This is a genomic window from Blautia hydrogenotrophica DSM 10507 (genome assembly GCF_034356035.1).
GTDB classification, from domain to species: Bacteria; Bacillota; Clostridia; order Lachnospirales; family Lachnospiraceae; genus Blautia_A; species Blautia_A hydrogenotrophica.
The window spans coordinates 2,016,703-2,074,373 of sequence record NZ_CP136423.1 but is presented as its reverse complement, the minus strand read 5'-3'; the positions used below and the strand labels follow the sequence as shown (position 1 = coordinate 2,074,373).

41 protein-coding genes and 1 riboswitch (1 of these 42 running past the window's edge) are annotated in these 57,671 nt (G+C 47.8%); of the genes, 32 read left to right on the top strand and 9 right to left on the bottom strand.

Annotated features, from left to right (window positions below; translation table 11 throughout):
* The first annotated feature begins 60 nt into the window (after positions 1-60).
* On the top strand, positions 61-8,775 hold the full coding sequence (locus tag BLHYD_RS09635) for a carboxypeptidase regulatory-like domain-containing protein (RefSeq protein WP_260784497.1): 8,715 nt from the start codon (positions 61-63) through the stop codon (positions 8,773-8,775).
* Positions 8,776-9,069: 294 nt separating this feature from the next.
* Positions 9,070-9,256, top strand: a riboswitch (cobalamin riboswitch).
* 194 nt (positions 9,257-9,450) lie between these two features.
* The gene (locus BLHYD_RS09630) at positions 9,451-14,925 is read left to right on the top strand and encodes an Ig-like domain-containing protein (RefSeq protein ID WP_260784498.1); all 5,475 of its coding nucleotides are present in this window, start codon (positions 9,451-9,453) and stop codon (positions 14,923-14,925) included.
* Positions 14,926-14,995: 70 nt separating this feature from the next.
* On the opposite strand, the gene BLHYD_RS09625 is transcribed toward BLHYD_RS09630, so the two are convergent.
* Positions 14,996-16,627: an ABC-F family ATP-binding cassette domain-containing protein gene (locus tag BLHYD_RS09625; protein WP_005946286.1), complete on the bottom strand. Its 1,632-nt coding sequence runs from the start codon at positions 16,625-16,627 to the stop codon at positions 14,996-14,998.
* 378 nt (positions 16,628-17,005) lie between these two features.
* On the opposite strand from BLHYD_RS09625, the gene BLHYD_RS09620 reads away from it, so the two are divergent.
* The 13 genes from BLHYD_RS09620 (at position 17,006) to BLHYD_RS09560 (ending at position 33,469) form a co-directional block, all read left to right on the top strand.
* The gene (locus BLHYD_RS09620) at positions 17,006-17,740 is read left to right on the top strand and encodes a cytochrome c biogenesis CcdA family protein (RefSeq protein ID WP_005946268.1); all 735 of its coding nucleotides are present in this window, start codon (positions 17,006-17,008) and stop codon (positions 17,738-17,740) included.
* Positions 17,741-17,845: 105 nt separating this feature from the next.
* Entirely contained in the window at positions 17,846-18,280 is a 435-nt protein-coding gene (locus tag BLHYD_RS09615) for an RrF2 family transcriptional regulator (RefSeq protein ID WP_005946266.1), read from the top strand.
* Between the two features lie 192 nt (positions 18,281-18,472).
* Positions 18,473-21,922, top strand: a complete 3,450-nt coding sequence (locus BLHYD_RS09610) for a pyruvate carboxylase (protein WP_021845346.1) — start codon at positions 18,473-18,475, stop codon at positions 21,920-21,922.
* A 328-nt stretch (positions 21,923-22,250) separates the two neighbouring features.
* A complete protein-coding gene (nifJ, locus tag BLHYD_RS09605; protein WP_005946258.1) occupies positions 22,251-25,793 on the top strand; it encodes a pyruvate:ferredoxin (flavodoxin) oxidoreductase in 3,543 nt (1,180 codons plus the stop codon).
* A gap of 104 nt (positions 25,794-25,897) precedes the next feature.
* The gene (locus tag BLHYD_RS09600; protein ID WP_005946256.1) at positions 25,898-26,845 is read left to right on the top strand and encodes a glycosyltransferase; all 948 of its coding nucleotides are present in this window, start codon (positions 25,898-25,900) and stop codon (positions 26,843-26,845) included.
* Positions 26,842-27,264, top strand: coding sequence for a GtrA family protein (locus tag BLHYD_RS09595; RefSeq protein WP_005946254.1), 423 nt, complete (start codon positions 26,842-26,844; stop codon positions 27,262-27,264). The genes BLHYD_RS09600 and BLHYD_RS09595 overlap by 4 nt, the downstream gene beginning before the upstream one ends.
* Before the next feature lie 173 nt (positions 27,265-27,437).
* Entirely contained in the window at positions 27,438-28,487 is a 1,050-nt protein-coding gene (gene cobT, locus BLHYD_RS09590) for a nicotinate-nucleotide--dimethylbenzimidazole phosphoribosyltransferase (protein ID WP_005946253.1), read from the top strand.
* Between the two features lie 7 nt (positions 28,488-28,494).
* Positions 28,495-29,016 carry a bifunctional adenosylcobinamide kinase/adenosylcobinamide-phosphate guanylyltransferase gene (locus tag BLHYD_RS09585; protein WP_021845350.1) on the top strand — a complete coding sequence of 174 codons (522 nt, stop codon included), beginning with the start codon at positions 28,495-28,497 and terminating at the stop codon, positions 29,014-29,016.
* A 12-nt stretch (positions 29,017-29,028) separates the two neighbouring features.
* Entirely contained in the window at positions 29,029-29,811 is a 783-nt protein-coding gene (locus tag BLHYD_RS09580) for an adenosylcobinamide-GDP ribazoletransferase (protein WP_005946249.1), read from the top strand.
* A 28-nt stretch (positions 29,812-29,839) separates the two neighbouring features.
* Positions 29,840-30,220 (top strand): bifunctional adenosylcobinamide kinase/adenosylcobinamide-phosphate guanylyltransferase, encoded by a 381-nt coding sequence (locus BLHYD_RS09575; RefSeq protein ID WP_021845351.1) that lies wholly within the window; start codon positions 29,840-29,842, stop codon positions 30,218-30,220.
* Positions 30,213-30,812, top strand: a complete 600-nt coding sequence (locus BLHYD_RS09570; RefSeq protein ID WP_005946245.1) for a histidine phosphatase family protein — start codon at positions 30,213-30,215, stop codon at positions 30,810-30,812. The genes BLHYD_RS09575 and BLHYD_RS09570 overlap by 8 nt, the downstream gene beginning before the upstream one ends.
* A gap of 31 nt (positions 30,813-30,843) precedes the next feature.
* Positions 30,844-32,217 carry an MATE family efflux transporter gene (locus BLHYD_RS09565; protein ID WP_005946243.1) on the top strand — a complete coding sequence of 458 codons (1,374 nt, stop codon included), beginning with the start codon at positions 30,844-30,846 and terminating at the stop codon, positions 32,215-32,217.
* 4 nt (positions 32,218-32,221) lie between these two features.
* Positions 32,222-33,469, top strand: coding sequence for a DUF1015 domain-containing protein (locus BLHYD_RS09560; RefSeq protein ID WP_005946241.1), 1,248 nt, complete (start codon positions 32,222-32,224; stop codon positions 33,467-33,469).
* Positions 33,470-33,585: 116 nt separating this feature from the next.
* Here the strand turns inward: BLHYD_RS09560 and BLHYD_RS09555 are convergent, their stop codons facing one another.
* On the bottom strand, positions 33,586-34,113 hold the full coding sequence (locus BLHYD_RS09555; protein ID WP_005946239.1) for a hypothetical protein: 528 nt from the start codon (positions 34,111-34,113) through the stop codon (positions 33,586-33,588).
* Between the two features lie 299 nt (positions 34,114-34,412).
* Here BLHYD_RS09555 and BLHYD_RS09550 point away from each other — a divergent pair, with 299 nt between their 5' ends.
* The 7 genes from BLHYD_RS09550 (at position 34,413) to BLHYD_RS09520 (ending at position 42,008) form a co-directional block, all read left to right on the top strand.
* Positions 34,413-35,120 carry a GTP pyrophosphokinase gene (locus BLHYD_RS09550; RefSeq protein WP_005946237.1) on the top strand — a complete coding sequence of 236 codons (708 nt, stop codon included), beginning with the start codon at positions 34,413-34,415 and terminating at the stop codon, positions 35,118-35,120.
* 1 nt (position 35,121) lies between these two features.
* The gene (locus BLHYD_RS09545; RefSeq protein ID WP_021844678.1) at positions 35,122-35,322 is read left to right on the top strand and encodes a hypothetical protein; all 201 of its coding nucleotides are present in this window, start codon (positions 35,122-35,124) and stop codon (positions 35,320-35,322) included.
* Positions 35,315-36,013: a response regulator transcription factor gene (locus BLHYD_RS09540; RefSeq protein ID WP_040350299.1), complete on the top strand. Its 699-nt coding sequence runs from the start codon at positions 35,315-35,317 to the stop codon at positions 36,011-36,013. The genes BLHYD_RS09545 and BLHYD_RS09540 overlap by 8 nt, the downstream gene beginning before the upstream one ends.
* A complete protein-coding gene (locus BLHYD_RS09535; protein ID WP_005946235.1) occupies positions 36,006-36,923 on the top strand; it encodes a sensor histidine kinase in 918 nt (305 codons plus the stop codon). The genes BLHYD_RS09540 and BLHYD_RS09535 overlap by 8 nt, the downstream gene beginning before the upstream one ends.
* 110 nt (positions 36,924-37,033) lie before the next feature.
* Positions 37,034-37,720: an ABC transporter ATP-binding protein gene (locus tag BLHYD_RS09530; RefSeq protein ID WP_005946234.1), complete on the top strand. Its 687-nt coding sequence runs from the start codon at positions 37,034-37,036 to the stop codon at positions 37,718-37,720.
* On the top strand, positions 37,717-40,344 hold the full coding sequence (locus BLHYD_RS09525; RefSeq protein WP_040350298.1) for an ABC transporter permease: 2,628 nt from the start codon (positions 37,717-37,719) through the stop codon (positions 40,342-40,344). The genes BLHYD_RS09530 and BLHYD_RS09525 overlap by 4 nt, the downstream gene beginning before the upstream one ends.
* Positions 40,345-40,541: 197 nt before the next feature.
* Complete coding sequence (locus BLHYD_RS09520) at positions 40,542-42,008, top strand: citrate/2-methylcitrate synthase (RefSeq protein WP_005946232.1); 1,467 nt, start codon at positions 40,542-40,544, stop codon at positions 42,006-42,008.
* A 109-nt stretch (positions 42,009-42,117) separates the two neighbouring features.
* Here BLHYD_RS09520 and BLHYD_RS09515 read toward each other — a convergent pair whose 3' ends face one another.
* Entirely contained in the window at positions 42,118-42,597 is a 480-nt protein-coding gene (locus tag BLHYD_RS09515; protein ID WP_005946231.1) for an S-ribosylhomocysteine lyase, read from the bottom strand.
* Between the two features lie 226 nt (positions 42,598-42,823).
* Between BLHYD_RS09515 and BLHYD_RS09510 the strand changes: the two genes are divergently transcribed.
* The 10 genes from BLHYD_RS09510 (at position 42,824) to BLHYD_RS09465 (ending at position 53,325) form a co-directional block, all read left to right on the top strand.
* Positions 42,824-44,233, top strand: coding sequence for a uracil-xanthine permease family protein (locus BLHYD_RS09510; protein WP_005946230.1), 1,410 nt, complete (start codon positions 42,824-42,826; stop codon positions 44,231-44,233).
* Positions 44,234-44,257: 24 nt separating this feature from the next.
* A complete protein-coding gene (locus BLHYD_RS09505; protein WP_260784499.1) occupies positions 44,258-45,331 on the top strand; it encodes an ABC transporter substrate-binding protein in 1,074 nt (357 codons plus the stop codon).
* A gap of 28 nt (positions 45,332-45,359) precedes the next feature.
* Entirely contained in the window at positions 45,360-46,352 is a 993-nt protein-coding gene (locus BLHYD_RS09500) for a FecCD family ABC transporter permease (protein WP_005946228.1), read from the top strand.
* Entirely contained in the window at positions 46,349-47,149 is an 801-nt protein-coding gene (locus BLHYD_RS09495; RefSeq protein WP_005946227.1) for an ABC transporter ATP-binding protein, read from the top strand. The genes BLHYD_RS09500 and BLHYD_RS09495 overlap by 4 nt, the downstream gene beginning before the upstream one ends.
* Entirely contained in the window at positions 47,136-47,957 is an 822-nt protein-coding gene (locus BLHYD_RS09490; protein WP_260784500.1) for an FAD binding domain-containing protein, read from the top strand. The genes BLHYD_RS09495 and BLHYD_RS09490 overlap by 14 nt, the downstream gene beginning before the upstream one ends.
* A complete protein-coding gene (locus BLHYD_RS09485; protein ID WP_005946224.1) occupies positions 47,954-48,418 on the top strand; it encodes a (2Fe-2S)-binding protein in 465 nt (154 codons plus the stop codon). Before BLHYD_RS09490 ends, BLHYD_RS09485 begins: the two co-directional genes overlap by 4 nt.
* Complete coding sequence (locus BLHYD_RS09480; RefSeq protein ID WP_005946222.1) at positions 48,415-50,691, top strand: xanthine dehydrogenase family protein molybdopterin-binding subunit; 2,277 nt, start codon at positions 48,415-48,417, stop codon at positions 50,689-50,691. Before BLHYD_RS09485 ends, BLHYD_RS09480 begins: the two co-directional genes overlap by 4 nt.
* Positions 50,688-51,284: a nucleotidyltransferase family protein gene (locus BLHYD_RS09475; protein ID WP_005946220.1), complete on the top strand. Its 597-nt coding sequence runs from the start codon at positions 50,688-50,690 to the stop codon at positions 51,282-51,284. Before BLHYD_RS09480 ends, BLHYD_RS09475 begins: the two co-directional genes overlap by 4 nt.
* A 48-nt stretch (positions 51,285-51,332) precedes the next feature.
* The gene (locus BLHYD_RS09470) at positions 51,333-51,911 is read left to right on the top strand and encodes a xanthine phosphoribosyltransferase (protein WP_005946218.1); all 579 of its coding nucleotides are present in this window, start codon (positions 51,333-51,335) and stop codon (positions 51,909-51,911) included.
* A gap of 145 nt (positions 51,912-52,056) precedes the next feature.
* Entirely contained in the window at positions 52,057-53,325 is a 1,269-nt protein-coding gene (locus BLHYD_RS09465; protein ID WP_196795157.1) for a type III PLP-dependent enzyme domain-containing protein, read from the top strand.
* Here the strand turns inward: BLHYD_RS09465 and BLHYD_RS09460 are convergent.
* From BLHYD_RS09460 to BLHYD_RS09435, 6 genes are all read right to left on the bottom strand, one after another.
* Positions 53,282-54,166 (bottom strand): RluA family pseudouridine synthase, encoded by an 885-nt coding sequence (locus BLHYD_RS09460; RefSeq protein ID WP_005946214.1) that lies wholly within the window; start codon positions 54,164-54,166, stop codon positions 53,282-53,284. The genes BLHYD_RS09465 and BLHYD_RS09460 overlap by 44 nt on opposite strands.
* A 56-nt stretch (positions 54,167-54,222) precedes the next feature.
* The gene (locus BLHYD_RS09455) at positions 54,223-54,588 is read right to left on the bottom strand and encodes a DUF2304 domain-containing protein (protein WP_021844691.1); all 366 of its coding nucleotides are present in this window, start codon (positions 54,586-54,588) and stop codon (positions 54,223-54,225) included.
* 13 nt (positions 54,589-54,601) lie between these two features.
* A complete protein-coding gene (locus tag BLHYD_RS09450; RefSeq protein WP_005946210.1) occupies positions 54,602-55,291 on the bottom strand; it encodes a glycosyltransferase family 2 protein in 690 nt (229 codons plus the stop codon).
* A 41-nt stretch (positions 55,292-55,332) separates the two neighbouring features.
* Entirely contained in the window at positions 55,333-56,469 is a 1,137-nt protein-coding gene (locus BLHYD_RS09445) for a glycosyltransferase family 4 protein (protein ID WP_005946208.1), read from the bottom strand.
* A 141-nt stretch (positions 56,470-56,610) separates the two neighbouring features.
* Entirely contained in the window at positions 56,611-57,195 is a 585-nt protein-coding gene (locus BLHYD_RS09440; RefSeq protein ID WP_021844693.1) for an ANTAR domain-containing response regulator, read from the bottom strand.
* A 19-nt stretch (positions 57,196-57,214) separates the two neighbouring features.
* Positions 57,215-57,671: the final stretch of a glutamine synthetase family protein gene (locus BLHYD_RS09435; RefSeq protein WP_005946204.1), read on the bottom strand. It continues 755 nt past the right edge of the window; only the last 457 of its 1,212 coding nucleotides appear in the window; its start codon lies off the right edge, out of view — the gene reads right to left on this strand; its stop codon occupies positions 57,215-57,217.

Genomic DNA, 57,671 nt, shown 5'->3' with positions numbered 1-57,671 from the left:
GGGAAATTTTCCCAGAAATCAACAGTCGTCAGAAAGACGGCGGTTTAGAGGAGGACTAAGATGAAGAAGAAAACTTACGGCAAACGAATTGCCGCCTGGGTGTTGGCCGCGATTATGGCCACTTCTGCGTGTCCTGAGACTGTGCTTTTGGCGGCCCCTGTGGGAGAACCGCAGGAGGATGTGGAAGCTCTCTCGGAGGAGGGAGAAGAGAATATCCAGGAAAATGAGGAACCGGGGGAGGCGCTGGAGGCCGAAGAACCCGGGAAAACGGATGTGGAAGAGGAAGATTCTTTCGCATTGGAAGCAGCTGAGGGAGAAGAGACCGAGCCGGAAGCTGCACCGGAAGAAGAGACTGTACCAGAAGAAGAAAACAACCTGGAGCCGAAATCCCTGGAAGCAGTGGTTTTGGCAGACACTGGCCTGGTTGCCGATTTTAGCTGGTATCAGGCAGATGAGACGGTTTTCACTCTGAGCAGTGAAGAAGAGATGCGCGCGTTGGCAGAGATCGTGGCGAACGGTCTGTCAGATGACGGATACGGAGCAGAGATCGATGCGGACGATTTTGCAGGGAAGACCATCTTGCTGGATGCCGACATGGATTTCACCGGGGAGACCTGGACCCCGATCGGAACGCAGGAGCGTCCGTTCGCGGGAACCTTTGACGGACAGGGCCATACCGTCACCTATACGGTGGATGGAATGGAGAAGAGCTATCAAGGCCTGTTCGCCTATAACAGTGGTACTCTGCGTGATTTCACCGTTGCAGGTTCCATGGAACTGTCCAAGAGCCAGTACCTGGGCGGTGCGGCGGCTGTGAACAACGGTGTCATTGACGGCGTGGACTCCCAGATGGATTTCACGATGGACGATGTCCATGTGGATTCCACGACGGATATCGCGAACCGCTATGGCTGTTATGTGGGCGGTGTGGCCGGTCTGAACTATGGGACCATTCAGAATGCTACATACAACGGAACCCTGGATGCGGGAACCTTTATCGGCGGTATCGCGGGCTGGAGCTTCGGCGTGATTTCGGATTCCAGCAACAGCGGAAAGATTATTGTACGTGATCTGGACGCAATCTATAATACAGAAAAAGGTGCCGGCGGTATCGCAGGTGTCGTAACTTCCAGAGCCGGTACAGAAGACCCGGCGTTAATCGAAGGCTGCGTCAACAACGGCGAGGTTTGGGGATATTACCATGCCGGCGGTATCACTGCATTCCTGAATTCCGGTACAGTTCGAAACTGTATCAACAACGGATATATTCAAGCATGCTGGAACAATGGCGGTATCGTAGGAGCGATGACGGATATTGAACGGTCAGACCGTCGGCCTTTGTTGGAGAACTGCTACAATACCGGTGAGCTGGACCAGGATTCTTCGACAGCATCAGATCAGGGAATCACTTCTTCCATGCGTTCCTACAATTATTGTGCGGGTATTGTGGGATTCGGTAAGAATGAAGATATCCAGAACTGTTTTAACAGCGGCTATATCCATGGGAAACTGCAGGTGGGAGGTATCATCGGCGGCGACTACAATGGGATGAGAGGTACCATGGACAGCTGTTACAACATGGGTGAAGTGACTGGCGGCAGCTACGTGGGCGGAGTCTCCGGATGGCTGGGCGGCACTGCAGTGACCAACTGTGAAGATTTTGTGGACAAGGTCAGCGAAGAGAATGCCAAGACCATCACAGACCGTCTGAATGCCAATGTGACGGAAGAAAACGGATTCTACGGATGGAACGCTTCTGGCACGGACGTATTCTTTGGAATCGTCTACGGTGTGGATTTCCAGGTGACTCCGGAAGACGCGACAGTGAAGGTCTTCAATTCTGCTGAAGCAGAGGTGCCGGCTGCAGAGGATGGGGCTTATTCTCTCCAAAGCGGCGAGTACACCTATGAAGTGTCTAAAGAAGGCTACCAGACAGAGACTGGAAGCTTCACCATCGGAGATACCGGCCTGTCATTGAGCGTAGAGCTGCTCTCTGTATGGGGCGAGGATGCGGATACCAGCTGGTATGAGGAATCCCAGGAAAGTTTCGTGCTGACGGAGGCAAATCAGCTGGCTGGTCTGGGAAGTCTGGTAACGGCAGGTACTGATTTCGCAGGAAAGACCATTTCACTGGGAGCAGATATCCGTCTGGTGGACAAAGAATGGGCTGGAATCGGGGACGCGAATCATGGATTCGCCGGAACCTTTGATGGAGCCAGCCATAAAATCACCGGACTGGCAGCGAAAGACGGCGCGCTGTTTACCAATATAGTAGCAGGCGGCGTGGTGAAGAACTTAGGTGTCAGCGGTGTGGGCGCGATCGCGGCGACCAATGCAGGAAGCATTGAGAACTGTTATGCTGTGACGACAGACACGAAGGCGGCGGTTGCCCTGGACAATCAGGGAAGCATCCGCAACTGTGTATCTGGAAGCGAGATTCCGGTGGCAGCAGACAATGCTGGTGTGGAGAATTCCTTCTATATTAATGGCACTTATACAGAAGAAAGCTTCACAGACGGTACCATCGCCAAACTTCTGAACCAGAACGCGACGGCTACCAATGGTTGGTATCCGTGGACTGCCGGGGAAGCGGGAACCACTCTGCAGGCAGCGTATACGGCAGCCTTTACCATAGAGACAAAAGATGGTGGAGACGCAGAAGACACGGTGCTGAAGATTTTCGACAGCGAAGGAACAGAGATCACGGAAGAGACCACAGTCAATTATAAGACTGGGGAAAACACCTACCGTCTGATTCCTGGAAAATATACCTACACAGCGACTCTGAGCGGCTATGCGGACCGTGAGGGCAGTTTTACCATTAAGAAAGCGGACCTGACTCGGACCATCACCATGGCGAAACGTTACACTCTCAGATTGACGGTGAGAGACCAGGTGGCATCCACAGCTCTCGCAAACGCGAAGGTGACCGTGAAGAATTCCTCTGGAAAGAGCGAGACCGTGACCTCCAGTAGCAATGGAATCTTTGTCTATAACCTGTTGGATGGAGACTATACGTATGAGATTACCTGTGAGGGTTACCAAGCGACATCTGGAAATACAACGGTTAGTGGCGGAAGCAAATTTCTTAATGTACGAATGAAGAAATACCCGACGCTGTACTTCACAATCGCACCGGAGGATGCGAAGGAAAAAGCAGACATTCAGGTAAAGAATGCCGGCGGAGAGAAGATTTATCCCAACAGTGACGGAAGCTATTCTTTCATCGAGGATGGAACCTATAACTGGACGGTGACCAGTGAAGGCTACTGGACAGAGTCTAAGACCTTCGAGGTAAAAGAAGAGGCAGACAAGAACGTAGAGTTCCGGGAAGCTTTGGAGATGAGTCCGACCTATCCGGTGAAATTCGAGTTCGTCTCTGACAAACCTCAGAATCAGACCATCGAAGTTCTGACAGAGGACGGGGAGACGGTGGAACCGTCGGAAGACCTTACCTATCTCCTGAAGGATGGCACTTATACCTATATGGCCAAAGCCTATGGCTACGAGATCATTAAGAAGGAGCTTGTGATCGACGGAAAAGGCCAGAATATCCCTATAGAGTTCGAGAAACGGGGCTACGATGTAAATTGGTATGACCCGGATGCAAAAGTTCTGGAGATCAACGACACAGCCGACTTCATGGCGTTCATGGCGATGACGGTAGGTCAGGGTGTGGATGAGAATGATGAGTTGATCGCTAGAGATACCTTCCAGAACAAAGATATCCAGCTCAATGCTGATCTGGTATTGAGTGAGCTGGAGAACGAGGCCTTTGTCCCGATCGGAAGCCAAGAGGCAGGCGGATGGGGATTCGAGGGAGATTTTTATGGAAACGGATACTCCATCACGGTGAACCTGGAGACGGATAAATTTGCAAATCTGGCTCTGTTCGACTATGTGCAGGGATATAACAGCGCGACGATCGAAGGACTGACAGTAAAAGGTAAAATCACGAATACCTATAAGGGCGCGAAAACCTATACTGCCGGCTTCACGGCGAATAACTGGAGTATGTCTATGGTGGACTGCCACAATGAGGCAGACATCACTTCCATGAACCCGAATTCGGCCAGCTATACAGGCGGCTTGGTGGCCAGCACGACGAATTACAATGAGCTGGAAAACTGTACCAACAGCGGTACGATCACCGGTAAAGTAAACGTCGGCGGTGTCATTGCAAACGCCTCTCAGGTGAGTCTGACAGGCTGTACCAACACTGGTACCGTCATCGGAACAGAGAATGTCGGCGGTGTCATCGGAACGGGCCAGACTGTCACAGACAGTAAAAATGAAGGTGAAGTCCGCGGTGAGACCAAGGTCGGTGGAATTATCGGTTATGGAAGCAATTCGACAGTTCGCAACTGTGAAAACCATGGAAAGATTGAAGGAACAGATATAGTCGGCGGAATTGCCGGATATCTCGGAGACGGCTATGGCACCTGGGCTAGCCGCAGCAACGTCAACTATGGCGATGTTACCGCGTTGGGCCGTGCTGTGGGCGGAGTTGCCGGAGAGTACAATCCAAGCGGTTATAATCTCCCGGCAGTGACTGGTATGGTGAACTTTGGAACCATCACCGGCAGCGGAAATGCCATGGGCGGTATCTTTGGCCTGATGGATGACTCCAATAATGCTACCGATATCAAAGTAGAGAACTGCTATAGCGTAGGCCAGCTCTTACTGGTGGGTACAGGGACTACGGTGGGCAACATCTGTGGAGAAGTGCCGACAGGCAAAGAGCTTCTGAATAACAACTTCTATTCCAGTGAGAGCCTCTTCCCAGGCTGTGGAAACAGCGAGGGTGGCACAGAGGCAGTGGAGCCTTCCGCTTTCACGGACGGAACCATTCAGACCCAGATGAACCTGAATGTCCGCGTGGCAAACCAGGCTCAGGTATGGGAAACTGGCGAGGACAACTATCCTTATCCTACCGGAGATGAGGCAGCCCTGACCTTTGACGTGAGTCCAGACTATGCGAACATCACGCTGAAGAATCCAGACGGAGAGGTGCTAGAGCCAATTATCGAAGGTTCCAAGAGCTATGCTGGACTGACGAAGAATACTTACTATGAGTATACGGCGACTTCCACTTCTACCGATTATCAGAATGCAACGGGAACGATTATTTACAAGGGCACAGCCTTGACAGAAGAAGTGACGCTGCCAGGGAAGTCCTATACGATCACTTTCGCCGTGATACCTGCCTATGCGAAATTGGTAGTCAAAGACAGCGAAGGCAATGAGATGAATCCATCTTCTGCTAAACAGTATAAACTGACACCCGGAGAGTACAGCTATCTGGCGATGGCGGACAATTATCAGACGACGACAGGTACCTTCACCGTAGGAGGAGACTCTGAGAGCCGTTCACGGACCATCACCGTACAGATGGAGAAAGGAACGAAAGTAACGTTCTCCACCAATGCAAATCTTCCGGAATATCAGAAATTTACGGTGTACGACAGCGCAGATCAGGTGATCGAGACCAGAAAATCTGGAATCTATTACCTGGCACCGGGCGAGTATCGCTACAAAGTCGAGGCAGAAGGCTACCTCACCAAAGAAGGAGAAGACTGCGTCTTCACAGTGGGAGAGGAAGCGCTGGAGATTTCGGTGGAACTGACCATGGAGTACGATGTCTCCTGGTATAACCAGGCAGAAAACCTGTATGAGATTTCCAATGAAATGCAGCTGAAAGGTCTCAGTGAGATCGTCAGCGGTACCTCCGCGAACATCTCTCAGGATTCTATGCAGGATAAGACCATCCGCCTGATACAGGATATCGAGCTGACCTCTGAGCAGTGGCAGCCGATCGGAGCGAAGAATTCCAATAATACAAAGAGATTCGCAGGTACATTTGACGGATGCGGTCATACGATTTCCGGCATCCATCAGACAGACATGAAGACCATCGGCGGCTATGCCGGATTCTTCATCGGCCTGGATGCGACAGGTACGATTTGCAACCTGACGCTGGAAGGCCAGATCAACAGCGAAGAGTTCTACAATGCAGGTGCGTTTGTGGCGCATACTGGTTATGGTACTATCCTCAACTGTGTCAATAAGTGTGAAGTGACTGCAAGAAACGCAGCTGGTTTTATCAATTCCGCAAATAATGGAACGACGATTGAGAACTGCCGCAATGAGGGCATGATTACCTCCACCAGCGGCTGGGCTGGAGGCCTCGCAGGACAATTCACAGGACAGATCATCAACTCTGCCAATACAGGTATGGTTTATGCGGCCGGTTCCTATGCCGGAGGCCTCATAGGATATATGAATGCTTCTGGAACGAATGAGTATAAGATCGAGAACAGCTACAATGCCGGAGAGATCAGTACCTCTGGACAAAATGGAGTGGCTGGCGGAATCGCCGGTTATGTTTATGCGAATGATAACAAGGTAACCGTTGAAAATTGCTACAATACGGGCAAGGTATACGCATCTGATGGCGTAGGCTCTGTGGCGGCGATTACAGGAAACTCTTCTGGAAAGAAAACACTGAAGAGCTGTTATTACCTGGAAGGAAGCGCCGACTATTCTTATATTTACGCACAGAATTATATGCAGCAGGAGGGCTTCGGTTCTCTGGTAGGCATTGCGGAGGAGAAAGCCGAGGAGGCATTTTCTGATGGAACTGTGGCGACCGCGCTGAACAAAGGCGCGACTTTAACAAATGGTTACGACCGTTGGGTAGTAAAAGAAGGCCAGACGGTATTCAGCAATGGAAAAGATCTGATCTTTAGCCTGAATCCTGTGGATGCTAAACTGACCTTAAAGGATGCTTCTGGCAAAGTTGTGGAGCAGGCAGGAGTGAATTCTTACACCGGTCTGAAAGCAGGGGAAGAATACACGTACACAGTAGAAAAAGAGGGACTGACTACCGAGATTGGAACTGTCGTGGCTCAGGAGAATCCGCTGGCTGTGGATGTCAATCTGAGTGCGACCATTTTGCTGACCATCAGTAAGGATGGAACCTTCTTCAAGTCTGAGGACGGTGAGACTCCGATGGTGCAGGTGCCGATCACAGTCAATGCCTTTGATGTGACAGCCTACGGCTATTCAGAAGTCTACAACAGCGACGAGGGACCGACTCTGTTGAATGCCTTTATCAGAGCTCACGAGTTGTACTCTGAGGAAGGCGCAGACGGCTTCTACGCAACGCCGAACAACGACCCGGCAGTGGGAAATGATTTATTTGTCAGAGAGTTCTGGAATATCGAGACTACACAGCTGAACTACTGGGTGAACAACAAATACCCAGGCGAGTGGCTGGAAGACGAGGGCTACATCTGGGGTTCCACCGCAGATAATATTCTGGTGAAGAACGAGGATGACGTGGAAGTGGATTTGTATGCGGATTACACGGTTCCGATGTATCATAGTTTCTTTGACCAGACAGAGGCCACGGTGAAAGCTGGAGAAGAATTGAAGCTGAACTTGAAAGGCTTCGTGTCTGCTAACGCATATGAGCACAAAGAGCCGCCGACCTTTGCAATGGAAGGTTCCGAGATCTATGCGGACCTGTTGAATGCGAAGACAGATCTGCCGTCAGAGAGCACAGGTCTGAAGACGGACAAGGACGGAAATGTCACCTTGACATTCAAGGAGCCGGGAACTTACCTGGTATCTGCCAAAGGAACGGAGACGAAACTGGATGGTGAGAAGGCGATCATTACAGCGCCTTATTGCATTGTCACAGTAGAAGAAAGCGAGGTAGATCTGGAAGTACAGGCAGTGATCGAGAAGATCAATGCGATCGGAGAGGTAACTCTGGAATCTGAGAAAGCAATCCAGGAAGCAAGGGAGGCTTACGACGCGCTGAGCGAAGACCAGAAGAAGGAAGTGACTAACTACGAGAAACTGGCAGAGGCTGAGAAGAATCTGGAAGCGCTGAAACAGGAAGAGCAGAGGAAGGCTTATGAAGCGTTCATTTCCGGCAAACCTGAGGTGAAAACAGAGGCAGTATCTTATGACAGTATTAGAATTACCTGGGAGCCCTATGCGAACGCGAAGAGCTACTATGTATATCGTAAGGTAAAAGGAGAGAGCTTCAAACGAATCGCATGGGTTCAGGATTTGACAGATTTGTCTTATACAGACGAGACGGCAGTGACCGGTACAACGTATTATTATACGGTGAAAGCGGCGAGCAAGAAGTGGGGCGAGCCGGTCTACAGTAAATATGTGACAGATCTGAGTGCAAAAGCGACTCTGGCAAAGGCGTCCATCAGCAAGACACAGACTTGGGGTTATAATGGTATTAAAGTAACCTGGGATGAAGTAGATGGAGCAGATGGCTATCGTCTATACTACAAGATAGACGACAGCGGCTGGAGATATGCAACTCAGACAGAGGATACTTCTTATGTGCATACAGGAGTGACGACTGGAAAGGTTTACACTTATTATGTGCGCGCATACCGTAATATTGACGGAGCGAAAGTATACGGTGCATATTCTGACGGTAAGTCTGGAAAGGCAGTACCTAAGAAAGCAGTGATTGCGAAAGCTACTGCAGGAGACGGAAAGGTAACTCTGAATTGGAACAAGGTAAATGGGGCAAGTGGCTATCGCATTTACTATAAGACATCTGAGGATGGGGAATGGCACTATGTGACCCAGATCGGAAAGGGAAGTACGACTTCGTATACCAACACCGGCCTGAAATCTGGTCATACGTATTATTATACTATGCGTGCATACCGTACGGTAGATGGTGAGAAAGTCTTTGGTTCTTACTCGGATTGGGTGAATGTGACAGTGAAGTAATTCTGCAAAAGCAGATGTAAGGCTTTGCCAGTTATGTATGGAGTGCAAAGCATTCCTGGTATGGGTCTGAGTGCCCATATCAGGAAGCTTTGCGTCTATAAGCAAAAAGATTTTTATAGTGGGGGGTACCTTATGTGGAAGAGAAAAAAGCAGAGCCTGCGTGGAAAAGTTACAGGCGGCGTCTACAAAGATGAGACTGGTATTCGGACAGGAAGGCAGAAGGCGGAGTGAACAAGAGTTATTTTCTTGACAAAATTGCCTATATTCGTTATACTAAGAAAGTAAATCCATAGTATAAATTGAATAGAACTGCGGTCAGGTATTTTTACCTGTTTGAAGGGAACCCGGTGAGAATCCGGGACAGTCTATCTCTACTGTATGAGGGACGAACGGAACATAGGGCCACTGGAGAGATCTGGGAAGGCGTTTCTAGTAGGAGGAACTCGAGTCAGGATACAGCAACGCAGTTTAAGTGGGAGATTCGTAAGCAAGGCGGATTGAGAAGAGAGTCCGAGAGCTTTTTGTATATGGCAAAAAGTTATTTTAAAGATAGAGCCTGACAGGCTCTTTTTTTTAAAACTCCCGGGGCTCTCTTTTCCTTATATATGGAAAATATTATGGCTTGTCGGGTTCTTCACTTCAAGTACTATGGAAAAAAAGAAAGGAGTGAAACTTATGAAAAAGCGAGGAAGGAGAATCCTCTGCCTGATGATGGCGATGTTGATGATTCTCACTTCGATGCCTGCGACAGCGATGGCTGCCACAGAAGAATCCGCTTCGGAGCTGGGAAACTCTTCGAACGTCGAAGCGTTTCAGGAAGAAACTGCGGATGCAGCGGTATCTTTTGAGGAAGAAGAGCAGGAGACAGTATTTGCCTCCGACGATGATGTCTGGTGGGATAGATATTTCTATATCAGCATGATGAAGGGGGAGGAAGAGATCTACCAGAATGATTCGGACCAGGCTATGACACCGATGCTGGCACAGAAGTATGGTTTTACCTACGGCCCGGATATTGATGTGGAGCAGGGACAGTATACTCTGCTGGACGCGCTGGTTCTGACTCAGATTGAGATGTTCGATGCCACCCCGGAAAACATCCGGGATTATCTGGATTTGGACGAAGCTGGAAATGTCATCAAGGTGAGCGGTGTCGACACCCGGAATTTTACTTTTATTGTAAATGGGGTGGCAGCCGGAGAGTATGGAACTTCCATTTATGTCAACAATTATGAAATCTATGATGGCGATGAGATCATTTTTCTGACAGAGACGACCGATGAGTCGGCACCTGTTCTGAGTGATATCTCAGTGACAGAGAGAGCCATGGAGACAGTGACCTTAAGCTTTAACAGCGATGAAGGGGGAACTGGGTATTATGTAGTACAGGGTGTGGATGAGGAAGCGCCCGCGCAGATCGACAAAGATTCTGCAAAGACTTTCACGATAGGTGTGGATGAAAATGAAGTCACCCTGGAAGGATTGACAGAGGAGGCCTGCGCCGTGTATCTGGTCGCAGAAGATCTGACAGGCAATCTAGGTGAAATCATCAAAGTCGATGTGGAGGCTTGTGAGTCGACGCTCGGTGAGATCACACTGAACCGTTCTTCCGTAGCCATGGGAATCGGTCAAGAAATGGAGCTGGAGGCGGCGACTGTTCCAGAGGATCCTTATTTTGAGAGACAGATTACCTGGGAGTCCAGCGATGAGCAGATTGTAAAAGTGGAGGATGGAACAATCACTGCAGTTGCGAAGGGCGATGCCACCGTCACGGCGAGTGTCGGTGAAATCTCTGCCAGCTGTGAAGTGTCTGTCTGGAGCGCGCCCACCATCGAGACGACTCTAGAGGATGGCATTCAGCTTAGGGCTAGCCGGAAAACCTTCGACGTTATCGCCAGGGATTCCGCTGGAAATAAACTGGCATCTTCCGTGAAGCTGGATGGGTCCAGCGTGGCTTATAACTGGGATGATGACACGAAGACCAGTTATACCCTGAACTTCAAAGACAAAAAAAATGGAGAACACACGGTTCTAATTTCTGTGACGGACTCCATCGGACAGACAGTCACCCAGGAATATAAAATCTACTATACCAAAGCAGAAGAAGGGGAATTGATCGGCTACGCGACTTTTGACATCGAGGCGATCACCATCAACTGCGGCTATATTGTGGAACCCATTAAGGTGCCGATCTATGAAGGTGAGAATGCAGCAGAGGCTCTGGTTCGCCTGATTCAGGAGAACGGCTATGATTACACCAACACTGGAACCGTGGAGAGTGGCTTCTATCTGTCTGCGATCGTAGGAGCCAATGCGTCTAGACCAGGCTCTGCGACGAAGGAACTGAATCTGGAAAATGCGTCTATGAATGAAGACCTCAGTGATCTGTCCATTGAATGGAGAGAGGGGACGGAAGGACAGCTGGGAGAGTTCGACTATGCCCAGGGCTCCGGCTGGATGTACTGCCTGAACAACGTATTTCCAAACGTAGGTTTTGCAGACAGCTATCTCTCTGACGGAGACGTTGTCCGCGTTCAGTTCACTTTGGCCTATGGGGCAGATATCGGAGGCGGCCATGCCATGGGCGGCGACGACGGAGTTGGCAAGATTCGTGCAGTGAAGGATGATTTATCAACTGCGATTGCGACGGTGAATAGTGCGCAGAACAAGGAAATGCTTCTGGCGAACGAAGAGATTAAGGCAGCATATGAAAAAGCCAACGAAGTGATGTTGGATTTGCCGGCATCTCAGGACACTGTTGATGAGGCATGTGAGGCTTTAAACGAGGCGATGGCAGGAGAACAGCCAACTTCCATGTCCTTGAAAGAGAAGGACCTGACTCTGGAGAATATGACTAGCAAGAAACTGGAAGTTGTCTATGAACCGGAAGATATCACGGTGCCGATTCAGGTACAGTGGGAATCTTCAGATGAGAATATCGTGGAAGTGGAGGCAGACGGTACCGTAACTGCCAAGAACGCAGGAAAGGCCACGGTCACTGCCAGACATGGAGAGTGGAGCGACTCCTGTGAGATTACAGTGCCTGTTGTGACGATGACTGGAATTTCACTGGCGGAAGAGGAAGTAACTCTGACAAGGGCAGAGACGAAGGAGCTGGAAGTTCTGTATGCACCGGAGAACACCACGGATGCAAGGGACGTGACCTGGACGGTGGAAGACACCGGTGTAGCAGTTGTGACAAACGGTGAAATTATGGGCGTAGCTCCAGGAACCACGACGGTGACAGCAGCTGTGGGAGACTTTTTGGCATCCTGCCAGGTGACAGTGAGAGATATTCCGATCACAGGCATCGAGTCAGGAGAGACGAAAATTACTTTGCAGCCGAAGAAAACCAAGAAACTGTCCTATCAGGTGCTTCCTGCCGACACGACAGAAGATAAGACCCCGACGGTGGTATCCACCAACAAGAATGTGGTGACTGCAACTGCCAATGCCAGTGGAGTTACTCTAAAAGGCGTGGCGGATGGAGAGGCAGATGTGATCGTGAAGATCGGAGCACAGAGTGTGTCTTATCACGTGACCGTTCAAGAAATCAATGTGACGGATTTTGAGTTCCGGGAGATTCCGCAGAGCCTGAATGTGGGCAAGAGCAAGTCCGTATATCTGGATTTTGAACCGGTCAGCACACCGGATAATCAGAATGAGGTGGAGTGGACCTCCAGCGATACCAATGTGGTATCGATTAGCAAAGCCAAGAATTCTTACGGAACGTTAAAAGGTGTCGCACCTGGGAAAGCGACGATCACAGCGAAACTGGGAGACATCAGCAAATCTTTCGAGATTGAAGTCGTAGAGATTCCTCTGGAAGGAATTTCTCTGGAAACAGATAAGCTGGAAGCCTATGTGGGAGAGTACACTTCTGTCAGAGTATCCTTTAACCCGTCTGATACCACGGACGATACCAAGGTTACCTGGGAGAGCAGCGATCCTTCTGTACTGAATGTGACATCGACTTCTTCATATGGAAGCTTTACGCCAAAGAAAAAAGGTACGGTTACACTGACCGCGAAAGTGGGAAAATTCTCTGATTCTTGTGAAGTCGTGGTAAAAGAAGTTCCAAGTGTGGAGTCTATCTCCATGAATACGCCAGAGATGGAGATTGGTGTCGGAAAATCCCAGAGTTTGGGTGTGACGGCCAGCCCGTCGAAATCGGATTACAGCAGTTCCAAAGTGAGCTGGAGTAGTTCAGATAGCACGATTGCCACTGTGGGGAATACAGGTTATGTAAAGGGAATCAAGCCAGGTACGGTTACGATTACGGCTTCTTACGGGAGGCTGACGGCCAGTGCTAAGGTGACGGTGGTAGAGTATCCGGTAGAGGCAGTCGTGTTCAAGGATGCTGTCACAGAGATCAAAAACATCGGTACTAAGAAGTCTCTGGGGCTTGCAGTGATACCGAGCAATTATACAGAAGCGCTGGAGGTTACAGCGGTTTCCAGCGATGAGAGCATCGCTGTGGTTTCCAGTACCAGCAAAACTGGTGTGAGTGTGGAGGCGAAAGCAGCGGGAACTGCAAAGATCACCGCGACAGTGACAGCTCCAAGCGGTACCTACACTGCAGAGACCGAGGTGGTCGTAAACGCCAACTATATCGAAACGCTTGCATTTGAGCAGGGAAGCTATGACGTGGAAAAAGGTGATAGCTTGAGAATGAGTTCTGAGATAGAATATCAGCCAAGCGGCGGAGATACGAAATCCATCACATGGTCTTCGGACAATGAAGAAGTAGCGACAGTGAATTCCAGTGGTTCCGTGAAGGCCGTGGACTATGGAACCGCGACCATCACGGCAACTCTGAAAAATAATAGGAAAGTCAGCTGCAAGATCGTCGTGTCAAAACCAGTGACGGATTTGATCATCAGCGCGACGAAACTGGGTATGCTCAAGGGCAGCAGCATTGAGCTGGATACCATTGACTTCCAGCCAGAAGACGCGGATATGAGCAAGTTCAGCTGGACTTCCAGCGATACAGATGTGCTCACCGTGAAAAATGGTATCATCAAAGCAGTAGGAGTAGGAACTGCGACCATCTATGGAATCGCAGGAGATGCGATTGCCACCTGTGAGATCGAGGTAACTCTCTCTGAGGATGAAGTGGCAGCCATTGAAGTTATGGGGCTGATCGATCAGATCGGAGAAGTGACACTGGATAAAGAGGAGGCTATTCAGGCAGTCAGAGAAGCTTATGATAAGCTGACCAGGACGCAGAAGGCATTTGTAACCAACGATGAGACTCTGTTTGAGGCAGAGGAGAGACTGGAAGAGCTGAAGAATGTGATGAACGAGAAGACGCCTCTAGTCTCCCTAGAAAAAGCAGGCGATGACGCACTGGAACTGACCTGGGAGAAAGTCAAAGGTGCAGAGGGCTACCGTGTATATCGAAAGACTGCCGGAGGCTACTTCAAGGCGATTGCAAATGTGGATGCAGATACCGCCAGCTATAAGGACAGCGGGCTGACTCTGGGAGATACCTATATCTATACGGTGCGTGCACTCTACACATTGGGTGGAAAGACACAGTTAGGACCGTATGAGTCTGCGGGCCTGAAGGCAAAATTGAGTGTGGACAAGGTAGAGATCACGAAGGTACAGAGCTGGGGATACTGCAACCTGAAAGTGAGCTGGAATGAAGTAGAGGGAGCGGATGGCTACCGTCTGTACTATAAAGTTGATAATTCCAGCTGGAAATATGTGACACAGGTAGGGGCAGGAACCACATCTTATACTCATACAGGTGTGACGACTGGAAAGACGTATACTTATTACATAAGAGCTTATCAGAATGTAAATGGCACTAAGGTGTTCGGTGCGTATTCTGACGGAAAGACTGGAAAGGCAGTGCCGAAGCAGGTTGTGATTAATTCTGTAAAAAAAGCATCTGCTACCAGCCTGAAAATCAACTGGGGAAGAGTAAACGGAGCCAGCGGCTATCGTATTTATCGTGTCGACGCAAAGACCGGTAAATGGGATTATGTGACACAGATCAACAGTGGAAGCACGACTTCTTATACAGAGAAAGGCCTGAAGAAAAATACTACTTATCAATACCGAATCCGGGCATACCGCACGGTAAACGGTGAGAAAGTATTTGGCGCTTATTCTTCATTGGCGAAAGGAAGCACGAAATAATCGGCTGTCCGTATAAAAGAAAGCCCTCCGGAAGTGTGAAGCTTCCGGAGGGCTATTTATAATGGCTTGTTTAGTTGTCTTCTTCGTTCATCTGATATACATGGCGTTTTTTGGCCATTTCATCACTGGCCAGATATTCATCGTAGGTTGTGATTTTGTCCACCATAGTTCCGTTGGGTAAGAATTCCATAATACGGTTCGCTGTGGTCTGAACAAACTGATGATCGTGGGAGGCAAACAAGATGACTCCTGGGAATTTAATCAGGCCGTTGTTCAGCGCGGTGATGGATTCCATATCCAGATGGTTGGTCGGCTCGTCTAAGAGCAGGATATTGGCCCCGGAGATCATCATTTTGGACAGAAGACAACGAACCTTCTCGCCTCCGGAAAGTACACGGACCTTTTTGACTCCATCCTCACCTGCGAAGAGCATGCGGCCCAGAAAACCGCGCACGTAAGTGGCATCTTTGATCTCAGAATACTGAGTAAGCCAGTCTGCGATTGTGAGATCATTGTCAAACTCGGCAGTGCTGTCTTTAGGAAAATAGGCCTGGGAAGTAGTAACTCCCCATTTATAGGTTCCTTCGTCGGGTTCCAATTCACCGGTAAGAATGCGGAAGAAGGTGGTGATGGCCAATTCATTTGTCCCGACAAAAGCGACCTTGTCGTCGTGTCCTAGAGTAAAGGTGACATTGTCGATCACTTTTACACCGTCGATGGTTTTGGAGAGGTTTTCCACCATGAGAACCTCATTTCCAATTTCACGGTTGGGACGAAAATCAATGTAGGGATATTTTCGGCTGGACGGACGCATCTCATCCAACTGAATTTTTTCCAGTGCACGTTTTCTGGAAGTTGCCTGCTTGGACTTAGACGCATTGGCACTGAAACGGGAAATAAACTCCTGTAATTCTTTGATCTTTTCCTCTTTCTTTTTGTTAGCCTCTTTCATCTGCTTTACCAGCAACTGGCTGGACTCAAACCAAAAGTCATAGTTGCCGGCGTAGAGTTGGATTTTTCCGTAGTCGATGTCCGCGATATGGGTACATACTTTATTCAAAAAATAACGGTCGTGTGAGACTACGATCACGGTATTATCAAAATTAATCAAAAATTCTTCCAGCCATTCGATGGCAGGTAGGTCTAGGTGGTTTGTCGGCTCGTCCAACAACAGAATGTCAGGATTGCCGAACAGCGCTTGAGCTAACAGCACTTTTACCTTGATGCTGCCGTTTAAGTCACGCATGGTCGCATAGTGCAGATCTGTGTCCACACCGAGGCCATTTAGCAAAGTAGCGGCATCTGATTCTGCCTCCCATCCATTCATCTCTGCGAACTCTCCCTCTAGCTCACTGGCTCGGATGCCATCCTCATCGGTAAACTCCTCTTTGGCGTAGATGGCCTCTTTCTCTTTCATGATTTCATAGAGCCGGGCATTTCCCATGATAACGGTATCTAAAACCTGAAAGTCATCATATTTGAAATGGTCCTGCTGTAGGAAGGACAGACGCTGTCCAGGAGTGATGGAGATCTCTCCCTTTGTGGTTTCAAGTTGTCCGGACAGGATTTTGAGAAAGGTAGATTTACCGGCGCCGTTGGCTCCAATCAGACCATAACAATTACCCTCGGTAAACTTGATATTTACGTCTTCAAACAACGCTTTTTTTCCAATTCGTAAGGTTACATTATTTGCTGCAATCATAATTTGACCTCATTTTCATATAATTATTTCTGTGGTGCGCAGTACAAACAACACACATGTACTTATTTTACCGTATCTCTCCAAATTTGCAAGCTTTTCTTTGACATTCTTTTTCTTTCGTGATATAACATAAAGAATTGAGGCTAACGAAGTGGGCTTGTTCACTTTGTTCTGTAATAGGAAAGACCTTGTCATGCTAATACGTGAAAGTTTTTTCCAATTACGCAAACGTTCCGCGTGGATTGTGCTGCGGCGGAGTGGAAGATGCCGCTTTGCCCCCGACGCAGGCGAAGAATCCTGCAAGCAAGATTCTTTTTTACGGTGTTTGGCTGCTGAATAGAGTAGAATAATTGAATTAGAATAAAGGAGAGTGATTCCATGAATGTCTGGCTAGAGACATTAACTGGCCTGATGAGAGAAAATCTTTGGTTTGCCCCAGTTTTGAGTCTGGTGGCAGGGGTTGTGACATCTTTTACACCCTGTTCGTTGTCAGCAGTTCCGATGATTTTGGCCTATGTAGGGGCAGCGTCTGACAGCAAAAGAAAAGCGCTTCGGCTGTCGCTGACGATGGCGCTGGGGATGGCTGTGACTTTCGCGGTGTTCGGAAGCGTTGCCTCTGCGATTGGTCATGTGATGCATGGGATGGGGCACTGGTGGCACGTGTTGCTGGGTGTATTGATGGTGGTGATGGCCTTACAGATTTGGGGTGTGATTCATCTGTTGCCGGAACATGAGCATGGTGATGACTGCAAAGACCATGACCACTGTGAATGCCATAGTCCCCGTAAATTGATTCGGGGTACTGGATATAAAGGGGCCTTTTTGACGGGAGCTTTGGGTGGTGTCTTTGCTTCACACTGTGCGACTCCGGTGATGTTGGCTCTGTTGGCTATGGTGGTGGAGTCTGGACATGGAATATGGTGGGGAATATTTTTAATGATTTTGTATGCGCTGGGGCATAGCATACTTCTGGTTGTGGCGGGCACCAGCTATGGGGCGGTGGAAGATTTGATGAATCGTCCAAGTTCTCAGAAAGTTGGAAAAGTGTTGAAAGTTGTGGTGGGACTTTTGATATTTGCCATCGGTCTGGGTATGTTTTTTGTAGAAAATTGAGGTTGCATATTCTGCTCTAAATTGGTATAATTTTGATAGTAGCAATACGAAAGAGGTAAGATCGGGCCTTGATTAAATTTAGAATAACGATGGCAGGAGGCTTATATGTTAATTACAAGAGAGTGCGATTATGCGGTGAGGGTAATCCGTGCATTGTCGGGCGAAGAACGGTTGAGCGTGAATGATATCTGTGAGCGGGAAGAGATCACAGCTCCATTTGCCTATAAGATTTTGAAAAAACTGCAAAAGGCAAAAATCGTCCGGGGGTATCGGGGTGTCCATGGCGGCTATTCTTTGAAGAAAAGCGTCTCCGAGATCACTTTGTTAGATGTCTACCTGGCGATTGACCCAGGAATGTATATCATTGAATGCATGAACCCCAAAAAGAAATGTTGTCGGGATGAAAAATTAGATGGAGGTTGTGAGGTACACCAAGAATTGCTCCGAATTCAGGAACGTCTTCAAGATATGTTAAGTGAGAGATCTCTTCAAGAGATTCTCGGAGAGTCAGAGAAAAAAGAAAAAGTAGTTGGAGAATAAAAAGTGAATAGATAGAGGGAATGCCAGAGGGTTTTGGAAATGCTGAGAAACCCTTTGGCATTTTTCTGTTGGCGGTACTGGAACGGGAATGAATAATTACTAAAAAAATTAATAAATATCGCAAATTTATTGACAATTATTAAGAAATTCGTTATAGTATTTAAAATTACTTAGGAGGTGTATGGAGAAGGTATGAAAAAATTTAAAAGAATCTTAGTGGCAAACCGGGGGGAAATTGCCCTAAGAGTGATTCGGGCCTGCAAAGAGCTTGGCATCCGATCTGTGGCCATCTATTCGGAGGAGGACAAAAATGCTCTGTTCCGAACGAAAGCCGATGAGTCTTATCAGATAGGAAAAGGCAAGTCTCCGCTGGAGGCTTATTTAGGTATCTCTCAGATTATTGAGCTGGCAAAGGCAAAGAGTGTAGATGCGATTCATCCAGGCTACGGCTTTTTGTCAGAAAATCGCGATTTCGCGAAGCAGTGTGAGGAAGCAGGAATCACATTTATCGGCCCCACAGCGGATATGATGAGCCGGGTGGGAGACAAAATTCAGTCTAAGCTAGTAGCGCATAAGGCGGGTGTAGGTACCGTTCCCGGTGTAGACGAGGCGATTAAGAGCGAGAAAGATGCGATTGCGTTCGCCAGATCCTGTGGTTATCCGGTTATGCTGAAGGCGTCTGCCGGCGGTGGGGGCCGCGGTATGAGAATTGTGCGGGAAGAAAAAGATCTCTTGGCAGAGTTTAACAATGCCCAGAGCGAAGCGCGCAAAGCTTTCGGCATCGACGATATTTTCATTGAGAAATACATAGAAAATCCCAAACATATTGAAGTTCAGGTTCTAGGAGATGAGTATGGAAATTTAGTTCATCTCTATGAGAGGGATTGTTCTGTTCAGAGAAGGCACCAAAAAGTCATTGAATTTACTCCATCGCAGATTTTAACTCAGGCACAGCGGGAGGCGATCTGTGAGGACGCGCTGAAGATTGCCAGAGAAGTAAATTATAAGAGTGCGGGTACCGTGGAGTTTCTGTTGGACAATGACGGAAACCACTATTTTATTGAAATGAACACTCGAATTCAGGTGGAGCACACGGTCACAGAGATGGTCACGGGCGTGGACTTGGTTCAGGCTCAGATTCTGATCGCGCAGGGCTATTCGCTGGATTCACAGGAGATTGGTATCCAGTCTCAGAAGGACATTTCCATGAGGGGAGCTGCGATACAGTGCAGAATCACCACGGAAGACCCGGTAAACGGATTTGCACCGGACACTGGGAAAATTGATATCTACCGGACCGGGTCAGGGTTTGGAATTCGTCTGGATGGAGATTCCGGTTTTACAGGGGCGGTGGTTTCCCCCTATTATGACAGTCTGTTGGTGAAGATTACTTCTTGGGGAAGAAACTTCCAGGATGCCAGGACAAAAGCCTACCGGGCTCTCTCAGAGACTGTGGTGGAAGGTGTGAAAACCAACATTCGTTTTTTGCAGAACGTGCTGAATCATCCTACTTTTGTGGAAGGAAAGTGCGACACGAATTTTATCGGAAAACATCCAGAGCTGATGCACATCAACCAGGGGGAGACGGAGGAACTTCGGATTCTAAAATATCTGGGGAATAAGTATGTCAACGAGGTGAAAGGTAACAAACCTCAGTTTGACGTGCCGGCATTTCCACGAATTAAAGATGAGGAGATTCAAAAACTTTGTGGTACCAGACAGCTTTTACAGAAGATGGGGCCTGAGAAATTTTCCAAATGGGTATTGGAGCAGAAGAGACTGCTGATCACGGATACAACCATGAGGGATGCACATCAGTCTTTGATGGCTACGAGGATGCGTACCATTGATATGGAGAAAATCGCTCCGGCGATGGCTTATTATGGGAGAGATTTGTTTTCCCTGGAAATGTGGGGCGGAGCGACCTTCGATGTAGCCTACCGTTTTTTGGGTGAGTCTCCCTGGGAGCGGCTTGCGACTTTGAGAGAGAAGATACCCAATGTGCTGTTTCAGATGCTGTTTCGCGGTGCGAATGCTGTCGGGTATAAGAATTATCCAGATAATGTCATCCGCGAATTCATCAAGGAGTCTGCACAGGCCGGCATCGATGTGTTCCGTATCTTTGACTCCCTGAACTGGATACAGGGTATGGAAGTGGCCCTTGATGAGGTTCTCAGACAGGGGAAAGTCGCGGAGGCTTGTATCTGTTATACCGGAGATATTCTGGATGAATCCAGAGAAAAATATAACCTGAAATATTATGTGGAATTGGCGAAGGAATTGGAACGCAGAGGCGCACATATGCTGGCAATCAAAGACATGTCCAGCCTACTCAAGCCACTGGCGGCTCACAAGTTGATTACAGCGCTGAAAAACGAGCTGAGTATTCCGGTACACCTGCACACCCACGACACCAGCGGCAATGGAGGTGCTACTTTGATGATGGCAGCCATGGCTGGTGTGGATGTGGTAGATGCTGCGTTCAGCAGTATGGCAGGATTGACCAGTCAGCCTTCTTTAAATTCCCTGGTGGCTGCGCTGGAGAATTCAGAGAGAGACACAGGGCTACCATTAGAAGGCTTGGATGAGATCTCTGCGTACTGGGAGGCAGTACGGCCAGTTTACAAACAATTTGAGTCGGATTTGAAGACAGGTACCACAGAGATTTACTATTACGAGATGCCTGGTGGTCAGTACTCCAATTTCAAATCCCAGGTGGAGAGCTTCGGATTGGGACATCGGTTCCAGGAAGTGAAGTCCATGTACAAGAAGGTAAATCTCATGCTGGGAGATATCGTAAAAGTAACACCGTCCTCAAAGGTCGTGGGAGATTTGGCGATCTTTATGGTTCAGAACGATTTGACACCGGAGAATGTCTGCGAGAAAGGAAAGGCGATGGATTTCCCAGATTCTGTTGTCTCTTATTTCGAGGGAATGATTGGTCAGCCCCAGGGCGGATTCCCAGAAGATCTGCAAAAGATTGTTCTGAAAGACAAAAAAGCGATTACCTGTAGACCGGGGGAACTGTTGCCTGACGAAGACTTCCAGGCGATCAAAAAATATCTGGATGAGAAATTCGATATGGACGCCAGCGGTCAGCAGATTATGAGTTACTGTATGTATCCGAAAGTCTATGAAGACTACCGCACAAAGCTGAAAAAAGAGGGCAGCCTGCGCAGGATGGGCAGTGATGTCTTCTTCCACGGAATCAATCTGGAAGAGACCTGTGGTGTGAAGATTGAAGAGGGTAAAGAGATGATCATCAAGATGTTGGAGGCGAAGCCTGCCAACGAAAATGGAGAGAGAGAAGTCGTCTTCCAGATCAACGGAAGTATTCGTTCCGTGACGATTTTGGACAAGACTGCGAATACGAAAGCTAGCAAGGAGTCTATTTTGGTGGCAGACCCTGACAATGATCTAGAGGTCGGTGCAAACATTCCAGGTACGATCACAAAACTTTTGGTGAGCGAAGGAGATGAGGTCACGGCTGGACAGCCAGTGGCAGTCATTGAGGCCATGAAGATGGAGAGTAATATTCTGGCAAAAGTGGGTGGAGTTATTGATAAGATCTTTGTGAAAGAGGGGAACCAACTGATTGCCAATCAGTTGGTGGTGAAGATCAGAGAAGAAAAAGGCGAGTAACCACAGCGAGCATTTAAAAAGATACCCTGAGCAGGTACGCAAAAGTCATGCATATAGATGGAAGAAAATGTGTCGGCAGACCATCCGGATGGTGGGACTTTCGCGGTGCTCAGGGTATATTTTGTTCTGAGACCGGGAATCCTTTTATGAGCAAAGAAGCGGCGAGTGGCTGTGTGAATGAAGCGGGAGAGACTTTCGCTTTGTATAGAATTATATACAGAAAATCCCGGGAAAGTAGATAGACGGACAATTTTTTTTATGCTATAATAATGGCTGAAATTTTAGAAGACACTTATTATTATAAGATCTTTCAAGGAGGAAAAGAACTATGGCAAGAAAGATGAAAACCATGGATGGTAATCATGCTGCGGCTCATGCGTCTTATGCGTTTTCCGACGTAGCAGCGATCTATCCGATTACCCCTTCATCTGTAATGGCAGAGGCTACAGATGAGTGGGCAACCCAAGGTAGAAAGAACATTTTTGGGCGTGAAGTACAGGTTACAGAGATGCAGTCTGAGGCAGGTGCAGCAGGTGCGGTACATGGCTCTTTGGCAGCAGGTGCACTGACCACCACCTACACAGCGTCTCAGGGTCTGCTTTTGATGATTCCAAACTTATATAAAATTGCCGGGGAGCAGCTCCCAGGTGTGTTTAATGTGTCTGCTCGTGCATTGGCAAGTCATGCGCTGTCTATCTTCGGAGATCACTCTGATGTTATGGCATGTCGCCAGACGGGATGCGCAATGCTCTGTGAGTCCAGTGTACAGGAGGTAATGGACCTGACACCAGTGGCACATTTGGCAGCGATCAAAGGTAAAGTTCCATTTATTAATTTCTTCGATGGTTTCCGTACTTCTCATGAGCTTCAGAAAATTGAGACTTGGGATTATGAGGACTTAAAAGATATGGCAGATATGGATGCAATCCAGGCATTCCGCGACCATGCTTTGAATCCAAATCATCCATGCCAGAGAGGCTCTGCACAGAACCCAGATATTTTCTTCCAGGCGAGAGAGGCATGTAATCCGTACTACGATGTACTCCCGGCAATTGTACAGGAGTACATGGACAAAGTAAACGCAAAGATTGGAACAGATTATAAATTGTTCAACTATTATGGAGCAGCAGACGCAGAGCATGTCATCATCGCTATGGGCTCCGTAAATGATACGATTGAAGAGACTATCGATTATCTGATGGCGGCAGGAAAGAAAGTCGGCGTAGTAAAGGTACGTCTGTACAGACCATTTGTTGCAGACGCTCTGGTAGCGGCAATTCCTGAGACCGTAAAACAGATCTCTGTATTAGATAGAACCAAAGAGCCAGGAGCACTGGGCGAGCCGCTGTATCTGGATGTTGTGGCAGCGCTGAAGGGAACCAAATTCGATGCAACTCCGATCTTCTCTGGACGTTATGGTTTAGGTTCTAAGGATACGACTCCTGCTCAGATCGTAGCAGTATATGAGAACACAGAGAAGGCAAAATTCACTATCGGAATCGTGGATGACGTGACCAACCTATCACTGGAACTGGGCGAGCCTCTGGTAACTACACCGGAAGGAACCATCAACTGTAAGTTCTGGGGACTGGGTGCAGACGGTACTGTAGGTGCGAACAAGAACTCCATCAAGATCATCGGCGACAATACAGACATGTATGCGCAGGCATATTTTGACTATGACTCTAAGAAATCTGGCGGTGTGACGATGTCTCACCTGCGTTTCGGAAAGAAACCGATTAAATCTACTTACCTGATTCACAAAGCGAACTTTGTTGCATGTCACAATCCTTCTTATGTGAACAAATACAACATGGTTCAGGAACTGGTAGACGGCGGTACTTTCCTTTTGAACTGTCCATGGGATATGGAAGGCTTGGAGAAGCATCTGCCAGGACAGGTAAAAGCCTTCATCGCGAACCACGATATCAAATTCTATGTAATCGACGGTATCAAGATCGGTAAAGAGATCGGACTTGGTGGACGTATCAACACGGTGCTTCAGTCTGCTTTCTTCAAACTTGCAAATATTATTCCTGAGGAGCATGCGATTGAGCTGATGAAAGCAGCTGCAAAAGCTACCTATGGAAGAAAAGGTGACGCGATTGTCCAGATGAACTACGATGCTATTGATGCAGGCGCGAAACAGGTTGTAGAGGTTCAGATTCCGGCAAGCTGGAAAGACGCAGAGGACGAGGGATTAGCTCTGACTCACGCAAGCGAGGGACGTCAGGAAGTTGTGGACTTTGTAAACAACGTACAGGCTAAGGTAAGTGCACAGGAAGGAAATTCCCTGCCAGTATCTGCATTCAAAGATTATGTAGACGGCACTACCCCATCCGGTTCTTCCGCATATGAGAAACGTGGTATCGCTGTAGATATTCCGATCTGGAATCCAGACAACTGTATTCAGTGTAACCGCTGTGCTTATGTATGTCCGCACGCAGTTATCCGTCCAGTTGCTCTGACTGAGGAAGAGGCAGCAAATGCTCCGGAGGGCATGAAGACTCTGAAGATGACTGGCATGGCTGACTACAAGTTCGCGATGGTGGTATCTGCTTATGACTGTACCGGCTGTGGTTCCTGTGCAAATGTTTGCCCAGGCAAGAAGGGCGTGAAAGCTCTGGCTATGGAGAACATGGAAGCAAATGCAGGACAGCAGAAATATTTTGATTACGCAGTGAAACTTCCGGTAAAAGAGGATGTTATCGAGAAATTCAAAGAGACTACTGTAAAGGGAAGCCAGTTCAAACAGCCACTGCTCGAGTTCTCAGGAGCCTGTGCAGGCTGTGGAGAGACTCCTTATGCGAAGTTGATTACCCAGTTGTTTGGTGACAGAATGTACATTGCGAACGCAACAGGCTGTTCTTCCATCTGGGGCAACTCTTCACCATCCACACCTTACACGGTAAATGCCAAAGGACAGGGTCCTGCATGGGACAACTCTCTGTTTGAGGACAACGCGGAGTTTGGATATGGTATGCTGTTGGCTCAGAATGCAATCCGTGAAGGTCTGAAAGCGAAAGTAGAAGATTTGGTTGCAAACGGCAGCAATGAGGACGTAAAAGCAGCAGGACAGGAGTGGATTGACACTTATGCGTCCGGCGTGACAAACGGAGCCGCTACAGATAAGCTGATTGCTGCATTGGAGGCATGTGGCTGTGACAAAGCAAAAGAGATCCTGGTACAGAAAGATTTCCTGAGCAAAAAATCTCAGTGGATCTTCGGTGGAGACGGATGGGCTTACGATATCGGATTCGGTGGTGTGGACCATGTATTGGCAAGCGGCAAGGATATCAATGTCATGGTATTTGACACTGAGGTATATTCTAACACAGGCGGACAGTCTTCCAAGTCTACTCCTACCGGTGCGATTGCGCAGTTCGCGGCAGGCGGTAAAGAAGTGAAGAAGAAAGATCTGGCCAGCATCGCTATGAGCTATGGCTATGTATATGTAGCTCAGATCGCTATGGGCGCTGACTTTAACCAGACTGTAAAAGCTCTGGCAGAGGCAGAGGCTTATCCAGGACCGTCTCTGATTATCGCTTACGCTCCATGTATCAACCATGGTATCAAGAAAGGTATGAGCAAAGCTCAGACTGAGGAGCAGTTGGCAGTAGAGTGTGGTTACTGGCATAACTTCCGTTTCAATCCAGCTCTGGCTGAGGAAGGAAAAGCTGCATTTACTCTGGATTCCAAAGAGCCTACTGGAGATTATCAGGCATTCCTGGACGGCGAGGTTCGTTACAATTCTCTGAAACGTTCCAACCCAGAGAAGGCTGCAAAACTGTTTGCGGTTAATGAGGCTCAGGCGAAAGCAAGATACGCATATCTGAAGAAATTAATCACTCTTTATGGAGCAGAAGAATAATTCATACTTGCGGGAAAAATAGATTGTTCAAACGGAAAAAGGGCCATTGTGAATCTGAGAAATCAGAGGAGCAATGGCTCCTTTTGTAAGAGAAAGGATTTTAGATGAGAGGTTTGTCTGTGATACTGCCTGCTTACAATGAGGGAGAGATGATTCCGATGATAGCCGGGGAGCTGGAAAAGGAGTTGACAAAAGAGAAAATTCCATATGAAATTATTTTTGTCAGTGACGGCTCCTGTGACGACACCTGGGAAAAGATTGAGCAGGAGGCAAAACGCAGCCGGAGGATTCGAGGGTTGGAATTATCCAGAAATTTTGGAAAAGACGCGGCCATTTTTGCAGGATTGGCACAGGCAAAGATGGATGCAGCCGCGGTGATGGACTGCGATTTGCAGCATCCCATAGAAGCCTTGGTGCGCATGTATCGAATCTGGGAGAGCGGAAGCCAGATTGTGGAGGGAGTCAAAAAAGACCGAGGCAGGGAAGGAGCGGTGCACAGAGAGGGGGCTCGTTGGTTTTATAAAATTTTGTCTAGGGCTTTGCATGTAGAAATGGAGAATACCTCTGATTTTAAGTTGCTGGACCGCAAAGTCGTGGAGAGTGTTTTGAGAATGCCAGAACAGCATTTGTTCTTTCGGGCGATTTCCTCATGGGTTGGATATCAGACTGCCCAGGTGGAGTATGAGGTGGGGAAGCGTCAGAGAGGTGAGTCCAAGTGGAAAATGAGCTCTTTGATTTCTTATGGATTTCGTAATATCGTGGCGTTTACGACGGTCCCTCTACAGTTTGTTACTGTCGGAGGAGTGGCTTGTCTGATCTGCTCGGTAATTCTGGGAATTTATTCTCTGATCCGATATTTTCAAGGGCAGGCTGTGGAAGGGTATACGACTCTTTTGATGGTTCTGCTGGTAGTTGGCAGCGGTGTGATGATTAGTTTGGGAATCATCGGCTTTTATATCGGAAAAATTTATGAGGAAGTCCGGCGACGCCCCAGATATCTGATATCCAGGATGACAGCATCGGAGAAGACACAAGAGGAGGAAAGATTTTGAGAAAATGGGTGTTGAAGTGTTATAAGAATTCAGTGATTCGCTATGTATTTTTTGGCGGATGCACGACTTTGGTAAACTTGGCGACCTTTTTTATTTTTCGGAGACTTTTTCACCTGTCTTTGAATCCGGCTAATTTCCTTTCTATTGTATTGGCTGTTTCATTTGCCTATGTGGTGAATTCAAAATACGTGTTTCAGGAGTCCTGCCATGGACTGAGGCAGCATCTGCCCTCTTGTCTGCGTTTTTTTAGCGCGAGAGGAGTTACTATGCTTTTGGAGATGGGAGGAGTCTGGCTGCTGGTGGATGTCTGGAAAATGCCGGATATGGTTGGGAAATTTTTGATACAGTTTTGCGTTCTGGTTCTCAACTATATATTCAGCAAGTTTTTTGTGTTCACCAGAGGAAAAAAAGGGAGTTGAGAAAGGTGCTGATAGATGTTCGCTCGCAAAAACATACAAGTATATTTTCTGTTTTCTGCACATCGTATGGCCGAACTGCTGCATGAAAAACCAAGTCTTTCATCTGAAGACTTGGTTTTTTTGTCAGATTATGATACTATGGTACAGTATGAATATAGAAAAGAGTGGTAGAGATGAGATTAGAGGAAACCATAAGAAAGATTCAGCCTTTGGATGCGAAAGTAATGGAGCAGGCCAGAGTGCGGTGGGACAGCATCGCGAAGCCGTTGAATAGTTTGGGAATGCTAGAAGATGTGGTTACACAGATGACGGGGATCGTTGGTAGCACGGACGTGGATATCAACAGAAAGGTTCTGGTGGAGATGTGTGCGGACAATGGAATCGTAGAAGCAGGAGTCTCGCAGAGTGGTCAAGAAGTCACTGCCTTGGTGGCAGAGAACTTTTTAGAGGGAAATTCAGTGGCCTGTGTCATGTGTAGACAGTGTCACGCAGATGTAGTTCCTATCGACATCGGTATGGCAGTGGACACGAAAGTTCCCAGATACAAGGTGGCCTATGGGACTAGGAATTTTGTGAAGGAGCCGGCTATGACCCGGCAGCAGGCAATCCAGGGAATCGAGGTAGGAATCCAGGTAGCTGGAGAATTGGCGGACCAGGGCTATGGCCTGATCGCCACCGGAGAGATGGGAATTGGAAATACCACTACCAGCAGTGCGGTGGCCAGCGTCCTCTTAGGAGCGCCGGTGGAGGAGATGACTGGAAGAGGTGCAGGTCTTTCCAGTGAGGGACTTAGGAGAAAGATTGATGCAATTAAAACTGGAATTGAACTGCACAGGCCGAATCCGGAAGACCCTGTCGATGTGTTGGCAAAAGTCGGAGGATTGGATATTGCAGGAATGGTAGGCCTGTTTCTGGGAGGCGCCCTCAGACATATTCCTGTGCTGATGGATGGCTTTATCTCCTGTGTGGCTGCGCTGATCGCCATCAGACTTTGTCCGAACGCAGATGGTTATATTTTAGCATCCCATCTGTCTAAAGAACCGGCGGCGAGAAGGCTTTTGGACGCAATGGGAAAAGAAGCGATGATACAGGCGCAGATGCGTATGGGAGAAGGGACTGGCGCGGTAGCGGCATTTTCTCTTTTGGACCAGGCGGTGACCGTGTACCGTACCATGAGTACCTTTGATGATATCAATCTGGAACAGTATGAACATTTGGAGTGAGAATACGATGATGACATTGATTACCGGGGGGAGTGGCAGCGGAAAGTCGGCTTTCGCAGAAAACTGTGTACAGGCGCAAGGGGAGGCTAGACGAATTTACATAGCCACAATGTTCCCCTATGACAAGGAGAGCTATGGGAGAATTGACCGACACCGGACCATGAGAGCAGGAAAAGGATTTGAGACGGTAGAGTGGTATCTAGGGCTGAGAGAGCTGACTGTCCCTGAAGGAAGCCAGGTTCTGCTGGAATGTATGTCAAATTTGACTGCCAATGAGATGTTTTTGGAGAATGGTGCGGGTGATCGGACCGTGGAAGAGATCTGTGAGGGAGTGGAAAGCCTGCGTACGCAGGCTTCTTATCTGTGCATTGTCACCAACGAAATTTTTTCTGAGGCAGCAGCCTATGAAGGAGAGACCAGGAAGTATCAAAAATATCTAGGTGAGATTAACTGCCGGTTGGCGAAGATGGCTGACCAGGTAGCGGAAGTGGTCTATGGAATTCCGATCTGGATAAAAGGAAGAGACTGAGGGAGGGGTTTTATGGCATTTTGGAATGGATTTAAAATCGCATTTTCCATGTACTCGAAGATTCCCATGCCTCAGAGCCAGTGGTCCAGGGAGAATATGAGATATGCCTTGGGATTTTTTCCTATGGTGGGTTTGGTGATTGGTTTGCTGGTGTGGGCAGTGGCAGAACTGTTCGAGAGTCTGGGGACGGCACAGGGACAGCTATTCCGAGTCAGTGTGCTGACGGTACTGCCTGTGCTGATCAGTGGGGGAATTCATCTGGACGGATTTTTGGATGTGTCAGATGCGATGAGTTCCTGGCAGGAACGTGACCGCAGATTGGAGATTTTAAAGGATTCCCATGCAGGGGCATTTGCGATTATCTGCTGTGCGGTATATTTTGTCTTGTACGCGGGAGCAGTCAGTCTGATTGAAGCCAGGACTTTTCAGCCATTGATTTTTGTCTATGTGATGCTTCGGTCTGTGAGTGGTTTGTCGATCGTGTGTCTGAAGCTGGCGAAAAACACCGGACTGGCGGCTACTTTTTCCGATGGGGCATCCAAAAAGGTGATTCGCGTCTGGCTGTCTGTCTATCTGATTTTGTGTGCAGGGGTGATGTGCTGGCTGAACCTTGCTTTGGGAGTCTTGTGTGCGGGAGTCGTTTTACTGGTATTTCTTTATTTTCGTCATATGGTTTATCGGTATTTCGGCGGTATCAATGGAGACATGGCAGGTTGGTTTTTGCAGGTGGCGGAGCTGTGTGTGATGATTGCCACGGCAGTGTTGACACTGTTAAAAGGTGGAACTTTGTGGTGATAGATGATTTGTGGAAAAGGTGAAAAAGATGGAATTGATTGTGGGAGGAGCATTTCAGGGACAGTTGGAGTATGCGAAAAAGCTGCACCCGGAATGTGAATGGCAAGACGGGGCGTCCTGTTCCTGGGAGGAACTGTGTGCCGCGAAAGGAGTCTATAATTTTCAGGAATTTATACGCAGGGCTCTGAAAGATGAGAGAGATGTGGCTGAATTGGCCAAAGAATTGCTTGTGTGCAATGGGGAGCTTTTGATTGTGTCTGACGAGGTAGGATATGGAGTGGTGCCTATCGACGCGTTTGAGCGCAGATATCGGGAGACGGTGGGAAGAGTTTGTACAGAGTTGGCTGCAGCCTCTTCGAGAGTTCACCGGGTGATTTGCGGAATAGGGACGGTGATTAAGGATGCTTAAGCTATTTTTGCTGCGTCATTCTCAGACGGAAGGAAATAAAAAGAAACGCTATATCGGGGTGACAGACGAACCCTTGTGCCAGGAGGGAATTGACCTCTTAAAGAGGGCGGTTTATCCCAGAGCACAGGCGGTCTTTGTCAGTCCCATGAGACGGTGTGTGCAGACTGCTGGGATTCTCTATCCGGATTGTGGACTGCACATTATAGAGGAACTAAGAGAATGTGATTTCGGAGAGTTTGAAAATAAAAGTTATCTGGAATTGTCGGATAACGAAAACTACCAAAGATGGGTGGACAGCGGGGGAATGCTGCCATTTCCTAAAGGAGAGAGCCGGGAGGAATTTCAGCGGCGGACTCTGAGAGGATTTCAAAGAGCGGTGGCCTGCTGTATGAAAAATCACTGGGAAGAGGCTGCGCTGGTCATTCATGGCGGTTCCATCATGAATATCCTGGAAGCCTACGGCATACCCCAGAAGGAATTCTATCAGTGGCAGGTAGACAATGGCTGCGGCTATCAGGTGGAAGTGGACTACTATCTCTGGAAAAAGGGGAAGAGAAGTCTTCACGTAATTGACAGGCTTCCCATACAATAGAAGAGAACGCAAGACGAAAAAAGGGGATCACATGCAGATACATCAGACAGATTTTTCTACAGGAAGTGTGCAGAGAAATATCGTAGAAGTGGCGGTTCCGATGATAGCCGCTCAGCTTTTGAACTTAACCTACAATATAGTGGACAGAATCTATATTGGACGAATTGCCGGCGAGGGGACTTTGGCCTTGACAGGGGTAGGACTTTGTTTTCCTTTGATTACCTTAATCACGGCGTTTTCACTGCTGTATGGCAACGGTGGGGCACCTCTGTGCGCGATTGAGAGGGGCAAAGGGGATGAAAAAGAGGCTCAGATGCTGATGGGGAATACCTTTGCGATGCTGGTACTGACCGGCATGGTCCTGACGGTTTTAGGGCTGCTCTTTTACCGGTCTGTGCTGTATGCATTTGGGGCCAGCGATGTAACTTTTCCATATGCACAGGAGTATATTCGAATCTACCTTCTTGGAACCATCTTTGTGATGATTGTCTTGGGAATGAATAATTTCCTGAGTGCTCAGGGATTTGGAAACATGAGTATGTTGACTGTGCTGATCGGGGCGGTGTTGAATATTATACTGGACCCAATTTTTATTTTTGCGTTGCACCAGGGAGTCAGGGGCGCGGCGATTGCTACGATTATCTCCCAGGGCTGTTCGGCTGTCTGGGTTCTGCGATTTCTGACGGGCTCGAAGGCGCAGTTACGCCTTACACGTGAAAGTATGAGGCTTCAGTGGCAGAGAATTCGAAAGATTGTCTCCCTGGGAATGTCAGGTTTTATTATGGCGTTTACCAATGGTTTGGTGCAAGTGGCGTGCAACTCTACCTTGCAGAGCTTTGGGGGAGATTTGTATGTGGGTGTTATGACGATCTTGAATTCTGTCAGAGAGATCTTTACGATGCCCGTTCAGGGTCTGACCAACGGTGCGTCCCCGGTCATGAGTTTTAACTACGGAGAGAAGGCCTATGGAAAGGTCAAGGCGGGAATCCGGTTTACGGCGATAGTCTGTATTGTCTATACATTTGCGGCGTGGCTGGTTGTGAAACTGTTTCCAGAAATTTTTATCCGCATTTTTAATGGAGATGCAGCTTTGGTCCAGGCGAGTACCCCGGCGCTTCATATTTATTTTTTTGGTTTTTGTTTTATGGCTTTGCAGTTTTCTGGACAGAGTGTGTTTGTGGCTTTAGGGAAGGCGAAGAAAGCCACTTTTTTCTCGCTGTTTCGAAAGGCAGTGATTGTAGTTCCTTTGACTTTGTGGCTCCCTCATGTGGGAAATTTGGGAGTTTTGGGTGTTTACTGGGCAGAGCCGATCTCGAATTTGATCGGCGGCAGCGCCTGTTTTATAACCATGTTGGCTACGGTTTTACCGGAGCTGAAAGACTCGAAAAAAATTGCTAGGAGGTAATAAAATGGCAACATTCAGACCGTTTGCTGCTCTTCGGCCCACGAAAGAGTTGGCGAAGCAAGTGGCGGCTTTACCCTATGATGTGGTGACCAGAAAAGAGGCAGAAGAACTCGGAAAGGAGAATCCTTATTCGTTTCTTCATGTGGACAGAGCGGAGATTGATTTGGGTCCGGCTGTGGACCCATATTCCTCTAAAGTGTATGAGAAAGCCCGTGAAAATTTAGAGAGGATGAAGAAGGAGGGGGTCTATCAAAAAGATTCGATTCCCTGTTACTATATCTATCAGCAGCAGATGGGAGAGTACATACAGACTGGTCTCGTAGGCTGTGCCTCCATCGATGATTATCTGAACCATGTGGTGAAACGCCATGAATTGACCAGAGAAGAGAAAGAGGAAGACCGTATTCGCCATGTGGATACCTGCGATGCCAATACGGGGCCGATTTTTTTGACAGGCCGGTTTTCTGATGAACTGATCGATCTCATGGACCATTGGATGACTGTTCATGAGGCGGAATATGATTTCCAGGAGGAAGATGGCATTTTTCACAGAGTCTGGAAAATCCAGGATCCAGAAGCCATAAAGAGTATCTGGAAAATGACTGGACAGATCAGCAGCTTTTATATTGCGGATGGCCATCACAGGGCCGCGTCGGCGGTGAAAGTGGGGAGAAAGAGAAGACAAGAACACCCAGATTACACCGGAGAGGAAGAATTTAATTATTTTCTCTCCGTGCTCTTCCCTTGCAGGCGCATGAAAATTCTACCGTATAATAGATTGGTCAAGGACCGCAATGGGATGGATGAGAAGACTGTTTTAAGCCGAGTGAAAGAAAACTTTGAGCTTTTGTATTTTCCAGGACTTCCGTGTAAACCCACGGAGCGCCATTGCTTTGGTATGTACATGGGCGGACAGTGGTATCATCTGAGGGCGAGGGAGAATTCCTATAATCAGGAAGACCCAATTGCAAGTCTGGATGTCTCGATTTTACAGGAAAATCTGTTGGCGCCGGTTCTGGGAATCGAGGACCCGCGGACAGATGAGAGAATCAAATTCGTCGGCGGAATTAAGGGATTAAAAGAGTTGGAGAATATGGCAGACGAAAATGGTGGTATTGCATTTGCCATGTATCCCACAACGATTGACGAGCTGATTGAGATTGCGGATGCAGGTGAAATTATGCCTCCCAAGTCCACATGGTTTGAGCCGAAGCTAAGAAGTGGATTGTTTATCCATTCGTTAAGTGAATAAAAACCGCAGCCCCATAGATGAGAGATCGTTTATGGAGCTGCGTTTTTATTTGACAACAGAAGAGCTTATTTAATGTGCCGCCGCGAGGCGAAATACCTGATTGCAGCCGTACATCTTTAGGAGAGCTCACGGATAATTCCGTTAGTCTTATCATACTGGCAGTACTTTCCATTTTCTGAGAGGAAGGGGGAGTAACTGTCGTTTTTGTTGTCCTTTAGATAGACAATGCCGGTGGCAATCATTTCCACAAGGGAGAAGCGTTCACTTAGACTGGAAATCCAGCGGTAAGTCTTATTGTGAGTAGTCTCTGACATAATCAGATTATACTCTCCATTTCCATGGCGTTCCAGGTTGAAATAGACTTTTTCTTTTTTGTGGTCTTCCGCATATACCTGGCTGAAAATGTAGGAAGAGAAATTTTTTCTGACAAATTTTTCAAATGAAGAGGCTGTATATTTCTCGCCGGACACTTCGTCTATAATTTTATCTCCCCGGTCCAGACGGGTCTTGATGACAGATAAGACTTCGATAGACCAGTTGATAAAGGAAATGCTGCCGTAATCCACAGATTCCAGCAGGGTACTGATGAGTTGTTTGGAGAGCAGTTCCGAACGAACCGCTTCGTCGTAAAGCTGTTGATTCATATTTCATCCTCCGCATATCATGAAATTTTCTGTTTTCATTATAGTGGATGAGGCTGGAAAAAGCAAGGATTTAGCCGCATATGTGGCGATATAAGCTGCGCAGCAGCTAATCCGAGCTGTTATGGCTGAATCGTTACTATTCTTGTAGAAACGGCGGCTAACTGGAAATTAATAGAAATTTTAGAAAGGGATGAAAAATTTAGATTATTACTATAAAAAGTTCATAGTTATATGTTAAACTACGAAAGAAGAGATATGGCGAGGGGACGAAAGAATTGCCATATAGAAGGAGTAAAGCAATGACAAACGAACAGTATTATGATTTTATACAGCCCTACCAGAACGCGAACGCGATTATGAGGATGAAGCTGGAGGTGCTTAATCATAACCTATATTTGAAATCCTCAGAGCCGATTCACCATATCCAGGAGCGGGTGAAAGAAAAAAAGAGTATTGAAGAGAAGTTGGAGAGGATGAATTATTCAGACAGTGTACAAAACGCAAAGGATCATCTGTTGGATGTGGCTGGTATCCGGGTAATTTGTTATTTTGTGGATGATATTCATAACCTTGTGAATGCTCTAAAACGTCATGTGGAGCTAATTGTGATTCGGGAGAAAGACTATATCACGAATCCAAAACCCAACGGATACCGAAGCTTCCACATGATCGTGGGTGTGCCGGTATATTATTTGGATACTATGGAATATTTCCCAGTGGAGATACAGTTTCGGACCATGGCGATGGATTTTTGGGCCAGCATGGAGCATAGAATCTGCTACAAAAAGCAGCCGGAGCACAGAGAAGAACTGGCGGCAGCTTTTCAGCAGTATGCGAAGGTGCTGGAGAACATAGAAGAACAGTTTGAAGCCTACAACGAGACGGGAAGGCTAGGAGATGTGAATGAGCCGGAGATTCCTTGGTGGCAGATGTTGGCGCAGGAAGCTGAGAGAGAAATGCAGACTACGGAATCAGAATACTTGGAAATTGAGGAGAGACGGATGTAAGATGAGTGAGATTCGGGAAGAATGTGTTGTTGGTTTTTGCAGAACCTGCAATGGAATTCAAAGCGTGTGCTGCGAATATCAAAAAACAGAGCAGGGTTGGCGCTTGGACGTCATGTATTGTCAGGAAAAAAACTGTGTGCATCATGCAGGCTGTGAGATCTATCGTCAGGCTCATGAGATGGAGAGCAAAGAAAATGCGTGAAAATAAGATTCTTATCGTGGAGGATGACAGGGGGTTGGCAGAAGGAATAAAATTCTATCTGGAGAAGGAGGGGTATCGGGTGGTGATGGCTGGCAGCTTAGGGGGAGGGAGAGTTCTGTACCGACAGGAGAAACCAGATGCCGTTTTGTTAGATCTGAATCTGCCGGACGGAGACGGCATGAGTTTTTGTCGTGAGATCAGGAAAAACTCTCAGGTTCCGATCTTGATGGTGACGGCCCGGGATATGGAGACGGATGAGGTCATGGGACTAGAGACAGGGGCAGACGACTATCTGACAAAGCCGTTCTCCCTGACGGTACTCAGAACAAGACTTCGGAAACTTCTGGAACGTCAACAAAAAGGCGGGGTAGAAAATCATATCCTCAAAAGCGGAGAGATTTTCTTAGACGAGTCACGGACATCAGTCCGAAAAGGTGCAGAGAGTTTGAATCTGAGTATGACGGAATACCGCCTGCTGCGGTTGTTTCTAAAAAATCCCAATCAAGTATTGCTAAAGGAGCAGATCTTGGCGGTAATCTGGGATTCTGAATCCAATTTTGTGGATGAAAATACTTTGGCGGTTAATATAAGGCGTCTTCGAAAGAAAATAGAGTCAGATCCCTCGAATCCCATGTACCTAAAAACGATTCATGGCATGGGGTATCTCTGGGAGGATTTGAAAAATGCTTGAAGGTGTGATGACTGCCATAGCTGTCTTCTGTGTGGCTGGGGCGGTTGTGAGTCTGTGTCGGCGGCGAAGAGAGTATCGGCATTTAGAGAGAATGCTAGAAAACTTTCGATCGGATAGAGGAATCAAAGAGAATGAAAACGATGAGACTTGGGAGGGAAAACTGTCCAGTCAGCTCAGCCGCATTCTCGAAACTGCCGAATATAAGGAGCAGGAATCTGTCAAGGAAAAAGAAAAGATGGCGGCGCTTTTGTCCGATTTATCCCATCAGTTGAAGACTCCTCTTGCCAATGTGGTGATGTACACAGAACTGCTGTTGCAAGGAGATCTCACCACTGAAGAGGAGAGGGGATTTCTTGTTCAGACACAGAGCCAGGCCCAGAAAATGCAGTGGTTGATTGGAGCTCTGGTCAGATCTTCCAGATTGGAGAGTGGAATGCTGACTTTTTCATCTGAAAGTCAAGGGTTGAAGGAGACTTTGGCTATGAGTGTCAGTGGGGTTTATGCTCAGGCAGCTCAAAAGCAGATGGAGGTGGTATTGAAAGAATTTTCAGATTGCTATGTGTGGCATAACCGGAAATGGACGGTGGAAGCTTTGGGAAATGTTTTGGAAAACGCGATTAAGTATTCACCGAAAAGCTCTATAGTGAAAATAGAGGTCAGGCCCATGGAACTATATACAAGAGTGGATGTGACTGACCAGGGGATGGGAATCGCAAAGGAAGATTACCCAAAGGTTTTTCAGAGATTTTGGAGAAGCGGACAGGTAAGGGAGATGGAAGGCAATGGTCTGGGGCTTTACTTGTCTCAATTGATCTTGCAGAAGGAAAGAGGTTATATCACTGTGGAATCCGAGTTGGGAAGGGGAAGCCGTTTTTCTCTTTTCTTTTTGAACGGTGAACGTAAGGTTTAAAAAGTTCTTACATTTTTGTAAGAACTTTTTTCTTTGTCTGTCAGAAGGCTGTAAGAAGTAAACGGTATCATAAGAATATACAGTATAGAAACGCGAAGGGAGAAAGGTGCATGGAGATTTTGAGAACCGAGGGGCTTAAAAAATACTACGGGGAAGGTGAGAGCCAGGTGAAAGCTTTGGATGGGGTGAATCTGACCGTGGAAGAAGGGGAATTTGCAGCGGTAGTTGGGACATCGGGCTCCGGAAAATCCACGTTGCTGCACGTGCTGGGCGGCTTGGATTATGCCACCAGTGGCCGCGTTTGGGTGCGTGGACAGGAGCTCTCAAAGCTTAATGAGACTGCACTGACGATTTTTAGGAGGAGAAACATAGGGTTTGTATTTCAAAGCTATAATCTGCTTCCGATTTTGACTGTCTATGAGAACATTGTCCTGCCTTTGGAACTAGACGGCAGGAAACCAGATCAGGCTTTTGTAGAGGAACTGCTGACGGTACTGGGAATGAAAGAAAAGCGGGATAGTCTGCCCGGTCAGCTCTCAGGCGGACAGCAGCAAAGGGCAGCGATTGCCAGGGCGCTGGCGGCAAAGCCTGCGATTGTGCTGGCTGATGAACCGACAGGAAATCTAGATTCCCGGAATTCCCAGGAGGTATTGGGGCTATTAAAGACGACAGGAAAACAGTTTCATCAGACAATCTTGATGATTACACATAATGAAGAATTGGCCCAGCTTTGTGACTGCATCATCCACATTGAGGACGGGAGAATTATAAGCCAATCATGGGAGGATACAAAATGAAAAACAACAATGGCGCCCTAATTCGGCGTTTATCTGTGAAATGCCTCAGAAAGAATAAGGTGAGAAATCTATTTGCGGCTGCGGCGATTGTGCTGACAGGTCTTATGTTTACGGTTCTATTTTCTCTGGGAATTGGTTTCATTCAGGCCACCCAGACAGAGCTGATGAGGGAGGTGGGCACAAAAGCACATGGCGGCCTGAAACGAGTGACGCAGGAACAGATGGAAGAGATCGTGGACAATCCACTGGTTAAAAACTACAGTTGGGATATTTTCATAGGTTTCGCGTCCAACTTAAACCAGAGACAGACAGAGATTCGTTGTCCTTCGGGCATGGGTGAACTGGAAAATACAATGGTTCACCTTGAAGAAGGCGGTCTTGCACAGGCTAGAGATGAGATGGTTGTGGATACTCTGACGTTAGATGAGTTAAATCTTCCCCATAAGATCGGCCAGCTTGTGCCACTTAGGTTCTCGTTTATGGGGCGCGAGGTGACTGAGACTTTTCGGGTCAGTGGCTGGTATGAGGGAGATCTGGTGAAGCACGCTAGTACCGTCTATGTCTCCCCGGCATACTGGGAAGAACTGAGAGGTCAGTACACAAACGAAGAAGTGGACAGATGGAATCAAAGTCAGCAGGGAAACACGGAGCTGGTGGGTAAGTATCAGGTTCATATAAATTTCGGAAATTCCAGACATATTGAAAAGAACCTTAAAAAGATCATTGAGGATGCAGGCTACATTCCTGACCAGGAAGTGGAATATGGGGTAAACTGGGGATATATAAGTACGAAGACGGGTAGTATGGACCCTCTGACGGTGGGAATCTTTCTCAGTGCTCTTTTGGTCATTCTGACGACAGGGTATCTGATTATTTACAATGTTTTTCAGATCTCCATTGTGCAGGATATTCAATTTTACGGTCTGCTGAAGACTTTGGGAACGACGAAGAGGCAGTTAAGGCGTCTGGTACGCCGACAGGTCATGCTGCTGTGTGCCGGGGCAGTTCCGTTGGGAATGCTGCTGGGATATCAGACTGCAAGAATATTGATGCCTCTGATATTTCGGGGGACTGATTATGAATACTTGAATTTTAGACTGCAGTTTAGTCCGTGGATTTTTCTATTCAGTGGTGTGTTCTCGGCCGTTACTGTGTGGCTCAGCAGCAGAAAGCCAAGCAAGATCGCAGGAAAAGTATCGCCGGTGGAGGCTGTTAAATATGTGGGGACTGGACAGGAAAGGCTTCGCACGAGAAAGAACAGGTTACGGAATCGGTTGTTGTCTATGGCTTTGTCCAATATGGGGAGAAATCGAAAGAAAACAGTTATGGTGGTTTCGTCGTTGACGCTGAGTGTGTTGGTGTTAAGCTTAGTAATGACTGCAGCGGGAAGTTTTAAGCTAGACGCCTATCTGGATGACCGGATTATTGGAGATTTTATCTTGGCCAACACGAATTATACATTAGGTTCTCCAAGAGAGCTTGATTTCACCATCGACGAGGAATATCTGAGAGGGGCTGACAGTCAAAAAGGGGTCACAGGCCGCCAGGATATGTATTTGCAGGTGGGGTCGCCTGATTTGATACCAGCAGAGAAAGCACTGCAAAGATATCGGGACTTCTATGAGAGAGGCCAGTTAAAGACAGAGGAAATCTACGGCGGGACACGAGAGATCGAAAAAGTCATGGACGGCAAGAAAGGAATATCGGGTCATCGTTATGCCTATGACACGGAACTTTTGCAGTACCTGAAAGTGGTGGAAGGACAGATTGATCTAGAAAAGTTTGAGACGGGAAAATTTGTTTTGGTCACAGTTTTTGGAGAAGAGGATCGTCCCACCGGAAGTATCTATCAGCCAGGAGAACGGATCACCATAGATCTTTTGACGAAGGGGTCTAAGCCTAATATTGGAGAGAAAGGATTTTCGGGCTGGAGCGATACGGTCGCTAAGGTCTACGAAGTAATGGCCGTGGTGGAGATTCCAGCCAGCATGTCCTGTCATTCCTATGTCGCTAATGGGCTGGACTTGATTCTGCCCCGGGAAGATCTGTTGAAAAATTCCAGATATACCTCGATCATGGCAGTGTCCTATGAGGTGGAAAAAAACTGCCGGGAAGCTTTTTCGAGCTACGTGGACAGCTATATTCGGAGTATGAACAGTAAGATGGGGTGTGTGACTAGAGAGTCTTTGGCCAGGGAATATGAGCAGTGGATTGGCACAGTGCGCCTGATCGGTGTATCTTTGAGCTTTGTGGTATCTTTAATCGCTGTGCTAAATTTTGTCAACAGTATACTGACGGGAATCCATGCGCGGCGGCAGGAGTTTGTGGTGCTACGAAGTGTAGGAATGACTCAGGATCAACTGAAAAAGATGTTGATTTTAGAAGGTGTGGTCTATGTATTTTTAGCCTCAGCAGTCAGCCTCGTGCTGGGTGTTCTCTTATCTTTTGGAGTTGTAAAACAGCTGGAAAAAGTCATCCTGTTTTTTCAGTATCAGTTTACAGTCCTCCCGTATCTGATGATTCTCCCGGCTTTTTTTGTGGTGGCGGTGCTCGTACCGCTGCTGGCATATCGGAAGTTGAAAAAGGAGAGTCTCGTGGAACAGCTTCGCAGGGCATCTGTATAGCAGAGGGCAAACAGAAAAGTTATTTTAGCTGGAAGAGTAACATTCTTAAGTAAAATTGGAGAAAATACTTGAAAAATAACTTTACAAAGTTACTTTTGTCATATTATACTATACCATAGTAGAGGACGAATCTGGCAAAGCGGCCAGATTCGTCCTCTTGATACAAAGACCGATATTTGTGAGTCAGAAAGGAAGGTATGAAAATGAAAGCAAGCGATATGGACCAAAAGATGAAACAACTTGTAGAGTACTGCAAAAAATCAGGAAGAATTGATCCGAATTTATACATAGAATACGATGTGAAAAGAGGATTGCGTGATTCCAACGGAAAAGGCGTACTCACGGGGCTGACGGAAATCTCGGATGTCAGTGCGTACCGTGTGATCAACGGCCGAAAAATTCCGGTGGACGGAGAGTTGTATTACCAAGGCTATAATGTGGGAGATCTAATTACTGGGAGCCAGCATGAGAAATTTACCTTTGAGGAAGTGACATATCTGCTTTTGTTTGGCAGCTTGCCCACAGAGGAACAGTTTCAGGAGTTCTTAAAGATTTTAAGCTACTACAGGGACCTGCCGGACAATTTCGTGCGTGAAGTAATCATGCAATCCACTAGCGGCAACATGATGAACATGCTGCAAAAATCGGTATTAACTTTGTATTCTTATGATTCGGACCCCGACAATATCTCGATTCCTAATGTCTTGAATCAGTCCTTGAAATTGATCGCCCAGATGCCTTTGATTTCTGTCTATGGTTATCAGGCTTACCGGCACTACCATAAGAGGGAACACTTGATTATTCGCTATCCTCTGCCAGAGCTGTCCACAGCGGAGAATATTCTGAGACTGCTAAGAAACAATGGAGAGTACAGTGAGCTAGAGGCGAAAGTGTTGGATGTGGCTTTGATTCTTCACGCAGAGCACGGTGGTGGTAATAACTCCACGTTTTCTACGCATGTCATCTCCTCCACGGGCACGGATACCTATTCTGCGATTGCGGCCTCCTTGGGTTCCTTGAAAGGACCTCGGCACGGAGGAGCAAACCTGAAAGTTCAGGATATGTTTGAGGACATCAAAGGACATATCAAAGACTGGGAGGATGAAAAAGAAATCCGAAAGTATCTGGATGCGATGTTGGACGGTAAGGTTTTTGACCACAGTGGCTTGATCTATGGAATGGGACATGCAGTCTATACTTTGTCTGATCCAAGGGCTGTGATCCTAAAGAAATATGCAAAGGCGCTGTCAGCGGAAAAAGGAAGAGAAGAAGAGTTTGCACTGTATGAACGGGTAGAGAAAATCGCAGCTGATGCGATCATGGAGAAACGTCAGTTGTTTAAACCGCTGTGTGCAAACGTGGACTTCTACAGTGGTTTTGTGTACAGCATGCTTCGGCTTCCAAAAGAACTTTTCACAGCCATCTTTGCGATTGCCCGTATTTCTGGCTGGTGTGCACACAGAATGGAAGAGCTGGTGAATGCAGGCAAGATCATCCGCCCTGCTTACAAATATGTGGGAGAGCATAGACAATATACAAAGATCTCAGAGAGACAGATACGGCAGGTAGGTGAGGAGGACATCGCTGCTGCGTCGGTATCACAAGAGCAGCCGGAGGAAAAAAAGGAAGAGAAAGAGACTCAGACAGATAAAGATAATCAATAAGACGAAACGGCCCTCTGGCGCTGAAGCTGCTTAAAAGCTTCTGTGCCAAGGGGCCGTTTGTGCGATAAGCTGTCTACGGTATCGCGCTGGATAGAAGACTATCCGATTATCACTGAGGGTAGATGAGACGTTCTTCAGTGATCTGATAGAGCACGTCGTCTAAGTATTTTTTTGCCAGGTATTTTGCCATTCCCAGGTTCATGTCCAGATAGTTGCCACAGTCCTTTGGGGTGGCACCCGGGATCTCTCCCTCGAAATCACGGATGAATTCAAAGGTCTCAATCATCAAGGGGACAATGTCTTTGGATTCATAGTCGCCGTTTATCAGCAGATAATTGCCGGTACGGCAGCCCATGGGTCCCCAGTAAATTACTTTGTCCTTGAAGTCCGGTTGGTTCCGCAGATAGGTGGCAGCCAGATGCTCCATGGCATGCAGTTCCGCCGTGTTCATGACAGGTTCCTCATTGGGAGAGGTCATGCGGATGTCAAAGGTGGTGATGACTTGGCCGCCCACCCGGTCTTTGCGGGAGACGTAGATTCCAGGCTGCAATTTTATATGGTCAATGGTGAAGCTTGCGATTTTTTCCATGAGTGGACTCCTTTCTCTATGTACTTTGTCTATTTTAGCAAAAAAGAAAGCCAGTTACAAGACCTGAGGTTTTGGAAAATTTTTTCTATACAAGAGTGAAAAAATCCGTTATACTTTTACGTGCTGTGTCAAAAACTGGCGATTGGCGGTGTCGAAGAATTTGACGAAATGCTGCCGATACAGTACACTGACAGTAGGCGAATAAAGATCAATAAGGAGAGAAAACATGAATCAGCAAAATGTAAATGGTGCGGAATATGATTTTTATGGCAAACTTCCACTGAAGAAAGCAATTCCGCTTGGATTGCAGCATGTACTGGCAATGTTTGTGGGAAACCTTACCCCGATTTTGATTATCACGGGTGCCTGCGGCCTAGGTGCGGGCAGTGAATTTGCCAATTTGCAGGTGACGCTGCTGCAGAATGCAATGTTGATTGCGGGACTTGTCACCTTGGTGCAGTTGTTTGCCATTGGCCCCGTGGGCGGCAAGGTACCCATCATCATGGGAACCAGTTCTGGCTTTATCGGAGTGTTCAACAGTGTGGTAGGAGTGATGGGAGGCGGTGTCGTGGCCTATGGCGCGATCATGTGCGCTTCGATTATAGGTGGAATCTTTGAGGGGATTTTGGGATTCTGCTTGAAGCCACTGCGCAGATTTTTCCCAGCAGTGGTGACGGGAACCGTGGTGCTGTCCATTGGATTGTCTTTGATTGCAGTGGGTGTGAACTCCTTTGGGGGCGGGGATTCCGCCGCTGACTTTGGGTCTGTAGAAAATCTATTTCTGGGAGTCATAGTTCTGATTGTCATTGTGGCTTTGAAGCATGGAACCAAGGGAATGACCAGCTCTTCTTCTATTCTTATCGGAATTATTGTAGGTTATGTGGTGGCTGCAATTATGGGAGCGGTTCTTCCGACCACTGGCGTGAGCGCGGACGGCACGGAATTTACAAAGGCGTGGGTGCTGAATTGGGATAAGGTTGCAGAGGCTTCCTGGTTCGCGGTTCCCAAGCTGATGCCGGTAAAACTGGTCTTTGACTGGAGGGCGATTCTCCCGGTTATGATTATGTTTATTGTGACGGCAGTGGAGACGGTCGGAGATATCTCCGGTGTGATGGAAGGCGGACTAAATCGAGAGGCGACAGACCGGGAATTGTCCGGCGGCGTGATCTGTGACGGTCTGGGATCCAGCTTTGCAGCGATATTCGGAGTTCTGCCGAATACTTCTTTCAGTCAGAATGTGGGCCTGGTTGTGATGACGAAAATTGTGAACCGGACAGCTTTGGCTATGGGGGCGATCTTTTTGGTGCTGTGCGGTCTGTTTCCAAAGCTGGCGGCTTTGATATCCATCATGCCTCAGAGTGTGCTCGGCGGGGCGGCAGTGATGATGTTTTCGTCCATTGTAGTCAGTGGAATTCAGTTGATTACGAAAAATCCTTTGACCACCAGAAATATTACGATTGTCTCAGTGGCTCTAGGACTTGGATATGGAATCGGAGCCAACAGCGGAGTGCTGACACATCTTCCGCAGGCGGTTCAGCTGGTATTTGGCGGTTCCGGTATTGTGCCGGCGGCTTTGATGGCGATTATATTGAATGTGGTGCTGCCAAAAGAGCGTACAAATGAAAAGTCAAACTAAACTTTAGAAAGGAGGACAAAAAAGATGAAGAATTGGAAACGCTGCTGTTGTGCTTTTTTGACTGCGGCGCTGCTGTGCACGGTCTTTGCAGGCTGCGGCGGCAAGACGGAGAGTCAGACCACGCAGGAACAGGAGACGGACCAAAAGGCAGAGAGTGAAGAAAGTATTACGGTTACGGACCAGGCGGGCAGGGAAGTTACTTTGAACGGTCCGGCAAAAAAGCTGGTCTCTGCCTACTATATTTCCACGGCTTTGCTGATTGCGTTGGGATGTGAGGATGGCCTGGTGGGAATTGAGAAGAAAGCGGACACCAGAGAGCTGTATAAGCTGGCTGCACCTGAGCTTTTAGAACTTCCGGCAGTGGGCTCTGGCAAGGGAATTAACGTGGAAGAGACTGCAGCTTTGGAGCCTGATGCGGTTATCATACCGCTTCGCCTGGAAGACAGTGTAGAATCCTTTGAAGAACTGGGAATTCCTGTGATTGTGGTGAATCCGGAGACCCAGGAAGATTTTGAAGCCTGTGTAGAACTTCTGGCCCAGGTGACGGGGACTGAGCAGACCGGAAAGCAGCTGTTAGACTACTACCATGAAAAGATGGAAAAAGCCAGAAGCCTGACTGCGGATTTGGAGGATAAGCCGACCGTGTATCTGGCGGCAGGCTCTGATTATCTGAGTACCTGTACTTCTAAAATGTACCAGAACGACTTGATTCAGATGGCAGGCGGAATCAATGTGTCTGAAGAGCTGACAGATGGTTATTGGCAGACGATTTCTGCAGAACAGTTGTTGAACTGGAATCCTCAGTGGATTTTCGCGGTGAATTATGCCGAGTATACGTTGGATGATCTGAAAAATGACGACGCTTTGTCAGGGGTACAGGCTGTGGCAGACGGAAATGTGTGGACCTTCCCCTCGCAGATTGAAGCGTGGGATTATCCAACTCCTTCTTCTGTGCTGGGTGTGCTGTGGCTTACTTGTATGCTGCACCCAGAGGTATACAGCCAGGAGGAATTTATGGAAGAAGCTCGGGATTTCTATCAGACATTTTTCCAGATCGATGTGACCGAGGAGCAGTTAGGGCTTCCAAGTGCAGCGTGAGAACAGTGTAGAATAGTGGAGGAAAACCATGAGACAGAGAAGATTCTGGATATTGGCGGTATTGTTGTTTGGGAGTATTCTGGCTTCCTGCTGTATCGGACGGTATCCCTTGACTTTAAGAGAAATCTGGGAGATTGTCACGGGAACCATGACGGAAGGAATCAAGTCGGATATCTTTTTTAGGGTCCGTCTGTCCAGAGTCTTTTTTGTGTGTCTGTCTGGCGGAGCGCTGTCTGTGGCTGGTCTGGTCTATCAGAACCTTTTTCAGAATCCGCTGGTTTCCCCGGACGTGTTAGGGGTCAGCAGCGGAGCGTCTGCCGGAGCAGTAACCGGGATTTTGCTGGGTACTTCTGCGGCAGGCGTGCAGTTTTTTGCACTGACAGGAGGCATCGTGACGGTGATTTTGGCCCTGATCTTGGCGAAAATGATGGGAAATCAAAGAAGTATCAGCCTGATTTTAGCTGGGATTGTCATGGGGGCTTTGGCGGACTCTGGGATTATGGCCTTAAAATACGCGGCGGACCCAAATAGGCAGCTTCCTACCATTGATTACTGGCTGATGGGCAGCTTTCATACGATTCGCTGGGAGGATGTATGGACCATTCTGCCTCTGATGGTAGTTGGCTTTCTCCTTCTGTGGATTTTTCGGTGGAAGCTTCAGGTGATGATTTTAGGAGAGGAGGAAGCAGCTAGTTTAGGGCTTACAGTGATAACTGTAAAATTAGCGGGAATCTTTGCGGCGACGATTCTGGTATCTGCGGTGGTCTCTGTGACTGGTGTGATCTCATGGATTGGCTTAATTGTACCCCATATGATGAGATACTTTTTTGGGGAAAGTCTTCGCAGGAACTATGCTCTGTGCATCTTGGGCGGAGCTGCGGTCCTTTTGTGGGCGGACACCCTGGCACGGTCGCTGACTCCTTCAGAAATTCCAATCAGTATTTTGACCTCACTGATTGGCGCCGTCTTTTTGGTTATGCTGCTGTTTTGGAGGAAGAGAAGAGGGGAGACGGTAGTATGAGACTGGAAGTGAGAGGACTGCGGATATGTTTGCAGAAAACAGAGATATTAAGGGATGTTTCCTTTTGCTGTGGCCCTGGTTTAACGGCTGTATTGGGAGTCAACGGCGCTGGGAAGACCACATTGCTCAAGAGTTTAGCTGGGATTTGTCCGCTGTCTCAAGGAGAGATCTGGCTGGAGGATGGAAAATCTCTGGCTCTCCATGAGATGTCTGCGGGACGCCGAGCCAGATATCTCTCCTATGTGCCCCAGGAGAGCAGGACAGGGCTTCACTGTCCGGTGAGAGAATTTGTGGTGATGGGGAGAAACCCCTATCTGAACTGGCTGGATACGCCGAGAAAGTCAGACTATCAGAAGGCTGATGAAGCGATGGAGAGCTTACATATCCGCCATCTCTCAGAAGCATATTTCGACGAGATCAGTGGCGGAGAACGCAGGCTTGCCTATCTGGCCAGGGCCAGGGTGCAGGAAGCCAGATGGATGGTGTTGGATGAGCCTTTGGCCAATTTGGATTTTGGGCGCCAGCACAGATTTTTGGTCAGGCTGAACAGGTATCTGCGGACAGAGGGAACAGGAGCAATCTTGAGTGTTCACGATCCTCTTTTGGCCTACGAGTACGCAGAACAGATTCTGGTGTTAAAAGAAGGAAAACTGGCGGCCTCACTGAGTAAAAAGGACTGGGATTTTGAGAAAACTTATCTGAGCTGGCTAAGACAGCTCTATGGGATGGACGGGCGGGTGTACGAGACACCGGAAGGAAAAACCATTGTGTGGAGGAGACAGGATGCTAAAAATTAAGGAATATGTAAAAGTAAAGAGCCTCTCACAGGCTTATGAATTGAATCAAAAGAAAAATAACAAGATTATCGGGGGAATGTTGTGGCTGAAGATGGGAAACCGGAGGATACAGACAGCCATTGACCTGTCGGAACTAGGATTGGACAAGATTGAGGAGACAGAACAAGAATTCGTCATCGGATCTATGGTTACTCTGCGGGAGCTGGAGACACATCCAGGTTTTTGTGTCTACACGAAGGGGGCAGCTAGGGACAGTGTCAAGGACATTGTAGGGGTTCAGTTTCGAAATCTGGCGACTGTGGGAGGCAGCCTGTACGGAAGATTTGGGTTTTCGGATGTCTTAACTTTTTTTCTGGCTTTGGATACTCAGGTAGAGCTTTACCATGCCGGCAGGGTTTCGTTGGAAGAATTTTCCGGGATGCCTAAAGATCGGGATATTTTGGTGCGCGTGATTGTAAAAAAACACTCATTGGCCTGTACGTATTTGGCGCACCGGAATACCAGGACGGATTTTCCGGTTTTGGCCTGCGCGCTGTCTGTGGATGAACGGGAAGGAAAAATTGTGGTGGGGGCAAGGCCCTCCAAGGCAGTGATGTGGAAGATGACATCTGAGGAGGCGAAAAAGCTGAGAGAGGGAAAACTTACTGACGGCGAGAAAGAGGCTATGTTTGAGAGAGTGAGCGGAGAGACCGTCCTCGGGTCTAACATGAGGGCAAGCAGAGAATACCGGGAACATCTGCTGGGAGTGTTGATGGAGAGAGGGCTGGACGCATTGAATCAGGAAGCTCAGGGAGGTGAACAGGCATGAGAATTCAAATAGAAGTCAATGGAAAGATGATTTCCCAGGAAGTGCCGGCAGATTTACTGCTGATTGATTTTCTGAGAGAGCATGGCTGCTACAGTGTAAAGCGGGGCTGCGAGACAGCGAACTGTGGACTTTGTACAGTTTTTTTGGATGAGAGGCCGGTTCTGTCCTGTTCTGTGCTGGCGGCCAGGGCAGACGGGCATAAAGTCTGTACTTTGGAAGGGCTTCAGGAGGAAGCGGCGGAGTTTGGAGCTTTTATTGCTGACCAGGGGGCGGAACAGTGCGGGTTTTGCAATCCGGGCATGATTATGAACGCCCTGGCGCTGTTTCGGGAAAATCCAGAGCCTACCGAGGAGGAAATCAAGGAATATCTGGCAGGAAATCTCTGCCGTTGTTCCGGCTATGAGGGACAGCTCAGAGGAATTCAGGCATTTTTGGAATATAAAAAGGGGGCGAAGCTATGAGGACGGTCAATCAGCCAATCAGGAAAAAGGACGCGATGTCTTTGGTGACAGGACAGCCTGTGTTTTTGGATGATGTAACAGGAAAGGACTGTCTGGTTGTGAAGGTTCTGAGAAGTCCTCATGCCAACGCCATGGTTCAGTCCGTCCGCACCGAAGCAGCGAAGAAGGTGGAGGGGATTGTGGCTGTCTATACCTGGGAAGATGTGCCGAGGGAAAGATTTACGATGGCTGGCCAGACTTATCCGGAACCAAGCCCCTATGACAGGCTGATTTTAGACAGACATGTGCGGTACGTGGGGGATCCGGTGGCTATTGTGGCAGGAGAAAATGAAGTCTGTGTAGACCAAGCTTTGAAAAAGATCAAAGTGACCTATGAGGTGCTTCCGGCAGTTCTGGATTTTCACCAGTCGAAAGACGGTGAAATTTTGGTGCACCCCGAAGAGGACTGGAAAGCGCTGTGCTCTGTAGGGGCGGATAATAAGAGGAATCTGTGTGCCAGCGGCTCCTCTGGTGAAGGAGACGTGGAGCAGGTGCTGCAGGACTGTGAGGTGGTGGTAGAGGGGACTTACCACACCAAAGCCAATCAGCAGGCGATGATGGAGACTTTTCGAACCTACTGTTGTCTCGATGCCTATGGGAGGCTGAATGTGTTAAGCTCCACACAGATTGTCTTTCATGTGCGCCGGATTCTCTCCAACGCGTTGGGAATCCCCAAGTCCCAAATCCGAGTGACAAAACCGAGAATCGGAGGAGGTTTTGGGGCGAAGCAGACTGTCGTCTCGGAGATTTATCCAGCCTTTGTAACCTGGATGACCAAGAGGCCGTCAAAGATGATTTTCAGCAGGAAGGAGTCTCAGATCGCTTCTTCACCCCGCCACGAGATGGAGGTGACTGTGCGCATAGGTGCGGACAGAGATGGTACAATCCGGGCAATGGATGTATATACGTTGTCAAATACAGGGGCGTACGGAGAGCACGGTCCCACGACGGTGGGATTGAGTGGTCATAAATCCATCCCTTTGTACGGAAGTCTGGAGGCACACCGATTCTCCTATGACGTGGTCTATACGAATCGGATGTCTGCGGGAGCTTACCGGGGATATGGAGCTACGCAGGGAATTTTTGCCGTGGAGACAGCAGTCAATGAGTTGGCCGAGAAGCTTGGCATGGACCCTGTGAGGCTCAGGGAAAAGAACATGGTCCGGGAAGGACAGGTGATGCCTGCCTACTACGGGGAACAGACGAACAGCTGTGCGCTGGACCGCTGTATGGCAAGGGCCAAGGAGATGATCGGCTGGGATGAAAAATACCCTTGCAGAGATATGGGAAACGGTAAAGTGCGAAGTGTGGGCGTGGCGATGGCAATGCAGGGCTCAGGAATTTCTGGTGTGGATGTGGGCTCCGCCTCTGTGCGTCTTGACGATGGAGGCGGCTATACACTGACCATCGGCTCCGCAGATATGGGGACAGGATGTGACACGATATTGTCCCAGATGGCCGCGGAGAATTTGGAGTGTTCTGTGGAGGAGATCTCCGTGTATGCCGCGGACACCGATGTCTCTCCTTATGACTCAGGTTCCTATGCGTCCAGCACCACTTATGTGACAGGCAGGGCAGTTCAGCAGGCTTGTGAAAAGCTGCGACAGAGTATGTGTCGGGCAGCCGCGCTTTTTTTGGATGCGCAGGAGGAACAGATTCAGTTTGACGGCAGCCAGTTCGTGGACTTGTCTACGGGAACGTCGATGTCAAGAAAAGAGTTGGCGGATCAAGGAATGAGCGGCAGCCGGGAGTCCTTAGAGGCGACTGTCACGCACAGTTCTCCAGTGTCGCCTCCGCCGTTTATGGTAGGAATGGTGGAGATTGAGTTGGATAAGCTGACAGGGTCTGTGGAGATTTTAGACTATGTGGCCGTGGTGGACTGCGGTACCGTGGTGAATCCCAATCTGGCGAGAGTACAGACGGAAGGTGGGCTGGTCCAGGGAATTGGAATGGCTCTGTATGAGGATATTCAGTATACGGCAACGGGGAAAATGCGGAACAACTCTTTTATGCAGTATAAGATTCCCACACGCTTGGATTTGGGAAGACTGCGGGTGGAGTTCGAGAGCAGTTATGAACCGACGGGGCCGTTTGGGGCGAAATCCATCGGTGAGATTGTAATCAATACGCCTTCTCCTGCACTGGTTCATGCGATCGCAAATGCCACAGGACTGTGGTTTCATGAGTTGCCTGTCACCAGCGAGAAAATCGCTATGGGGCTGAAGAAAAAATGAGACTGAATTTGATCTATCTGGCAGCAGGAAACAGCCGGCGTTTCGGAGAAAACAAGCTGCTTTTCCAGATACGGGGAAAACCCTTATACCGTTATGGACTGGAACGTCTGATGGAAATCTGCGAAAGATATCCCCAGTGGAAGCTGACGGTCGTTACCCAATATGAAGAAATTTACAGGGAAGTGAGACGGCTGCCGGTTTGGGCGGTGTTTTCACCCAAAAGCCGGCAGGGGATTTCCCATTCCATCCGGGCAGGGATTTTGGAAGGCTCGGGAGAGGAGGGTAAGGGAGGCTTCGTCTTTTTTGTGGCGGACCAGCCCTGGATGAGCAGTGAGACTTTGGAAGGCTTTTTAAAGGCAGTGGAGGAAAAAAAGCCGCTGCTTGGCTGTATCAGCTATCGGGGCTGTGCCGGCAATCCCGTCTATTTTTCAGAGAGTATGAGGGAGGAACTCTTGGCTTTGAGAGGAGAACAGGGAGGAAGGACGATCTTAAAAGGAAAGGAAGCGCAGACTTTTTTCTACGAAGCGGCGTCAGAAAGAGAACTGGAGGATTTGGATTATCGGCCTGAGGAAACGCTTGCATTTTTGCGGTAAAATGGGTACAATAAGAGTCACACAAAAGGATAAACAGGGGAGACGAATATGCAGTTATTACAAGATCGGATTCGCAAGGATGGCAAAATCAAAGAGGGAAACGTATTAAAAGTAGACAGCTTTTTGAATCATCAGATGGATATTCAGCTGTTTGAAGAGATTGGGAAAGAATTTAAGCGCCGCTTTGAAGGAGAGAAAATCAATAAAATTCTGACGATTGAGGCTTCCGGAATTGGAATCGCCTGTGTGGTTGCCCAGTCTTTTGGAGTTCCGGTGGTTTTCGCGAAGAAGAATCAGACCAAAAATATTGCCGGAGATGTCTACACGACAAAGGTGGAATCCTTTACCCATGGACGTGTCTACGATATTATCGTGGCAAAGGAATTTTTGGGAAAAGGGGACAGGGTTCTTTTGATTGACGATTTCTTGGCCAATGGAATGGCGCTGGAAGGACTGGCAGAGCTGGTTCAGCTTTCAGGGGCCGAGTTGGTGGGAGCAGGAATTGTCATTGAAAAAGGATTTCAGCAGGGCGGTGACTTGCTGCGCTCCCAGGGAATCCGCATAGAGTCTTTGGCAATCATAGATTCCATGAATGAGAAAACCGGTGAGATTGTATTCAGAGATTGAGAGACCTCTAAAAAATAACCACCTGATTTAGAGAAATATTTTTGTATCTATGCTCGGAGAACCTGATGTTATGGGAACTCCGGGCTTTTTTCTGTACTCAGACCGATGAAAAATTATGTGGTCAAAGAAAGTGAGGCAAATAAAGGTGATATTTGATAAGGAAATAGTAGAAGAACAGGCGAAACGATATGACAGTTTTTACCTGTATGACGAGAGAAAAATTGTTGATAGCATTCGGAGGTTGAAACAGCATTTTCCAAACATAGAATTTCTGTATTCCATCAAATGTAATTCCAATCCTTATGTCATCAATAGTGTTTTCGCCCAGGGATTGGGAGCAGATGCTGCAAGCGCCGGTGAAGTGCGAAAAGCTGTTGCGGCTGGTCAGAAAAAAGAGAAGATCTATTATTCCGCAGCAGGAAAATCCATGGAAGATATCGAGAGCACAATGGAGTCCGCAGTCTTGATTGCTGACAGTATCGAAGAAATTAAGAGGATTCAGTTTGCGGCGAAGCACAGAAATCTCGTGGTAGAGATTGGGATACGAATCAACCCGAATTTTTCTTTTTACAAAAATGAGGGAATGCCTTCTAAGTTCGGCATTGATGAGGAAGAGGCGTTAGCCTTTTTGAGAGAAAATCGTTTTCCTAATGTGAGAGTGACGGGTATTCATGTGCATTTGCGCAGCCAGGAGCTGAACACAGAGCTTTTGGCTAGGTATTATGAGAATGTTCTCGAGTTGGCAAGACGGGTGCAAAAGGTGACAGATGTGTCTTTGGACTATGTGAATATGGGGGCTGGCATGGGGATTCCTTATGCGGTCAAAGATAGAGCGTTGAATTTAAAAGAGCTGGGCCAATCTGTCGAGGCCGCAGTTGCCAGGTTCCGTGAGGAATTTCCCGGCATAAGAGCCATGATTGAGACGGGACGCCATGTGGTAGGAAAAGCGGGGGTCTATGTGACAAAGGTGATGGATCGAAAAGTGTCCCATGCGAAGACATACATCATTTTGAAGAATACTTTAAACGGTTTTATTCGCCCCTCTTTAGCCTGCCTGGTAGAACGGTATTGGCAGGGCCAGCAGTCTCCTGAGGGAAGTGAACCTCTCTTTACCGGCACAGATGCATTTCAGTTTCTTACACTGCGTGAGAGGAAGCCTGCTGAGAGGGTGGATCTGGTAGGAAATCTTTGTACGGCAACAGATATCATTGCAGAGAATCTTGTGATGCCTCGTTTGGAATGTGGAGATGTTGTGGTCATAACGAATGCGGGGGCCTATGCTGCTGTTTTGTCACCGGTGCAGTTTTCCACTCAGATACGGCCTATAGAATTGTTTTTAAACGAAGATGGCAATGTCGTGGAAGAATCTTTTACTCCCAAGCTTGAAGAAAGTCTTTCGGGACAGGAGCCGTAAGGCAGAGGGGTTTGTCCGTGATTGGGTGGCAGAAATCCAACTGGTAGGAGTGCAAAGATACGCGTCCGATACGGCTGTAGTCCGGGTTATATAAATAGTCTCCCAGCAGAGGATAGCCTAGATACTTCATGTGCACGCGAATCTGGTGAGTTCTGCCGGTTTCAAGGCGAAGCTGAACCAGGGAGAGTCCCTGATGGAAAGCGAGACATTCGTAGCGGGTGAGGGCAGGTGCTCCTGTGCGAAGGTTGACTTCCCGTTCTATGACAGAAGCGTCCTTTCTGGCGATCGGTGCGTCGATAACCCCGCATTCTGGGCAGAGACCTTGGACCAAGGCCAGATAGGTGCGGTGAATCTCTCGCCGTTGCATAGCTGCGGACAGAAGCGCTGCACTGTAGGCGTGTTTGGCAAGAATCAGGGCGCCGGTGGTATCGCGGTCCAGACGGTTGATACAGCGGTAGACAAAGGATATTCCCTGGCTTTGGTAATAATGGGCCACACCATTAGCGAGAGTATTTTCATAATTTCCCATGGAAGGATGGATGGGAGTGTCAGCGGGTTTGTTCAAGACTAAAATATCTTCGTCTTCATAGAGGATTTTCAATTCCATGGGAGTAGGTGGGATATTCTGGGAGGAAATGTTCTCCACCAGGCGGATATCCAGGCAGTCTCCTTCCTGAAGCAGAACACTGCCGAAGGTGTTTTGCCCATTGCGCAGAATTCCCTGAGGAGATCTTTTTAAATGCAACAGGAGGCTGCGGGAATACCCCAAGGAGCGCAGAAAATCATAGATAGTGATTCCTTCTTGTGTTTTTGTGATCGTATAGTGAAAAATCCGTTCCATAAATTCCTCATGGCGTGCGAGACGCTTTGCCTTTTCTAATGTCGGAGAAGATAGGTTCAATTGGTTTTGTTCGCTGTGTTTTGAGAGTCTTCCAGTTTTTTGCTCAGAAGCGCTAGTTCCTGTGTGAGCTTAGTGACCCGTCTAGAAAGGCGGGAGACTGCTACAGTGAGGGAAAAGATAATGAGCAAAGAAAAGCAAAAGCCCAGAAAGAACAGCATGTTAATGGGAACTTCTATGCCCAGAAGCGATGCCAGAAAGCTGGTCAAACCGGGAAACAGATCAAAAATCAGGATTCCCGCTCCCAGAAAAATCCAGGAGAGAGCATATTTTAATTCCAATTTATTTTTTCGAATGAGATTGACTAGTACAATTAATCCCGCGAGTATGATTAGGGCGATGATAATCTGTAGCTTGAAACTCATAGCAGCTCCTTTCTCAGTGGCGAATTCGTTCAATCAAAATAGCCAGGGTAACTTTAATCATATAATAGATGGATTTACCAGGGGAGATTGAAGAGACACCACCGGTTCTCTTTTGCATCATCACAGGAATTTCTACGACTTTCTTTTGTCTTCTCAGAATACAGACAGTGCTTTCAGGTTCAGGATAGTCCTTAGGATAGTGGCGGGCGAACAGCTCTATGACTTCACGATTTACTAGCCGCAATCCAGAGGTGGGGTCCGTGATTGTCTGATGTGTCAGAAGACGAATCAGCCAGGTGAAATATCGGATTCCCAGCCGTCTTGTAAAGGAGGACTGAAATCCTTCTTTACGGATAAAACGGGAGCCTATTACCATAGCTGCCTGCTGTTCTTCCATAACTTTTACCATTTCTTTTAGATAGGCGGGGTCATGCTGGCCATCGCCGTCCACTTGAACAGCCGCATCGTAATCGTTCTCCCAGGCATAGAGATAACCTGTCTGAACCGCACCGCCGATTCCCAGATTGATCGGGAGATTAATGTGGTTATATTGATATTGCTCACAGATCTTTCTGGTATGATCGGTGGAACAGTCATTTATGACAATGTAGTCGAAATTCTGGTGATATTCTTTTAATTTTTCTATAGTTTTCTTAATATTTGATTCCTCGTTGTAAGCGGGGATGATGACTAAGGTTCTCATATACGATCTCACTTTTGCGATAGATGTTTGATAGGACTGTCTTAAAGTGCCTGAACTTTGTCGGTGACAATGTCCCAGGTAAAGTTTTCAGTCAGTTTTTGATAGGTGTTTTTGATAGCAGTTTGCCGTTCTTTTGGATGTTCCAAGGCGTGACATAGGCCGTCAGCGATAGCGGAAGCGCTGAGTTCTCTTAGAATTGTTCCACCGGTGTGATCAGGAAGCAATTCGTAAGGACAGGCAGTATCGGTGACGACAATATAATTTCCACAGGCGGCGGCTTCTAGCAGGGAGGTAGAGAAGCCCTCCGATACGGAAGGAAGACAGAAGATGTCTGTGATTCGCAGCAGGTCGATGATCTCTCCCGCATCCAGTCTCCCTAAGATTTTCATGTGGGAATCATCTATAGCCCTCAGTTCTTGTTCCAGATCACCGTCTCCAGCGATACAAAGATAAGTATCGGGATAGATTTTCTGAAGCTGTGAAAAAGCCTGGGTCAAAGGGAGAAGTCCCTTTTCCCGCAACAGCCTGCCTGTGAATGTGATCACGGAAGCGTGATTTGGAATCTGACATTCCTTGCGAAAATCTCGTTTTGGTTTGTCCAGGCGGGCTTGTATTTCCTTTAAGTCAATGGCGTTGTATAGTGTGCCCTTTGCGCGGATGTGAAAGTGCTTCAGCCAGCGTACGCTGGCCTGGGAGACACCATAGTAGTCTTGACAGAAGAGCTGAAGGATCTTTGTGAATAGATGCTCATACCAGCCGCCAACGGTGTCCCAAAACGGATTGTGCACGGTCAGGTGGCTGGAACCGTGATCAATGACGACGGTTTTTGTCCCTCGGATTTTTCCAAACAGAACTCCGTAGAGAGAGTGAGGATAAAAACGCGTGTTGACAATTACTTTGTCAAAGCGTTGGTGCTTTAACTGTCGGTGTATTTTGAAAAAATCACCTGTAGGTTTCAGCACGGGAAAACGGCCATCCAGAAGATTGAGACAAGGAAAGCGATAGACGGGAATTCCATCCATACATTCGTAGGAGGAGAGTCGCTGTACATTGGACGTGACAATCACCACACGGTCTCCCCGCGCAGTCAACTCTTTGGCCAGGTGGTAAGTATATCGTTCCACGCCGCCCAGATGAGGGAAATACTGAGCGGCAAAAATGCAGTAAGATTGATTCATAGTAGTATACCTATTTTTTATATTTGTCAGTTAAAAAACATTTCCGTCAGGTAGGTGTAAAAATGTGTAGAAATGTGGCGTATAAACTGACTTCTATCATGATAACACAAACTAGAGAGAAAAGAAAGGTCGGTGCCATATTCACGAACCGTTTTGGATGATTTCCAAAGAAACCTCACGTTTTGTCAGGCAACGGTTCATAGCCTGTTTTTCGATATAACGATGTGCGGCAGATTCATTCATCTGCCGCTGACTGATAAGGAGCCATTTCGCGTGATTTACCAGGCGAATTTCTTCCATTTTTTCTTCGATGGACAGGGCTTTTTTCTCCAGATTTCTCAGACGTTCCCTGGTGCTGACCATCCAGTCGAGAGCACGGATAAGAGCCGTCCTGGAAGTGGGTTTCGCAAGGGTAAAAACGCCCCAGGGAAATACTTTTTCATAAATCTCGTCATGCAGTTCTGAGCGGACGAGAAGAAGGGCGACACAGTTTTTGGATTTGCAGACGTCGATGGCGAAACGCACGCCGGTATCGTCGGGAAGAGGGGAGTTAATCAGAACAAAATCAAATTCCTGTTCCGCGAAAACCCGCTTTGCAGCGCTTATGCTGGAACAGGTGTGGGCAGGGGAACATTTGGATTCTGGGAGCAGACCATACAGTGCTGTATTGAAATTTGCCGATGCGGAAACAATCAGGGTGCTGTACACGCTTTTTTTCAGACACATGTTGATCTCCTCCTATTTTTTAGTTTTCACAGTAAGCGCTAAGAATGGCCGCAGGGACATACCTCTTTATAAAAGGGCTTTTAAGGGCGGCACTTTTAGCGGATGCCAAGGTTTCAGGAAGTTTTTCAAACTTTGCCAAAGCTTCAACGTCCGTCTGGAAAAGATTGATATCCGCGGCGGCAGGAAGCTCGGAGTTGTTTTGGAGTCCGTAAAGACCAGCGTAGATCAGTAGGGCAAAGGATAGATACGGGTTCGCCAGTGGGTCAGGGGAACGAAGCTCCGCACGGCGATATTCTCCGAAAGTAGCCGGAATTCGAATGAGTTGCGAGCGGTTCTCTCCGGCCCAGGAAATATACATGGGGGCCTTATTGTTGCCGAAACGCTGATAGGAATTTTCTGTAAAATTAAAGAAAACAGTCATTTCCCGAATTTTTTCCAAGATTCCGCCGATAACATGACCGAGATTGGAAAAAGTC

Coding starts and splice junctions, on each gene's coding strand:
- BLHYD_RS09505 (WP_260784499.1), top strand. CDS start 44,258: ATGAAGAATTGGAAACGCTGCTGTTGTGCTTTTTTGACTGCGGCGCTG.
- BLHYD_RS09580 (WP_005946249.1), top strand. CDS start 29,029: ATGGCATTTTGGAATGGATTTAAAATCGCATTTTCCATGTACTCGAAG.
- BLHYD_RS09565 (WP_005946243.1), top strand. CDS start 30,844: ATGCAGATACATCAGACAGATTTTTCTACAGGAAGTGTGCAGAGAAAT.
- BLHYD_RS09555 (WP_005946239.1), bottom strand. CDS start 34,113: ATGAATCAACAGCTTTACGACGAAGCGGTTCGTTCGGAACTGCTCTCC.
- BLHYD_RS09535 (WP_005946235.1), top strand. CDS start 36,006: ATGCTTGAAGGTGTGATGACTGCCATAGCTGTCTTCTGTGTGGCTGGG.
- cobT (WP_005946253.1), top strand. CDS start 27,438: ATGAGATTAGAGGAAACCATAAGAAAGATTCAGCCTTTGGATGCGAAA.
- BLHYD_RS09600 (WP_005946256.1), top strand. CDS start 25,898: ATGAGAGGTTTGTCTGTGATACTGCCTGCTTACAATGAGGGAGAGATG.
- BLHYD_RS09440 (WP_021844693.1), bottom strand. CDS start 57,195: ATGTGTCTGAAAAAAAGCGTGTACAGCACCCTGATTGTTTCCGCATCG.
- BLHYD_RS09540 (WP_040350299.1), top strand. CDS start 35,315: ATGCGTGAAAATAAGATTCTTATCGTGGAGGATGACAGGGGGTTGGCA.
- BLHYD_RS09610 (WP_021845346.1), top strand. CDS start 18,473: ATGAAAAAATTTAAAAGAATCTTAGTGGCAAACCGGGGGGAAATTGCC.
- BLHYD_RS09485 (WP_005946224.1), top strand. CDS start 47,954: ATGAGAATTCAAATAGAAGTCAATGGAAAGATGATTTCCCAGGAAGTG.
- BLHYD_RS09620 (WP_005946268.1), top strand. CDS start 17,006: ATGAATGTCTGGCTAGAGACATTAACTGGCCTGATGAGAGAAAATCTT.
- BLHYD_RS09475 (WP_005946220.1), top strand. CDS start 50,688: ATGAGACTGAATTTGATCTATCTGGCAGCAGGAAACAGCCGGCGTTTC.
- BLHYD_RS09515 (WP_005946231.1), bottom strand. CDS start 42,597: ATGGAAAAAATCGCAAGCTTCACCATTGACCATATAAAATTGCAGCCT.
- BLHYD_RS09585 (WP_021845350.1), top strand. CDS start 28,495: ATGATGACATTGATTACCGGGGGGAGTGGCAGCGGAAAGTCGGCTTTC.
- BLHYD_RS09550 (WP_005946237.1), top strand. CDS start 34,413: ATGACAAACGAACAGTATTATGATTTTATACAGCCCTACCAGAACGCG.
- BLHYD_RS09530 (WP_005946234.1), top strand. CDS start 37,034: ATGGAGATTTTGAGAACCGAGGGGCTTAAAAAATACTACGGGGAAGGT.
- BLHYD_RS09570 (WP_005946245.1), top strand. CDS start 30,213: ATGCTTAAGCTATTTTTGCTGCGTCATTCTCAGACGGAAGGAAATAAA.
- BLHYD_RS09450 (WP_005946210.1), bottom strand. CDS start 55,291: ATGAGAACCTTAGTCATCATCCCCGCTTACAACGAGGAATCAAATATT.
- nifJ (WP_005946258.1), top strand. CDS start 22,251: ATGGCAAGAAAGATGAAAACCATGGATGGTAATCATGCTGCGGCTCAT.
- BLHYD_RS09510 (WP_005946230.1), top strand. CDS start 42,824: ATGAATCAGCAAAATGTAAATGGTGCGGAATATGATTTTTATGGCAAA.
- BLHYD_RS09500 (WP_005946228.1), top strand. CDS start 45,360: ATGAGACAGAGAAGATTCTGGATATTGGCGGTATTGTTGTTTGGGAGT.
- BLHYD_RS09495 (WP_005946227.1), top strand. CDS start 46,349: ATGAGACTGGAAGTGAGAGGACTGCGGATATGTTTGCAGAAAACAGAG.
- BLHYD_RS09525 (WP_040350298.1), top strand. CDS start 37,717: ATGAAAAACAACAATGGCGCCCTAATTCGGCGTTTATCTGTGAAATGC.
- BLHYD_RS09520 (WP_005946232.1), top strand. CDS start 40,542: ATGAAAATGAAAGCAAGCGATATGGACCAAAAGATGAAACAACTTGTA.
- BLHYD_RS09455 (WP_021844691.1), bottom strand. CDS start 54,588: ATGAGTTTCAAGCTACAGATTATCATCGCCCTAATCATACTCGCGGGA.
- BLHYD_RS09560 (WP_005946241.1), top strand. CDS start 32,222: ATGGCAACATTCAGACCGTTTGCTGCTCTTCGGCCCACGAAAGAGTTG.
- BLHYD_RS09575 (WP_021845351.1), top strand. CDS start 29,840: ATGGAATTGATTGTGGGAGGAGCATTTCAGGGACAGTTGGAGTATGCG.
- BLHYD_RS09635 (WP_260784497.1), top strand. CDS start 61: ATGAAGAAGAAAACTTACGGCAAACGAATTGCCGCCTGGGTGTTGGCC.
- BLHYD_RS09460 (WP_005946214.1), bottom strand. CDS start 54,166: ATGGAACGGATTTTTCACTATACGATCACAAAAACACAAGAAGGAATC.
- BLHYD_RS09490 (WP_260784500.1), top strand. CDS start 47,136: ATGCTAAAAATTAAGGAATATGTAAAAGTAAAGAGCCTCTCACAGGCT.
- BLHYD_RS09445 (WP_005946208.1), bottom strand. CDS start 56,469: ATGAATCAATCTTACTGCATTTTTGCCGCTCAGTATTTCCCTCATCTG.
- BLHYD_RS09630 (WP_260784498.1), top strand. CDS start 9,451: ATGAAAAAGCGAGGAAGGAGAATCCTCTGCCTGATGATGGCGATGTTG.
- BLHYD_RS09480 (WP_005946222.1), top strand. CDS start 48,415: ATGAGGACGGTCAATCAGCCAATCAGGAAAAAGGACGCGATGTCTTTG.
- BLHYD_RS09545 (WP_021844678.1), top strand. CDS start 35,122: ATGAGTGAGATTCGGGAAGAATGTGTTGTTGGTTTTTGCAGAACCTGC.
- BLHYD_RS09470 (WP_005946218.1), top strand. CDS start 51,333: ATGCAGTTATTACAAGATCGGATTCGCAAGGATGGCAAAATCAAAGAG.
- BLHYD_RS09615 (WP_005946266.1), top strand. CDS start 17,846: ATGTTAATTACAAGAGAGTGCGATTATGCGGTGAGGGTAATCCGTGCA.
- BLHYD_RS09625 (WP_005946286.1), bottom strand. CDS start 16,627: ATGATTGCAGCAAATAATGTAACCTTACGAATTGGAAAAAAAGCGTTG.